At 37.7% G+C, this 51,694-nt stretch carries 51 protein-coding genes (1 of these 51 only partly in view); 30 read left to right on the top strand and 21 right to left on the bottom strand.

The window, feature by feature from the left end; all coding sequences use genetic code 11:
- Positions 1-1,610 precede the first annotated feature (1,610 nt).
- Positions 1,611-3,254 (bottom strand): amidase family protein, encoded by a 1,644-nt coding sequence (locus ESZ48_RS13680; RefSeq protein ID WP_129018067.1) that lies wholly within the window; start codon positions 3,252-3,254, stop codon positions 1,611-1,613.
- Positions 3,255-3,462: 208 nt separating this feature from the next.
- On the opposite strand from ESZ48_RS13680, the gene ESZ48_RS13675 reads away from it, so the two are divergent.
- The 7 genes from ESZ48_RS13675 to ESZ48_RS13645 all read left to right on the top strand — a co-directional run bounded on the left by ESZ48_RS13675 (position 3,463) and on the right by ESZ48_RS13645 (position 10,746).
- On the top strand, positions 3,463-3,666 hold the full coding sequence (locus tag ESZ48_RS13675; protein WP_129018066.1) for a membrane or secreted protein: 204 nt from the start codon (positions 3,463-3,465) through the stop codon (positions 3,664-3,666).
- Between the two features lie 6 nt (positions 3,667-3,672).
- Positions 3,673-4,785: a glycosyltransferase gene (locus ESZ48_RS13670; protein WP_129018065.1), complete on the top strand. Its 1,113-nt coding sequence runs from the start codon at positions 3,673-3,675 to the stop codon at positions 4,783-4,785.
- The gene (locus ESZ48_RS13665) at positions 4,776-5,321 is read left to right on the top strand and encodes an RNA polymerase sigma factor (protein ID WP_129018064.1); all 546 of its coding nucleotides are present in this window, start codon (positions 4,776-4,778) and stop codon (positions 5,319-5,321) included. Before ESZ48_RS13670 ends, ESZ48_RS13665 begins: the two co-directional genes overlap by 10 nt.
- A gap of 2 nt (positions 5,322-5,323) precedes the next feature.
- Positions 5,324-6,538, top strand: coding sequence for an Nramp family divalent metal transporter (locus ESZ48_RS13660; protein ID WP_129018063.1), 1,215 nt, complete (start codon positions 5,324-5,326; stop codon positions 6,536-6,538).
- Between the two features lie 52 nt (positions 6,539-6,590).
- On the top strand, positions 6,591-7,469 hold the full coding sequence (gene lipA, locus ESZ48_RS13655) for a lipoyl synthase (protein ID WP_129018062.1): 879 nt from the start codon (positions 6,591-6,593) through the stop codon (positions 7,467-7,469).
- Complete coding sequence (gap, locus tag ESZ48_RS13650; RefSeq protein WP_129018061.1) at positions 7,469-8,464, top strand: type I glyceraldehyde-3-phosphate dehydrogenase; 996 nt, start codon at positions 7,469-7,471, stop codon at positions 8,462-8,464. Before lipA ends, gap begins: the two co-directional genes overlap by 1 nt.
- Before the next feature lie 98 nt (positions 8,465-8,562).
- Positions 8,563-10,746, top strand: coding sequence for an ATP-binding protein (locus ESZ48_RS13645; RefSeq protein WP_223266456.1), 2,184 nt, complete (start codon positions 8,563-8,565; stop codon positions 10,744-10,746).
- Here the strand turns inward: ESZ48_RS13645 and lpxK are convergent.
- Positions 10,739-11,746, bottom strand: a complete 1,008-nt coding sequence (lpxK, locus tag ESZ48_RS13640) for a tetraacyldisaccharide 4'-kinase (protein ID WP_317127992.1) — start codon at positions 11,744-11,746, stop codon at positions 10,739-10,741. The genes ESZ48_RS13645 and lpxK overlap by 8 nt on opposite strands.
- 66 nt (positions 11,747-11,812) lie before the next feature.
- Complete coding sequence (locus ESZ48_RS13635; protein ID WP_129018059.1) at positions 11,813-12,334, bottom strand: outer membrane protein assembly factor BamD; 522 nt, start codon at positions 12,332-12,334, stop codon at positions 11,813-11,815.
- A gap of 74 nt (positions 12,335-12,408) precedes the next feature.
- On the opposite strand from ESZ48_RS13635, the gene ESZ48_RS13630 reads away from it, so the two are divergent.
- From ESZ48_RS13630 to msrA, 3 genes are all read left to right on the top strand, one after another.
- The gene (locus tag ESZ48_RS13630) at positions 12,409-13,503 is read left to right on the top strand and encodes a Nif3-like dinuclear metal center hexameric protein (RefSeq protein ID WP_129018058.1); all 1,095 of its coding nucleotides are present in this window, start codon (positions 12,409-12,411) and stop codon (positions 13,501-13,503) included.
- 3 nt (positions 13,504-13,506) lie between these two features.
- The gene (locus tag ESZ48_RS13625; protein WP_129018057.1) at positions 13,507-14,289 is read left to right on the top strand and encodes a zinc ribbon domain-containing protein; all 783 of its coding nucleotides are present in this window, start codon (positions 13,507-13,509) and stop codon (positions 14,287-14,289) included.
- A 126-nt stretch (positions 14,290-14,415) separates the two neighbouring features.
- Positions 14,416-15,066, top strand: a complete 651-nt coding sequence (gene msrA, locus ESZ48_RS13620; RefSeq protein WP_129018056.1) for a peptide-methionine (S)-S-oxide reductase MsrA — start codon at positions 14,416-14,418, stop codon at positions 15,064-15,066.
- Between the two features lie 28 nt (positions 15,067-15,094).
- Here msrA and ESZ48_RS13615 read toward each other — a convergent pair whose 3' ends face one another.
- Positions 15,095-15,898, bottom strand: a complete 804-nt coding sequence (locus ESZ48_RS13615) for a class I SAM-dependent methyltransferase (protein WP_129018055.1) — start codon at positions 15,896-15,898, stop codon at positions 15,095-15,097.
- A 70-nt stretch (positions 15,899-15,968) separates the two neighbouring features.
- Here ESZ48_RS13615 and ESZ48_RS13610 point away from each other — a divergent pair, with 70 nt between their 5' ends.
- The 10 genes from ESZ48_RS13610 to ESZ48_RS13565 all read left to right on the top strand — a co-directional run bounded on the left by ESZ48_RS13610 (position 15,969) and on the right by ESZ48_RS13565 (position 26,889).
- Complete coding sequence (locus tag ESZ48_RS13610; RefSeq protein ID WP_129018054.1) at positions 15,969-16,634, top strand: hypothetical protein; 666 nt, start codon at positions 15,969-15,971, stop codon at positions 16,632-16,634.
- A gap of 282 nt (positions 16,635-16,916) precedes the next feature.
- A complete protein-coding gene (kynU, locus tag ESZ48_RS13605) occupies positions 16,917-18,185 on the top strand; it encodes a kynureninase (protein WP_129018053.1) in 1,269 nt (422 codons plus the stop codon).
- A gap of 63 nt (positions 18,186-18,248) precedes the next feature.
- On the top strand, positions 18,249-19,652 hold the full coding sequence (locus ESZ48_RS13600) for an FAD-dependent oxidoreductase (protein WP_129018052.1): 1,404 nt from the start codon (positions 18,249-18,251) through the stop codon (positions 19,650-19,652).
- Between the two features lie 92 nt (positions 19,653-19,744).
- The gene (locus ESZ48_RS13595; RefSeq protein WP_129018051.1) at positions 19,745-20,194 is read left to right on the top strand and encodes a RidA family protein; all 450 of its coding nucleotides are present in this window, start codon (positions 19,745-19,747) and stop codon (positions 20,192-20,194) included.
- Between the two features lie 99 nt (positions 20,195-20,293).
- A complete protein-coding gene (locus tag ESZ48_RS13590; protein ID WP_223266455.1) occupies positions 20,294-21,772 on the top strand; it encodes an aldehyde dehydrogenase in 1,479 nt (492 codons plus the stop codon).
- Positions 21,773-21,950: 178 nt separating this feature from the next.
- Positions 21,951-22,733 (top strand): SDR family oxidoreductase, encoded by a 783-nt coding sequence (locus tag ESZ48_RS13585; RefSeq protein ID WP_129018050.1) that lies wholly within the window; start codon positions 21,951-21,953, stop codon positions 22,731-22,733.
- A 330-nt stretch (positions 22,734-23,063) separates the two neighbouring features.
- A complete protein-coding gene (locus ESZ48_RS13580; RefSeq protein ID WP_129018049.1) occupies positions 23,064-23,594 on the top strand; it encodes a 3-hydroxyanthranilate 3,4-dioxygenase in 531 nt (176 codons plus the stop codon).
- A 130-nt stretch (positions 23,595-23,724) separates the two neighbouring features.
- Entirely contained in the window at positions 23,725-24,810 is a 1,086-nt protein-coding gene (locus tag ESZ48_RS13575; RefSeq protein ID WP_129018048.1) for an amidohydrolase family protein, read from the top strand.
- 226 nt (positions 24,811-25,036) lie between these two features.
- Positions 25,037-25,678: an O-methyltransferase gene (locus tag ESZ48_RS13570; RefSeq protein ID WP_129018047.1), complete on the top strand. Its 642-nt coding sequence runs from the start codon at positions 25,037-25,039 to the stop codon at positions 25,676-25,678.
- A gap of 104 nt (positions 25,679-25,782) precedes the next feature.
- A complete protein-coding gene (locus tag ESZ48_RS13565) occupies positions 25,783-26,889 on the top strand; it encodes a transporter substrate-binding domain-containing protein (protein WP_129018046.1) in 1,107 nt (368 codons plus the stop codon).
- A gap of 52 nt (positions 26,890-26,941) precedes the next feature.
- Here the strand turns inward: ESZ48_RS13565 and ESZ48_RS13560 are convergent, their stop codons facing one another.
- The 6 genes from ESZ48_RS13560 to ESZ48_RS13535 all read right to left on the bottom strand — a co-directional run bounded on the left by ESZ48_RS13560 (position 26,942) and on the right by ESZ48_RS13535 (position 32,614).
- Positions 26,942-27,232 (bottom strand): Sec-independent protein translocase subunit TatA/TatB, encoded by a 291-nt coding sequence (locus ESZ48_RS13560; protein ID WP_129018045.1) that lies wholly within the window; start codon positions 27,230-27,232, stop codon positions 26,942-26,944.
- Between the two features lie 81 nt (positions 27,233-27,313).
- Entirely contained in the window at positions 27,314-29,620 is a 2,307-nt protein-coding gene (locus tag ESZ48_RS13555) for a M1 family metallopeptidase (protein WP_129018044.1), read from the bottom strand.
- A 61-nt stretch (positions 29,621-29,681) separates the two neighbouring features.
- Positions 29,682-30,182, bottom strand: a complete 501-nt coding sequence (locus ESZ48_RS13550; protein WP_129018043.1) for a DUF6702 family protein — start codon at positions 30,180-30,182, stop codon at positions 29,682-29,684.
- Positions 30,183-30,244: 62 nt separating this feature from the next.
- Positions 30,245-31,015, bottom strand: coding sequence for a hypothetical protein (locus ESZ48_RS13545; RefSeq protein ID WP_129018042.1), 771 nt, complete (start codon positions 31,013-31,015; stop codon positions 30,245-30,247).
- The gene (locus ESZ48_RS13540; RefSeq protein ID WP_129018041.1) at positions 31,012-31,815 is read right to left on the bottom strand and encodes a hypothetical protein; all 804 of its coding nucleotides are present in this window, start codon (positions 31,813-31,815) and stop codon (positions 31,012-31,014) included. Before ESZ48_RS13540 ends, ESZ48_RS13545 begins: the two co-directional genes overlap by 4 nt.
- Positions 31,802-32,614: a carboxypeptidase-like regulatory domain-containing protein gene (locus ESZ48_RS13535; RefSeq protein ID WP_129018040.1), complete on the bottom strand. Its 813-nt coding sequence runs from the start codon at positions 32,612-32,614 to the stop codon at positions 31,802-31,804. The genes ESZ48_RS13540 and ESZ48_RS13535 overlap by 14 nt, the downstream gene beginning before the upstream one ends.
- Before the next feature lie 203 nt (positions 32,615-32,817).
- Between ESZ48_RS13535 and pepE the strand changes: the two genes are divergently transcribed.
- Positions 32,818-33,525, top strand: a complete 708-nt coding sequence (gene pepE / locus ESZ48_RS13530; RefSeq protein ID WP_129018039.1) for a dipeptidase PepE — start codon at positions 32,818-32,820, stop codon at positions 33,523-33,525.
- Between the two features lie 447 nt (positions 33,526-33,972).
- Here the strand turns inward: pepE and ESZ48_RS13525 are convergent, their stop codons facing one another.
- Positions 33,973-34,398, bottom strand: coding sequence for a GNAT family N-acetyltransferase (locus ESZ48_RS13525; RefSeq protein WP_129018038.1), 426 nt, complete (start codon positions 34,396-34,398; stop codon positions 33,973-33,975).
- A gap of 359 nt (positions 34,399-34,757) precedes the next feature.
- Here ESZ48_RS13525 and ESZ48_RS13520 point away from each other — a divergent pair, with 359 nt between their 5' ends.
- The gene (locus tag ESZ48_RS13520; protein ID WP_129018037.1) at positions 34,758-35,486 is read left to right on the top strand and encodes a M15 family metallopeptidase; all 729 of its coding nucleotides are present in this window, start codon (positions 34,758-34,760) and stop codon (positions 35,484-35,486) included.
- Positions 35,487-35,646: 160 nt separating this feature from the next.
- On the opposite strand, the gene ESZ48_RS13515 is transcribed toward ESZ48_RS13520, so the two are convergent.
- Positions 35,647-36,030, bottom strand: a complete 384-nt coding sequence (locus ESZ48_RS13515; protein WP_129018036.1) for an ankyrin repeat domain-containing protein — start codon at positions 36,028-36,030, stop codon at positions 35,647-35,649.
- 291 nt (positions 36,031-36,321) lie between these two features.
- On the opposite strand from ESZ48_RS13515, the gene gpmI reads away from it, so the two are divergent.
- Positions 36,322-37,839 carry a 2,3-bisphosphoglycerate-independent phosphoglycerate mutase gene (gene gpmI, locus ESZ48_RS13510; protein ID WP_129018035.1) on the top strand — a complete coding sequence of 506 codons (1,518 nt, stop codon included), beginning with the start codon at positions 36,322-36,324 and terminating at the stop codon, positions 37,837-37,839.
- A 56-nt stretch (positions 37,840-37,895) separates the two neighbouring features.
- Entirely contained in the window at positions 37,896-38,300 is a 405-nt protein-coding gene (locus ESZ48_RS13505; protein ID WP_129018034.1) for a BT0820 family HAD-type phosphatase, read from the top strand.
- 3 nt (positions 38,301-38,303) lie between these two features.
- Here the strand turns inward: ESZ48_RS13505 and ESZ48_RS13500 are convergent, their stop codons facing one another.
- Complete coding sequence (locus ESZ48_RS13500; protein WP_129018033.1) at positions 38,304-39,575, bottom strand: acetyl-CoA hydrolase/transferase family protein; 1,272 nt, start codon at positions 39,573-39,575, stop codon at positions 38,304-38,306.
- A gap of 121 nt (positions 39,576-39,696) precedes the next feature.
- Here ESZ48_RS13500 and map point away from each other — a divergent pair, with 121 nt between their 5' ends.
- From map to ESZ48_RS13485, 3 genes are read left to right on the top strand one after another with little or no spacing between them, the layout of a single operon-like run.
- On the top strand, positions 39,697-40,515 hold the full coding sequence (gene map, locus ESZ48_RS13495; protein WP_129018032.1) for a type I methionyl aminopeptidase: 819 nt from the start codon (positions 39,697-39,699) through the stop codon (positions 40,513-40,515).
- Positions 40,516-40,563: 48 nt separating this feature from the next.
- Positions 40,564-40,941 (top strand): GxxExxY protein, encoded by a 378-nt coding sequence (locus tag ESZ48_RS13490; RefSeq protein ID WP_129018031.1) that lies wholly within the window; start codon positions 40,564-40,566, stop codon positions 40,939-40,941.
- 47 nt (positions 40,942-40,988) lie between these two features.
- Positions 40,989-41,750, top strand: a complete 762-nt coding sequence (locus tag ESZ48_RS13485) for a class I SAM-dependent methyltransferase (RefSeq protein WP_129018030.1) — start codon at positions 40,989-40,991, stop codon at positions 41,748-41,750.
- A 221-nt stretch (positions 41,751-41,971) separates the two neighbouring features.
- Here ESZ48_RS13485 and ESZ48_RS13480 read toward each other — a convergent pair whose 3' ends face one another.
- Both ESZ48_RS13480 and ESZ48_RS13475 read right to left on the bottom strand, forming a co-directional pair.
- Complete coding sequence (locus ESZ48_RS13480; protein ID WP_223266454.1) at positions 41,972-42,955, bottom strand: FAD:protein FMN transferase; 984 nt, start codon at positions 42,953-42,955, stop codon at positions 41,972-41,974.
- Between the two features lie 87 nt (positions 42,956-43,042).
- Positions 43,043-43,420: a Na(+)-translocating NADH-quinone reductase subunit F gene (locus ESZ48_RS13475; RefSeq protein ID WP_129018028.1), complete on the bottom strand. Its 378-nt coding sequence runs from the start codon at positions 43,418-43,420 to the stop codon at positions 43,043-43,045.
- A gap of 214 nt (positions 43,421-43,634) precedes the next feature.
- On the opposite strand from ESZ48_RS13475, the gene ESZ48_RS13470 reads away from it, so the two are divergent.
- From ESZ48_RS13470 to ESZ48_RS13460, 3 genes are all read left to right on the top strand, one after another.
- Positions 43,635-44,096, top strand: a complete 462-nt coding sequence (locus ESZ48_RS13470) for a Na(+)-translocating NADH-quinone reductase subunit F (protein ID WP_129018027.1) — start codon at positions 43,635-43,637, stop codon at positions 44,094-44,096.
- 540 nt (positions 44,097-44,636) lie between these two features.
- Entirely contained in the window at positions 44,637-45,683 is a 1,047-nt protein-coding gene (locus ESZ48_RS13465; RefSeq protein WP_129018026.1) for an AAA family ATPase, read from the top strand.
- Position 45,684: 1 nt separating this feature from the next.
- Complete coding sequence (locus tag ESZ48_RS13460; protein ID WP_129018025.1) at positions 45,685-46,407, top strand: YggS family pyridoxal phosphate-dependent enzyme; 723 nt, start codon at positions 45,685-45,687, stop codon at positions 46,405-46,407.
- Between the two features lie 220 nt (positions 46,408-46,627).
- Here the strand turns inward: ESZ48_RS13460 and nqrF are convergent, their stop codons facing one another.
- From nqrF to ESZ48_RS13430, 6 genes are all read right to left on the bottom strand, one after another.
- Complete coding sequence (nqrF, locus tag ESZ48_RS13455; protein ID WP_129018024.1) at positions 46,628-47,935, bottom strand: NADH:ubiquinone reductase (Na(+)-transporting) subunit F; 1,308 nt, start codon at positions 47,933-47,935, stop codon at positions 46,628-46,630.
- An 8-nt stretch (positions 47,936-47,943) separates the two neighbouring features.
- Entirely contained in the window at positions 47,944-48,678 is a 735-nt protein-coding gene (gene nqrE / locus ESZ48_RS13450; RefSeq protein WP_223266453.1) for an NADH:ubiquinone reductase (Na(+)-transporting) subunit E, read from the bottom strand.
- Positions 48,679-48,762: 84 nt separating this feature from the next.
- Positions 48,763-49,407, bottom strand: coding sequence for an NADH:ubiquinone reductase (Na(+)-transporting) subunit D (locus ESZ48_RS13445; protein ID WP_129018023.1), 645 nt, complete (start codon positions 49,405-49,407; stop codon positions 48,763-48,765).
- 6 nt (positions 49,408-49,413) lie between these two features.
- On the bottom strand, positions 49,414-50,163 hold the full coding sequence (locus ESZ48_RS13440) for a Na(+)-translocating NADH-quinone reductase subunit C (protein WP_129018022.1): 750 nt from the start codon (positions 50,161-50,163) through the stop codon (positions 49,414-49,416).
- A gap of 3 nt (positions 50,164-50,166) precedes the next feature.
- Complete coding sequence (locus ESZ48_RS13435) at positions 50,167-51,393, bottom strand: NADH:ubiquinone reductase (Na(+)-transporting) subunit B (protein ID WP_129018021.1); 1,227 nt, start codon at positions 51,391-51,393, stop codon at positions 50,167-50,169.
- 10 nt (positions 51,394-51,403) lie between these two features.
- Positions 51,404-51,694, bottom strand: partial view of a Na(+)-translocating NADH-quinone reductase subunit A gene (locus ESZ48_RS13430; RefSeq protein ID WP_129018020.1) — the final stretch only. It continues 1,065 nt past the right edge of the window; 291 of the gene's 1,356 nt are visible here — the last part of the coding sequence; its start codon lies beyond the right edge, outside the window; the stop codon is at positions 51,404-51,406.

Raw genomic sequence — 51,694 nt, 5'->3', positions numbered from 1 at the left:
TTCTTGAACTTTTCGCCAAATGTCCGATTGTAATTTGTCTCAAAACCTTTTTTCAATCCATTTAAATTTGCCATTTTTGATTAGAATTATCTAACCCTAAACGGTCAACGTATTTCAGGCATCGACAAATTACGGAGATGAGAAATTGAAATCGAAGATGAAATTGAAATTGAAGTTGAAGTTGAAATTGAAGTCGAAGTTGAAGTTGAAACTCTGAAAATGGAACTTTAAGTTTTTTCTCCCGCGGATCGCGCAGATTTTCGCAGAAGCAAGATGATGATGTGGCGGCTCGAAACTCTGTACAAACTTAACTTGCATCTCCTGGCTTAATTTGGTTGTTTGTCTACATTTTAAAACCTAGCAATCAACAAACTTCTCCTCCTTTTAAAGGAGGAGTGGCTTCTGCTTCAGTAAAGAAGCAGAAGGCGAGGTGGTTTTTGACTTGGGTGAATGCAATGGTTTTAACTATTCTCTTTTTTTCCTCAATTGTTGCTTTTGCAAAATAAACCCTTCCGTCTTCAATTCCTTTTCTGGAGTTGAATCCACCTTTCCTTAAAAAGTGAAGGATTTTTTTGAGTTGTATACGATTAAAAATATCAAACTGAATTTAACTTCATATTATTTGCAACTTCACTTCCTTCTTCTGGGTTAACTTGGTTGTTTGTCTACATTTTTAAACCTAGCAATCAACAAACTTCTCCTCCTTTTTAAGGAGGAGTGGCTTCTGCTTCAGTAGAGAAGCAGAAGGCGAGGTGGTTTTTGACTTGGATGAATGCAATGGTTTTAACTATTCTCTTTTTTTCCTCAATTGTTGCTTTTGCAAAATAAACCCTTCCGTCTTCAATTCCTTTCCTGGAATTGAATCCACCTTCCCTTAAAAAGTGAAGGAATTATTTGAGCTGTATACGATTGAAAATATCAAACTGAATTTAACTTCATATTATTTGCAACTTCACTTCCTTCTTCTGGGTTAATTTGGTTGTTTGTCTACATTTTAAAACCTAGCAATCAACAAACTTCTCCTCCTTTTTAAAGCGGAGTGGCTTCTGCTTCAGTAGAGAAGCAGAAGGCGAGGTGGTTTTTGACTTGGGTGAATGCAATGGTTTTAACTATTCTCTTTTTTTCCTCAATTGTCGCTTTTGTAGAATCAACCCTTCCGTCTTCAATTCCTTTTCTGGAATTGAATCCACCTTCCCTTAAAAAATGAAGGAATTATTTTAGCAGTATACGATTGAAAATATCAAATTGAATTTAAATTCATATTATTTGCAACTTCACTTCCTTCTTCTGGGTTAATTTGGTTGTTTGTCTACATTTTAAAACCTAGAAATCAACAAACTTCTCCTCCTTTTTAAGGAGGAGTGGCTTCTGCTTCAGTAGAGAAGCAGAAGGCGAGGTGGTTTTTGACTGGGGTGAATGCAATAGTTTTAACTATTCTCTTTTTTTCCTCAATTGTCGCTTTTGTAGAATAAACCCTTCCGTCTTCAATTCCTTTTCTGGAATCGAATCCACCTTCGCTTAAAAAGGGAAGGAATTATTTGAGCTGTATACGATTGAAAATAACAAACTGAATTTAACTTGATTCTCTGAACTTTGAACTTTAAAGCCAATCAATTATACTTTTCAGGCGCCATACGTCGCTTCGAAGCTTGTTCATAAGTATATGCCCATGACAAAAGAAAAGCTTCCGTCCATGGTCTTCCTATAAATGTCAAACCTTTCGGCGCTCCACTATCCGTATAACCCATAGGAACCGTAATAGCTGGGTATTCTGCAACCGCTGCAAAACCTGCATGATAGTTATTTATAGACAAGATACCGTTCAAATTCTCTCTATTAAATGGCGTGTCAAAAAATAATTTACCGTTGGTTTTGAGAGTGTTCTTAATAGACTCAAACTCCTCATCTGTCGCCGAATCCGCAACAATTCCCGCAAACAAACTTTGACCATAAGGCATCGTCGCCGCGGAATCTTTTTTATTGAACGCCATGACATCTTCCACAGATCTAACTGCCAGTTTAGAATCACCCGAAGTATTAATATAGCTTGGAAAGTCTTTCTTCATGTCCAAATTGAGAAGTCTCAAAAAATCTGGCAACTCTATTTTTTCTGGTTCAATTTCAATGATTATGGCGCCTTCGTATTTTAAATCTTCAATAGCACGCACATAAAGAGAATCTTCCAACAATGTTGTGAATACGCCAAAACGCTTGCCTTTGAGCTCGTTTACTTTAAAATTATTTTCATAATAAGATGTGTTTTCTAAATGCCTCTTGACCGATTTTGGATCCCTATCATCAAAACCAAGCATGGCGTCCAAAAGTATGGCAGTGTCCGTGACATTCTTAGCCATTGGACCAGGTGTATCCAATGTTGATGAAATAGGCACAATGCCACTCCTGCTCAACAATCCAATAGTTGGTTTTAATCCAACTCCTGAATTTTGGCTGGCGGGCGATAAAATCGATCCAGAGGTTTCAGTCCCAACAGCCGCAACACAAAAATTAGCGGCAACAGCCACACCACTTCCTGAACTTGATCCTCCAGTATCCATGATTTTGCGACCATACGGATTTAAGGTCTGGCCACCAATAGCACTATAGCCACTTGGGCAATCGCCACAAAAGAAATAGGCCCATTCGCTTAAGTTCGCCTTTCCTAAAATAAGTGCCCCTTGTTCTTTTAAACGTTCGACAATAAAAGCATCGTTGGTGTTATTATTTTGAAACGCCACTGCTCCGGAAGTCGTTGGCATATCTACCGCATTGATATTGTCCTTTAATAGAATGGGCATTCCAAAAATGGGATGCTTTCGCATCTTATTTTTAAAATCGACGTCTTTTTGTTTTGCTTCAGAAATAACATTTGGATTTAAAGAAATCACAGCGTTTAAAGAGAGGTCATTTTCGCGATCGAAGGCTCTGATCCGATAAAGATAGAACTTGGTCAAATTTTCATAAGTTAATTTCCCATCCTGTATATGCTGCTGTAAGGTTGGAATATCCTGTTCTAAAACAAATGGCTTTAGAGCGTTGTATCTCTCTTCCGTAAAATCCGACAGCTCTTTTTCGAAACTTTCCCAGAGTTTTGAATTATCAATAAATTTAGAATCCAGCACCTTAAATTCCGTGAATTCTTTAGCAGAAATGGCGCTGATATCTGTGGAAGACTTTTTGGTTTCCTCTACTTTTTTTTCAGAATTTTTACAAGAGCATACCATCATAAACGTGATACAGAACAGGAAAGGTTTCATGGTTTGGATTTTTATTAAAAATACTAAAAAGGAATCGATTATTAAAAACAAGGTTAAGGAAGTCCTCTATAATTATATTTTATACGAAAAATTTTGTCATAATCGCCTTAATTTCAAAATAAATCTCTTAGAAAGTTATAAGAGATGAAGTTGTCAGATATCTGAAAATATTCCAAAAAACCCGTATCTTTGTATAAATTTTTAACTCATGAAACTTTTACTTATTACATTCGTCCTTTTAGCTCTTGGAGTAGCTGGTATTGCTATAAAAATATGGGCAAAAAAAGATGGCAAATTTGCTGGTACCTGCGCTAGTCAAAATCCGATGCTTAACAAAGATGGCGACTCTTGTGGATTTTGCGGAAAATCACCTGATCAATTTGAAAACTGTAACGAACCTCAACACTCTTAACAGTTAATGATTATTTTACATGTTCTTTTCTACATCTTTATTGTAGTCATTCTTGTTCAATTGTTTTTTTACGCTTATGTTTTCTCTAAGGTCAAACAGAAAAAACATAGTACTTCTTCCGCCAACAAACCCAACGTTTCTGTTATTGTCTGTGCCAAAAATGAAGCCAATAATTTAGAGAAATTTCTACCTTCCATTTTAAATCAAGACTATCCAAACTTTGAATTGGTATTGATAAACGACAGTTCTACCGATACCACCTTGAAAGTCATGGAGCGTTTCAAGGCGAATCATGACCATGTAAAAATTGTAAATGTAAAAAACATTGAGGCCTTCTGGGGAAATAAAAAATACGCGCTTACCTTAGGTATTAAAGCCGCAACGCACAACCATCTTTTGTTTACTGACGCCGATTGCAAGCCTGTTTCCAATCAGTGGATTACAGAGATGATCGGATGTTTCTCAAATGAGCATCAGATTGTTTTAGGTTATGGTGCCTATGCAAAAGTGAAGAAATCATTTCTAAACAAATTGATCCGTTTTGAAACGTTAATGACGGCCGTCCAATATTTTTCCTATTCCAAATTAGGACAACCTTATATGGGCGTGGGCAGAAACTTAGCATATACCAAAGATTTATTTTTTGAAGCTAGAGGCTTTATGGATCATATGCACATCAAATCAGGAGATGATGATCTTTTTGTAAACCAGATTGCCACCGCAAAGAACACCGTCATTTGCTTGTCCAAAAACAGCTTTACAGAATCCATTTCAAAAAAATCATACAGTGATTGGGTCATTCAAAAACGCCGACATATCTCAACTGCCAATCATTACAAAACAAAGCATAAGGCCATGTTGTCTTTGTTTCATGTCTCACAATTTTTATTTTTCGCCTTAAGCATTGCTCTCATCAGCACTCTTTTTAATTGGGAAATTGTAGCTGGATTGATCGGTTTAAGATATTTAGCATTATTTATCACCTTGACTTTAGCTGCTAAAAAATTAGAGGAGAAAGATTTAATTCCTTTCTTTCCCATTCTCGAAATATTTTTAATTGTGACTCAATTCTCTATCTTTATAAAAAATCTCATCTCAAAACCAAATCGTTGGAAATAAAAGAAATCATTGAAAAAGCAAAAAAAAATGATCAATCAGCATTTAATGCCTTGTTGGATTTTTTTTGGAATGATGTCTACGGTTTTCAATTGAAGCGCACCGAAAATGAAAACGACGCCGAGGATATCGCCATTCAGACATTTTCAAAAGCATTCGACAAAATTGGAACCTATAACGAGACCTATGAATTTAAAACATGGCTGATTACCATCTCTAAAAACATTCATATTGATTTGGTAAGGAAACGAAAATCCTCTATTCAAAACAGACCAAATCAAAGTAATGATGATCATTTTCATGACATCATTGACGAATCTCCTTCTCCTGAAGACAAACTTATCACTGAGCAGAATTTAGCCAAATTACTTCGGGACATAAAGAAATTAAAGCCACATTATCAAGAAGTCATCAACTTGAGATATTTTCAGGAATTGACCTATAAGGAAATATCTGAAGAACTTAACGAACCCATAAACAACGTTAAGGTCAAGCTTTTAAGAGCAAAAAAATTATTGGCAGAAATAATTATTAAATAGCAGTGAAAATCAGTTTTAAAAAATTAGGCCCCGGTTTATTGTTTGCCGGAGCTGCTATTGGTGTTTCTCATTTAGTTCAATCTACGCGCGCCGGTGCCGATTTTGGCTATGGTCTTATTTGGGCGTTGATTTTGGTGCATATTTTTAAATATCCGTTTTTTCAATTCGCACCAAGGTATGCTTTGGCAACAGGAGAAAGTCTTTTGGATGGCTATAAGAAAATGGGCAAAGGCGTCTTAATTGCTTATTTCATCCTTACTTTCACTACCATGTTTACCATCCAAACCACGGTAACCATTGTGACCGCAGGTATTGCTTCCTCTCTTTTTGGAAATCTCATTTCATCAGAAATATGGGCGGTCATTATTCTTTCAATTTGTGCGCTCATATTGATAAAAGGTAAATACAGCTTTCTCGATCAAATAATGAAAATCATTGTCATTACACTCACCGTAAGCACCATAATTGCGGTAGTTCTCGCATTGAAAACCAACACACTACCTCTATCATTCGCCCAAAAATTACCAGAGAACACCTTGGAAATTGGGTTTTTAATTGCTTTCATGGGCTGGATGCCTGCACCTTTGGACATTTCAGTATGGCAATCACTATGGGCATTGGAGAAACAAAAAGTGAACAAAGATTATGACGTAAAATCATCGCTCTTCGATTTTAATGTGGGCTATTTGGCGACTATAATTATAGGTATCGGATTTATGGCACTTGGCGCCTTGGTGATGTTTCAAAGCGGCTCCACATTTAGTGACAAAGCTGGTGAATTTTCCAATCAGCTCATCTCCATGTACACGAAAAGCTTAGGAAATTGGTCTTATCTCATCATCGGTATCGCCGCTTTTACGACTATGTTCAGTACAACATTAACCACTTTGGATGCTTCTCCAAGAACTATGGCCAGAACATCAGAATTGCTTTTTGGCAGTTTTTCAAAACATAATTACTTGTGGTGGATTGGCATCTTGATTGTCGGAACCGTTTCTATTTTCTTCTTCTTAGGTTCAGAAATGGGCTTGCTCATAAAAGTGGCCACCATCATTTCATTTTTGACCGCACCATTTTATGCCATTATAAATTATAAGCTGATAAGCAGTAAACACACACCTATTGAATGGCGACCATCTCTAAGAATGCACGTATTAAGTTGTTTAGGGATTCTCTTTTTAATTGGCTTTAGCATTTGGTATCTGACCACGCTATAATATATATTTTCAAATATACTTTGTACCTTTGTCTTTGTAAATTTCCTAATAGATGAGTGCAGAAACTATTTCAAAAGTAATTCCAGAACGTATCCCAAAACCGAAATGGCTAAGAGTAAAACTGCCCACCGGTAAAAAATACACAGAACTTAGAGGTCTGGTGGATAAATATAATTTAAACACGATCTGTACCTCAGGAAGCTGTCCAAACATGGGCGAATGTTGGGGAGAAGGTACAGCCACCTTTATGATCTTAGGAAATATATGCACGCGTTCTTGTGGCTTTTGTGGTGTAAAAACCGGACGTCCAGAAACTTTAGATTGGGATGAACCCGAAAAAGTAGCACGTTCCATAAAAATCATGAATATTAAGCACGCGGTTTTAACCAGTGTTGATAGAGATGATTTGAAAGACATGGGAAGCATCATGTGGGCAGAAACCGTGAAGGCGGTGCGACGTATGAATCCTGATATCACATTAGAAACACTTATTCCTGATTTTCAAGGTATAGAACACCATATTGATCGGATCGTTGATGTGGCGCCTGAAGTGGTTTCACATAATATAGAAACCGTCAAAAGATTGACCCGTGAAGTAAGAATTCAGGCGAAATATGAGCGTAGTTTAGGCGTTCTTAAATATTTAAAAACTCAGGGACAACGCAGGACAAAATCGGGTATCATGCTTGGTCTTGGCGAAACTCGTGAGGAAGTTATTGAAACCTTACATGATTTAAGAGCTAATGACGTTGATGTGGTGACCATTGGGCAATACTTACAACCTAGTAAAAAGCATTTGCCTGTAAAACAGTTTATTCTTCCTGAACAGTTTAAAGAATATGAAACCATTGGATTGGATCTTGGCTTCAGACACGTCGAAAGTAGCGCCTTGGTAAGATCTTCTTACAAAGCTCAAAAACACATTCACTAATGATCAGGGTCGCAATCAACGGCTTTGGACGAATTGGTCGGCGGGTATTCAGACTTATTCAAGAACGTGAGGGCATTCAGGTAGTTGCCATTAATGATTTGGCAGATGCCAGAACCTTAAGCCACCTGATTAAATACGACAGTATTCATGGCGTATTAAAAAATAAGATCAGCTTTGATGACAACCACATCATTTTTGACGCGCAACAAATTCCTTTGCTTAATCACAAACAGATTGAAGATATTGATTGGACACCTTATGACGTCGATTTCGTTATTGAAGCCACAGGGAAATTTAAATCCTTAGAAGCGTTAGAAAACCATCTTAAAAACGGTGCAAAAAAGGTCATTCTATCCGTCCCTCCTATAGATGATTCTATAAAAACGATCGTCTTGGGAGTTAACGATGACATCCTGAACGGAACGGAAACCATCATCTCTAATGCTTCCTGTACCACAAATAATGCAGCACCAATGCTTGCTGTCATTGACGATCTTTGTGGCATTAAACAGGCGTACATTACTACAGTTCATTCGTACACCACAGATCAAAGTTTACATGACCAACCACACAAAGATTTAAGACGCGCTCGGGCGGCAGGTCAATCTATCGTTCCAACGACAACGGGAGCGGCAAAAGCTCTGACCAAGATTTTCCCTAAACTAAGTGATGTTATTGGTGGTTGTGGCATTCGCGTTCCTGTTCCGAATGGTTCTTTAACTGACATTACTTTAAACGTTGAAAACACAGTATCCATTGAAGAAATAAACGAAGCCTTCAAAAAAGCTTCAGAAACGCATCTCAAAGGCATTTTGGAATATACGGAAGACCCTATTGTCTCCATTGATATTGTTGGTAATCCGAACTCCTGTATTTTTGATTCTCAAATGACTTCCGTCATTGGCAACATGATCAAAATTGTGGGTTGGTATGATAACGAAACTGGATATTCAAGTCGAATTCTAGATTTAATAAGCAATTTGTCGAAGAAATAGTCGCTTTTGTCGAATAAATAATTATATTTGTTTCCATAAAGTGACCAAAAATGTCCCAACCTAAATACCATATAGTTGCTTTTTTTGTTTTAATATCCATGACATTATTTGCACAAAATAATGCTACTGAAGATATTGACATTCTTAAGATGCGCGTTCAAAACTACATTACCCAATCTGGTTTTGAAACGGAGCGTGGCGATTACTATAACGCCAAAGAAAATCTCGAAAAAGCTTTAGCGATTGCCAAACAAATTGGCGATAAAAAAAGTGAAGGCAGCATCCATACCAAAATTGCAAAAGTTCAATTTATTGTTGAAGAGCCAGAAAATGCGTTGGTGTCCTTAACTAAGGCCGCTGAGCTGCAGAGAGAGACCAACGACTATACCAACTTGGCCATCACCTATAATGTACGTGGCATACTTCATACAAGTAAAAAGGAATATCCTATTGCACTGGATTACTTTAATTCTGCCAAAACCAGATTCGAAGAAGAAGGTCTAGAACGGCTCATTACTGATGTCAATTTAAATGAAGCCAAGGTTTATATTGAATTGGAAGATTATAAAACTGCCAAAGGAAAGCTTGAGAAAACCATCATATTGGCAAAAAAATATAACCAGGTCAATATTTTAAGCAGTGCCTACATTAACAGCGGAAAAGTACTTCATAAACTTGGAAATGAAGATTTAGCGCTTTCCATGGCCAATCAAGGATTGGAACTGGCAATAAAAAACAACATTCCCGAATACATTAATGATGGCTATTTGACGTTGAGCGATATCTATCAGGCAAATGAAGATTATAAACTTTCCAATCAATACTTAAGGAAACACATTCAGTTATCAGATTCATTATTAGATATCAAACGTGAAAATCTATCCCCTGAAAAAAAATCGCAGTTTATTACGGAATATAAAGATTCTGAGCGCAAGCAAATGGAAGTAAAGCTTGAAGAAGCCGATGCCTCAAATAATCTGACCAGAATTACAACCATCTTAAGTATCGCATTAATTACCATTCTATCGTTACTTACGTTATCGCTTTATAAAAACAACAACATTAGGCTTAAGACCAACAACATGCTCCATAAAAAGAATGATGAGCTTATTGTTGCAAAGGAAAAAGCGGAATTAGCCTCCAAAACAAAAGCCAACTTCTTATCAACGGTAACACACGAGCTCAGAACGCCGCTCTACGCCGTGACAGGCTTGACCAATATGCTTCTGGATGAGAAACCTAAACCAGATCAGTTGCCGCATTTAAAATCGCTAAAATTTTCTGGCGATTATTTATTGACGTTTATCAACGATATTCTACAGATCAATAAAATTGAAGCCAATAAAGTTGATTTGGATCCTGAGGTATTCAATTTACAGAAAAAGGTAGAAAATGTGGTTTCAGCGTTGAGCAATTCAGCCTTGGACAACAATGTCCAACTCCATTATGAATATGATGATAGTTTGCCTGTAACGTTTATAGCAGACCAATTGAAAATCTCACAAATTCTAATTAACCTCATCGGGAATGCGATTAAGTTTACTAAAGACGGTGATATTTGGGTGCGATTGAAAAAACACTCAAAGACAGACGATAACTATATCATAAGATTTGAAATTGAAGATAATGGCATCGGAATTACTAAAGAGAAACAAGAAAACATGTTTGAAAGTTTCTCTCAAGGTTCCATTCAAATCAACAGAAAATATGGAGGAACCGGACTTGGTCTCTCCATTGTAAAAGGACTTATTGAAATTTTAAAAGGAAAAATTTATTTAAAAAGTGAACTCGGAAAAGGATCAACCTTCATTTTTGAAATCCCTCTACTCTATGCACCTGAACCAGTAATTACTGCTAAACCTAAAACCCTTAACGAATTTAATACATTGGACTTGACAAATATCAAAATTTTGGTTGTTGAAGACAACAAGATCAACCAAATGATAACCCGTAAGATTTTAAACAAGATGAACCTTTATTGTGATGTTGTCGATAATGGTGAAGATGCGGTGGATCGCGTTCAACAAGAACAATATGATGTTGTTTTGATGGACATCCACATGCCTGGGATAAGCGGAATTGAAGCTACAAAAATCATTAGAACCTTTGATAAGGAACTCACTATTTTTGCGCTTACAGCCGTTACTATAGAAGATAAAATGCACGAATTTGATGAGGCTGGATTTGACGATATCATCTCAAAACCATTTAAGCAGGAAGATTTCGAGAAGAAACTTTACAACGTGCTAAAATCAAACCAAAAATCAACAACGTCTATTTAATAAAATTACTTATCAAAGTATCAAATTGTGCTTGCCTATCCATTCTTATTTCAATAGGCAGATAATATAGGCTACCGCTTTCATTAAAATGAGGTTGCAAACGCACCATGTCCTTTTCGGTGGTGACGAGTAATGGTTTTTGTTTTAAAATCGCAATATCAGTCTCATTAAAATCATGGTGGTCTTTGAACTTTAAATGTTCAAATTGTAATCCTAACGATTTTAAATGATCCACCAAAGGCTTCGGATTGGCAATCCCGGTGACTAAAGTAAATGGCCGATTTTCAAGGGTTTCCAAGTCCAACTGGTTTCCATTATTTCTTACGGATTTAGCATAGGCAATCCGCCCAAAAAACACCTCTTGATGTGCTAAAGGATTTATGTCATTCGTAATTTGCTGCTTTCTTTCTTCAGATAAATTTTCAGGACATTTGGTCACTACAATAATGTCGGCACGTTTTGCTCCTTGTCTCGGTTCCCTTAAATTCCCTGTGGGCAACAGGATATCCTCTGTATAAAGATCATCAAAAGCGGTCAGTAAAATATTAAACCCAGCCTTGACCTTTCGGTGTTGGAACGCATCATCAAGCAAAATAATTTCAGGAGGATTTGGTACATCGGTCAGCTGAGAAATACCATGAACTCTATCCGAATCAACGCTTACAATGATATTGTCAAATTTCTGATAAAACTGAAACGGCTCATCCCCAATAGAACTTGCAGATGCGTTTTCATCGGCTATCACAAAACCTTCGGTTTGTCTTTTATAACCTCTACTGAGTGTCGCAAGGTGGTATTCAGATTTCAACAATCGGATTAAATATTCAATCATCGGTGACTTTCCTGTGCCTCCAACACTCAAATTTCCAACGCAGATCACAGGAAAAGTATAAGATGTGGATTTCTTGATTCCAAAATCATATAATATATTTCTCAGCCAGGTTACCAAGTAGTAAACGGGAACAACGGGCAAAAGCAAATACCTTAGAAATTTCATCATAATTATATCGCTGATAGGAGAAAGCACGGGCAATTGTTGCCTTCAAAGAAAAGTCCGTCCGCCATTTTACCGTTCAATTCGCTTATTTTCGGGCATATTCACAATTCCGCAGCCGTCCACCATTATATGACCGTCCACATCAACCACTTGCATAGCTACTTTAAAGTCTTCCCAATCTATCCCTTTAACAATGACATAGCCGGTTTGGGGATTAAATTCATGAAGCTCAAAGCCATTAGGAGGATAATCTTGTGCATCAAACAGAGGATCTGCCAACAACCCAATTCTAGGATTTTCTTCCCAAGCCAAAATAACTATGTTCTCTAATTCTGATTTCAATTTATCGGTAGCAAGCGATGAATTTCTCGCAAATTCAAGAATTTCAAGTTGATCGATACTTTCAATATAAGAGTTGATAAAATCGAGTGCTGCTTGATAATTTTCATCTTCAGATGATGCTTCACTCTCTAAAGGTTCATATAAATCGGTATTTGGAAGTTCCAACTCCGACGCTTCAGAAGGGTTTTTCTTTGTAGATTGACAGCCCACTAAACTTATAGTGAAAATGAGCATAAGTATATATTTCATATTATTCAAAGGACTTGTTTACAACGAAAATATAATATTTTATCTTTGCAAGTAACCTAAAAGCTAAAAAACATATGATAATCCAAGATGTCATCACTCATCTCGAAGAATTGGCACCTTTAGCTTACGCCGAAGATTTTGATAATGTTGGTCTATTGGTTGGTGATAAAAACGCGCCCCTTACAGGAGTTTTGATAACCTTAGATACTTTAGAAAGTGTTGTAGATGAAGCCATCACCAATAACTGCAACTTGATTGTCAGTTTCCATCCTATCATTTTTAAAGGATTGAAAAAACTCAATGGTGCCAATTATGTAGAGCGTGTGGTTTTAAAAGCCATCAAACATGATATTGCCATTTTCGCCATTCATACGGCCTTGGATAATTCCTTACAAGGTGTCAATGACATTATATGCAACACTTTGGGCATCGAAAATAAAAAAATTCTGCTGCCGCAACAAGGCACCATTAAAAAACTGACCACTTACGTGCCACAAAAGGATGCCGATGCCTTACGACTAGCTTTATTTCAATCTGGTGCCGGCACCATCGGTAACTATGAAAATTGCAGTTTCAATACCCAAGGCACCGGTACTTTTAAAGGCAATGAAGCTTCCGATCCAACCGTTGGGCAACGCGGTGAATATCGCCAAGAAGAAGAAACCCAAATTTCAGTCACCTTTCAGAAGCATTTGGAACGCCCAATTCTCAACGCGCTTTTTAAAAACCATCCTTATGAAGAGGTGGCGTTTGAAATTACCACCTTAGACAATTACAATCAGCATATTGGCATGGGAATGGTTGGTGAACTTCCAAATGAGATGAAAACAGACGATTTTTTACAGTTTGTAAAGCAAAAAATGAATGTTTCTTGTATCAGACATTCAAAATTAACTAAAGAAAAAGTGAAGCGCATTGCAGTCCTTGGTGGCTCTGGTAGTTTTGCCATTGGCGCAGCGAAGGCTGCAAAAGCTGACGTTTTTATCACTGCAGATTTGAAATATCATGATTTTTTCTCAGCAGAAGATCTAATTATTTTAGCAGATATTGGTCATTATGAAAGCGAACAGTTCACAAAAACCTTTTTAGCTAACTATCTCTCAAAAAAAATTACTAATTTTGCAGTCGTTTTATCGAAGATAAACACCAATCCTGTAAAGTATTTATAAATTATGGCAAAAAAAGCTGAACTTTCTGTTGAAGACCGATTAAGAGCGTTGTATGACTTGCAACTCATTGATTCAAGAGTCGACGAAATCAGAAATATTAGAGGTGAACTTCCTTTAGAAGTAAGAGATTTAGAAGATGAAGTTGAAGGACTTAATACTAGACTTGAAAAATTAAACGGTGGTCTTACCCTGATTGATGACGACATCAAATCAAAAAAAAATCTGATTGAAGAGGCAAAGGCCCTGATCAAAAAATACGCTGAACAGCAAAAGAATGTTAGAAATAACAGAGAGTTCAATTCAATAACCAAAGAAATCGAATATCAAGATTTAGAAATTGAATTGGCTGAAAAGCACATTAAAGAATTTAGAGCTCAAATTGACCAGAAAAAAGAAGTTGTCACTGAAACCAAAGAACGTTTGAAAGAGCGTCAGGCACATTTAAAACACAAAAAAGGTGAGTTAAATGCAATTTTGGCTGAAACTGAAAAAGAAGAAGCGGCACTGATTAAAAAATCACAAGAATATCAAGAAACCATTGATAAACGCTTGGTGAGTGCTTACCAAAGAATTAGAGCAAACGTGAAAAACGGATTAGCGGTTGTTGCTATTGAAAGAGGTGCTTCTGGCGGATCTTTCTTCACCATTCCACCACAAGTGCAAGTAGAGATTGCTTCGCGTAAGAAAGTCATTACAGACGAGCACAGTGGTCGTATTTTGGTTGATGCACAGTTAGCCGAAGAGCAAAAAGCAAAAATGGAGAAAATGTTTGCTAAATTAAGCTAAACATAACGTCATTGATATAATTATAAAGCCTTTACATGTTGTGAAGGCTTTTTATTTTAACACAAGTTTCTTATTTTACATTTTAAGTTTTTATTGGATCCAACGACTACTTACAAAATCAAACTTATGAAATCTCTTATTTTATCCTTATCGCTTATCGTTTTATTTAGTTGTCAAAATAAAGCGCAAAGCAATCCCAAACAGCAAGCCGTTAAAATGGCAAAACCGATTGAAGTCCCACTGAAAGATGGAAAAGCAAAAGCTTATTTTGCCAGTGGCTGTTTCTGGTGTGTAGAAAATATTTATGAGCATGTTAAAGGCGTTGACCAAGTGATTAGCGGTTATGCTGGCGGGCACACCAAAAATCCAACTTACGAATCCAGCAATACAGGCAAAACAGGTCATGCAGAAGCCGTGGAAGTTATTTATGATCCAAATGTTGTAAGTTTTGCAACTCTGGTAGATGTGTATTTCGGTTCCCAAAACCCAACACAAGTCAATGGGCAAGGTGGCGATAGAGGCTCACAATACCGTTCCATCATTTTCTATCAGAATGATGCGCAGAAAAAGATTATTGAAGAAAAGAAATCGGCGTTGGCAAAAAAACTCGATGCAACCATTGCTGCGGAAGTCTATCCGTTTCAAAAATTTTGGATTGCCGAAGATTACCATCAGGATTATGAGAAAAAAAATCCACAAAACCCTTATATCCAAAATGTATCCATCCCAAGATACGAGCGTTTTAAAGCGAAGTTTCCTGAGTTGATAAAAGATTAAAAATTACAACCAAACCTGATAGGTTTTTTCAATTAATCTTAGTCGCTTTCAATGTATAAATCAATGGATAAAGTCGATCCTGAGTGGCAAACATTCCTGATGTGGTTTTTATTAAATCTGGCAAAACGTTGTACGGACTTTCATCATGTTCTTTCAAGTAGTTAATATGCAGTCCAGCTTCGCATAGAGCCGAAACCACTTCACCCAAGCCATGATTCCATCCATATTCTTTACTGATCATTTTTGAATTGGTATCGGCATACGTGCCTTCATATTCCTCATAAATGACTTCGTCCTGCATATAGCCATATGTCATTTTGGGCTTGCCTTCCAAATAATCAAACATCCAAACAATAGGATGAAATTCTGCCATAAAAAAAGTACCACCTTTCCTTAAACGCTCTGCTATCATCTGTCCCCAAGGTTTTAAATCGGGCAGCCAACCTATGACGCCATAACTGGTGAAAACAATATCAAAAGTTTCAGAAATCACATCCGAAGTCTCAAGGACATTACAACAAACAAATTTGGCATCCAACTTCAATTCATCGTTTAATTGCTGAGCCAATGCAATCCCTTCATCACTAATATCAACACCTACGCATTGCGCTCCCATCCTACTCCAACTCAAAGTGTCCTGACCAAAATGACATTGCAAATGCAACAGACTTTTTCCATTTACATTGCCGAGAGCTGCTAATTCATAAGGCATCAGCGACGATTTTCCGTTTTTGAAAGCGTTCAAATCATACATCTCACTTACAGCATGAGCCTTGACCTTGTTGTTCCACGTCGCTTTGTTTATTTCAAAATAGCGGTCATTTCGATCCATAATTTCTGATTTAGAATCTAAAATAAAAACTTCTGAAGCATTCTTGCGTATCTTTATAAAAAGAATTAAAATGAAAAAAACACTAATAATTGCCGCTGTATTCGCATTTATGTTTTCCTGTAAGCAAAAAGAAGAAAAAAAAGCAATCGAAAAAAACTTGTCTACAGCCGAAAAAATAGCGAATGCCAATGGTTTTGAAAACTGGAAAAATGTCTCCGAATTGCAATTTACGTTCAATGTAGATAAAGACACCACGCATTTTGAACGCTCTTGGACCTGGCATCCCAAAACAGAGGATGTCATGATGGTTTCAGGAAAAGACACTGTGACCTACAATCGCAAAGCTGTGGATAGTCTTTCGATGAGTGCGGATAAGGCGTTTATTAACGATAAATATTGGCTCTTAGCACCTTTTCAATTGATATGGGATACTTCTGCCACGATTTCTGAAACGTCAGTAGTTGAGTCTCCTATCAACAAAGCACAACTAAATAAAATTACAATTACCTATCCGAATGAGGGCGGATATACCCCAGGAGATGCTTATGATCTTTATTATGGTGATGATTTCCTGATCAAGGAATGGATCTATAGAAAGGGAAACTCAAAAGAACCTTCCATGATGACAAGCTGGGAAGGTTATGAGGATTTCAACGGCATTAAAATTGCAAAAACCCATAAACGACCAAACGAGAATTGGAGGCTCCATTTTACCAATATCAAAGTGGTCAAATGAACATTTGTTAAATGATTATTAAAACCAACCCTACCATCATCCAAACTCTTGCTATAGGACGTATATAAGATATATCGAAAGAATATTCCGCAGTATGCGTCTCTATATATTCAAAGAGCTTCCACTACAAAAGTTGAAGCTCTTTTTTTTTATTGAAACTATTTTAGCCTAATGGGAAAAATTTTGGCGAAATGTTCAATCGCTCAACAAACTCTCTCTTTTCTGCCCTTCATCCTAAACTTATAATTCTTATTTTTGTGTGAAACCGAAAATCAATTCACCTTGTCAAACTATCAATTAGGATCCGAATACGCAAAACAACAAGACCAAAATGATGCTTTGGCATCTTACAGAAATCGTTTCCATATTCCAAAAGACAAACACGGTAAGGAGGTAATTTACATGACCGGAAACTCTCTGGGACTTCAGCCAAGAGCTACAAAAGACTATATCTCTCAGGAATTGGAGGACTGGGCCAATTTAGGCGTTACCGGCCATACGCATGCTAAACATCCTTGGTTACATTACCACGAATTCTTGACAGAAAACATGGCCAAAGTAGTAGGTGCGAAACCCATTGAAGTGGTGGTCATGAATACCTTGACCGCCAATCTCCATTTGATGATGGTCTCCTTTTATAAACCAACTCCAAAACGCTATAAGATCCTAATTGAGGCCGACGCATTTCCTTCCGACAAATACGCCGTAGAATCGCAATTACGCCATCATGGTTTTGATCCAAAGGATGGATTGGTTCTATGGAAAGCCAGAAAGGGTGAAGAATTGGCAAATTATGACGATCTAGAAACAATTCTGGAGGCACAAGGGAATGAGATTGCTTTGGTGATGATTGGCGGCGTCAATTATTACACAGGTCAGTTTTTCGACTTCAAACGCATCACCCAACTTGGGCATAAGTACGGATGCATGGTTGGTTTTGACTGTGCCCATGGTGCCGGAAATGTTAAACTAGACCTTCACGATTCTGGAGCCGATTTTGCAGTTTGGTGCACCTATAAATACTTGAATTCAGGACCCGGAAGTTTAGGAGGTTGTTTTGTACATGAACGCCATGCCCACAATATAGATCTCAATCGGTTTGCAGGCTGGTGGAGCCATAATAAAGAAACGCGTTTTAAAATGCGTGATGAATTTGACCAGCTTCCTGGTGCTGAAGGCTGGCAATTGAGTAATCCGCCAATTTTATCCATGGCTGCAATTAGAGCGTCCTTGGATATGTTTGCTGAAGTGGGTATGGAAAAACTGACCAAAAAATCAAAACATCTTACAGGATATTTTGAGTTTTTGATCAACGAACTCAATAATAAGAGCATCAAAATCATCACCCCGTCAAATCTGGAAGAACGGGGATGCCAACTCTCCATTCAAGTGAAAAATGCTGATAAAAAATTACACCATCAGTTAACAGAAGCCGGCTTGATCAGTGATTGGCGGGAACCTGATGTCATACGCTGTGCACCCGTGCCGTTGTATAATTCGTATCAGGATGTTTATGAATTGGTGGAGAAGTTAGAAGAGATATTAACCTAACCTGCAAGGTTTCTAAAACCTTGTAGGTTTAATAATAAGATTCCCGCCTTCGCGGGAAATGTTATGAAAGAACAACAAAACATACTCATCATTGGCGCAGGTCTTTGTGGCAGCTTACTCGCTTTACGCATGGCACAGCGCGGTTATAATGTCTCGCTCTACGAAATGCGCGCAGATTTAAGAACAGCAAATATCAGCGTAGGACGCTCCATCAATTTAGCGCTTTCTGACCGAGGCATTAAAGCCATGGAACTCGTTGGGATTGAAGATAAGGTCAAAGAGTTATGCATTCCAATGAATGGCCGTATGTTACATGATATTGAAGGTAATATGGTCATGGCACCTTACAGCGGACGAGAACATGAATATATCAACTCCATCTCTCGTGGTCTTCTAAATGGTTTGTTGTTGGATGAAGCTGAAAAGCACAACAACGTCAAAATTTATTTCAACAAAAAATGTAAATCTGTTGATTTCGAAAAAACGACGGCTTTATTTAAAGATTATGAAACCAATAACGAATTTGTAGAGGATGCTGATGTCATTATTGCCACCGATGGAGCGGGATCGGCCTTGAGAAAAAGTTATTTTTTAGGTAAAAAGTTTCTATTTAGCTTCTCGCAGGATTGGCTGTCACATGGCTATAAGGAATTAAGTTTTCTCCCTACAGAAAATGGCGGGTTCAAAACCTATAAAAATGCTTTACATATTTGGGGACGTGATAGTTTTATGCTGATTGCCCTACCAAATTTGGACGGCAGTTTTACAGTCACCTTATTTTTAAGTTATGAGGATGGCGAATACAATTTCGGCAATTTGACTACAGAAGAAAAAGTGATTGAATTTTTCCAAAAGTATTTCAAAGACGCTTTAGAATTGATGCCTAACCTCATAGAAGATTTCTTTACTAATCCTACATCACCATTAGGAACTGTAAAGTGTTCGCCTTGGCATTATAAGGGCAACACCCTTTTAATGGGAGACGCTGCACACGCCATCGTACCATTTTATGGACAAGGGATGAACGCCTCTTTTGAAGATGTAACCGTATTTGACAAAGTTTTGGATGAAGGCCATCAAGATTGGGAGACCATATTCAAAACCTATGAAAAGAACCGTAAAAGAGACACAGATGCCATTGCAGATTTAGCAATCGACAATTTCCATGAAATGAAAGGGCATGTCAACAATGCCATTTTCCGCGAAAAGCGGAATTTGGAAATGGCCTTGGAAAAGAACTTTCCAAATGACTATTCTTCAAAATATTCATTAGTTACCTTTAACGAGGATATTAGTTATCATGAAGCGATGTTGAGAGGCCGCGCTCAGGACAAAGCTATTTTGAATATGTTGGCGGATAAGAAAATCGACCTCAACGACGATTTAAAAACGAATTTAGAAAAAGTAAAAGCCGCCACAGAAGACATATTGGATAACGACAGGGTGGCGAAGGATTTTAAGCATTAGACAATAACCTGCAAGGTTTTAAAAACCTTGTAGGTTTGGATTGTAACCTGACAGGTTTTTAAAACCTGTCAGGTTTAATAAAAGATAAATTTATGAGTAAAGAAAACAATGAGGTTCCTGCCTTCGCAGGAACAGGGGTAAAACCAAGAGGCACCTATCCCCTTACCAGACGTGCAGGCGATTTTATATATGTTTCAGGAACCAGCTCAAGACGTGCTGACAATTCAATTGCCGGCGTAGACATCCTTGACACTATGGGCACTAAACATTTAAATGCCGAAGTCCAAACCCGTGAAGTGATTAAAAATATTGAAAAAAATCTCGCAAAGGAAGGTGCTACCCTTAAAGACGTGGTGGATGTGACCTCATTTTTGGTAAATATGAATGATTTTGCGGGCTACAATAAAGCGTACGCAGAATTCTTTGACCAAGAAACTGGACCAACAAGAACCACTGTCGCCGTGCATCAATTGCCAAATCCTGATTTGGTTGTAGAGATTAAGGTCGTAGCATTCCTGCGGAAGCAGGAATCTCATGATTAAAAGTTCATCTTTTGAAGTAAAAGACTAATCAAAACTCTCAGCTATTAATAAGCTGAGAGGTTAAGGGAGCGGAAACACTCCTAAAATATTCGTGAATTCGTGGCAAACAGAGAGAAACAAGAGGAGATTCCTGCCTTCGCAGGAATCAGGAACTATATCAACGGAGAATATATCAATCCAATTCAAAACAATTGGATAGATAATTATTGTCCAGCCAATGGAGAAGTATACGGACAAATTCCAAACTCTTCCAAAGACGATGTAGAAAAGGCCTATCTCGCTGCAAAAACGGCGTTCACAAGTTGGTCGCAAACCACTTTGGAAGAACGCAGTCGAATTCTCATTAGAATTTCAGAATTATTGGAAGCCAATTTACAAGGTTTTGCTGAAGCTGAAAGTAAAGACAATGGCAAACCAATTGCTTTGGCAAAACAAGTTGACATTCCAAGAGCAGCCAGTAATTTTCGTTTTTTCGGAAATGCCATTACCCAATTTGCCAGTGAAAGCCACGAAAGTGTTGGACAAGATGCCATTAACTTTACGTTACGCCAACCTATTGGCGTGGTGGGTTGTATTTCGCCATGGAACCTTCCACTCTACCTATTTACTTGGAAAATTGCTCCAGCCATTGCGGCTGGAAACTGTGTAGTTGCCAAACCAAGTGAAATCACACCAATGACCGCTTATTTGCTAGGTGAAATTTGTACCGAAGCAGGATTGCCAAAAGGCGTTCTGAATATCGTTCATGGATTGGGCACAACGGCAGGACAAGCCATAATTGAACATCCAGATATCAAAGCGATTAGTTTTACCGGAGGCACAGCAACAGGTGCTCATATTGCAAAAATAGCAGCACCCATGTTTAAAAAACTGTCTCTGGAATTAGGCGGTAAAAATCCAAACATCATTTTTGCCGATTGCGATTATGACGAGATGTTGGAAACGACGGTCCGCTCTTCGTTTGCAAATCAAGGTCAAATTTGTTTGTGTGGGAGCAGGATTTTTGTGGAAAATTCGATTTATGAAAAGTTCAAAAAAGATTTCGTCGCTAAAGTAAAAGACCTTAAAGTTGGACATCCATCAGAAACATCAACCAATATTGGCGCTTTGGTTTCAAAATCACATCTGGAAAAAGTGATGGATTATATCGAAATTGCCAAAACAGAAAAAGGAACCGTTATTTGTGGCGGTAATAAAGTGCATTTGAAAGATTATGAAAACGGCTATTATTTGGAGCCAACCGTCATTGAAGTGACATCGAACGACTGCCGAGCAAATCAAGAGGAAATCTTCGGACCGGTGGTGACCATCATGCCTTTTGAAAGTGAAGATGACGTTTTGGAAATGGCCAACAAAGTAAAATACGGCTTATCAGCAACACTTTGGACCAACGATTTAAAACGCACCATGCGCATGAGCAGCCAACTGCAGGCAGGCATTGTTTGGGTAAATACCTGGATGATGCGCGATTTACGGACACCTTTTGGCGGCGTAAAAGCTTCTGGCGTTGGACGTGAGGGCGGATTTGAAGCGCTACGTTTTTTTACGGAAGCTAAGAATGTTTGTATAAAATATTGATCCCCAATTCCTGCGTAGGCAGGAATCTCGTGATGAAAAAGAAAGTTTATAACTCAGATAACTATCTTACTTTTCTTCATTGCAAAACAGATTGCGTTTATAAAGGATTTTGATATTAGTAAAATAGAAACCAAAATATATTAACCTTAAAAAGATCCCTGCCTTCGCAGGGAATAATATGGATTTAAAACTAAACAACAAATACGCAATAGTTTGCGGAAGTACAGCAGGAATAGGAAAAGCAACAGCCATATCATTGGCTTCAGAAGGTGCTACCGTCACTTTGGTAGCGCGAAATGAAGAGAAACTGAAACAGGTCATTGCTGAATTACCTAATTCAAATACCCACAGTTATATTGTAGCCGATTTTTCGAATCCTGAAGAATTGCAACACAAAGTTTTTGAGTTTATCAAAAAAAATCATGGCTTCCATATTTTGGTAAACAATACAGGCGGACCGGCAGCTGGCCCAGTTTTTTCCGCGAAACTTGACGAGTTTGATAAGGCTTTCACGCAGCATTTAAAGTGCAACCATGTTTTGGCGCAAACTGTCGTTCCATTTATGAAGGATGAAGGTTATGGACGCATCATCAATATTATTTCCACATCTGTAAAGCAACCTTTGGATGGACTTGGCGTGAGCAATACCATTCGTGGTGCGGTAGGCAATTGGAGTAAAACATTGGCAAATGAATTGGGTCAATTTGGAATTACGGTCAACAACGTGCTTCCGGGAGCAACAGCAACAGACCGATTGGCGGAAATTATTAAAGATAAATCGGTTAAAACGGGGCATAGCGAAGAAGAATCTGCAAATGCGATGAAAAGTTCTGTTCCTGCAAAACGTTTTGCAAAACCTGAAGAACTTGCTTACGCCGTAACTTTTCTGGCAAGTGAATGTGCCAGTTACATCAATGGGATCAATCTGCCTGTCGATGGTGGACGAACAAAATCTTTGTAATCCCACCCTAACCCTCCCGAAGGGAGGGAACTGTTGCGCAGAGCTATATTTTAAGGTTTTTGGAAATTAGACCTCACAGGTTTTGAAAACCTGTGAGGTCTTCGTAAATGAAATAACTTTTTTGTCTTGTGAATGCGTCAAATCTATATAAATGAAAGAATTTGCCCCAAGAACAAAGACTAAAGACTAAACGCTTTTTGTTCTGTGGTTTTATACTTAATTTTAAAAGCACAATCTCGCGTTAAGGATGGAGGCATTGTTGGAGCTCCTCGAAGAGAGCGACTGCCGAGAGCCTGACCTGAAAGGGAACGCCCAAAAAACTAAAAAAAGATGAACTTAGTATCTCCCATAAATTTCAAGGAATGGATTGAAGAAAATCGTCATTTATTAAAACCTCCTGTAGGAAATAAAGTGGTTTGGAAAGACGGCGATTTCATCGTGATGGTGGTTGGCGGTCCCAACACTCGGAAAGATTACCACTACAACGAAACTCCTGAATTTTTCTATCAGGTTGAAGGTGATATCGTCTTAAAAATCATCGATAATGGCACCCCAAAAGACGTGCATATCAAAGAAGGTGATATTTATTTACTGCCTCCAAAAGTGCCGCATTCCCCACAAAGGGGTGCAAATACCGTAGGTTTGGTAATCGAATACAAACGTCCAGAAGGGATGCGTGATGCCCTGCTTTGGTTTTGCGAAAATTGTACTACCAAACTTTATGAGGAGGATTTTACGGTTGAAAATATTGAAACAGATATGCCAAAGATTTTTGATAAATATTACAACGACCAAGACAAACGAAAATGCCCTAATTGTGGAGAATTGATGGAGCCGCCTAAAAAGGTAAAAATCGATTAAATACAATTTCCCTCCCAATATTATCGGGGTTTGAGGGAAGGTGCTATCATCTCAAATAAGTGGGATGAAAACAGAAGATTTTAAATTATAAATAAGTAAAAAACTCCTCCCATTTTGTTGGGAGATAAACATGACAAAACGCAAACTTCGTATCAACGGTCACTCGCATCTTCTTCCTTACCCAGAGGAAATTCCGCAATTCATGAAGGACAAAGAAATCTTTTGGGTTGATAAGGATCGGAAATTCATGCTTCAAAAAGATTGGAGCCGTCCAGTAACGGATTCGAGTTTCTTTTTGGACGATAAATTACTGTGGATGGAACGTTTTAAAATTGACCATGCGGTTGTTTTAAATCTTTCTCAATTGTACGGCAATGGCTTGCGTGTAGAAGAAATGAAGCAGGCCTTACGTTTTCAAAATGATTTTAACGCAAAAATCCAAAGGGAAAATCCGAGTAAATTTACTTGCGGATTTGTAGTCCACCCAGGATTTGTTAGAGGAGCTTGCTGGGAAATTGAGCGTTGTGTAGAAGAATTGGGCATGCAATTATTGTGCTTGCCAACCCATTATATGGACACCATTGGGACGTGGCGGTGTATTTTTGATGAAGAAAATGAGCCCATTTTTGAAATGGCAAACAAATACAATTTGGCAGTTGAAATCCATCCCTATGATGGTGAAAAATTCATCAAATTAGAAAATACGTCATGGCGTTTCCACTTGATATGGATGTTGGCGCAATGTGCTGATGCCTATCATTTTTTGACTTTAAATGGCTATCAAGAGAAATATCCAAATATGCGCACCTGTTTTGCCCATGGTGGACAACTGGCACAAATCAACTTAGGACGACGTATTCAGGGTTTTGATGGCAGACCAGATCTATTCGAAGGAAAAACTCATCCTAGAAGAGCGGTTGGTCATAAAAACATTTTCTTTGACACTTTGGTGCACGATACCGGAGGTTTGCAATTATTAATCAAAAACCAAGGTTCAAAACAAGTTCTTATGGGCTTGGATGATCCTTATCCTTTGGGAGAAATGGAAAGTGCACAACAATCATCCTACCCTGGAAAAATTTTAGATTTGGCAGTAAAACGTGAAATTATTACCGAAGAAGAACGCGATGCCATTTGGGAAGATAATGTGATTAGGTGGCTGTGTGGTGATGATGAGGCTGCCAAACAAAAACTTATCAATAGAATATTGAGCTAATTGCAATCGGCTATTGGTTGTTGCTTTGGGTCGTTTTGAAACTAAAGCATTTCGATGGATTTGTAAATACTCGTCCATCCCGGCCAAATGAACGGGCAGTTTCGTTTCAAAAAAGACTAACCTACTCCTATTTTATCCTAATATTTAGGTGAGCCAAAAAGCTTAATTTGAAAACATCCACTTGACAATTAAAAAGTCGACCATAAAATCGATTAAAGAGAAAATTATGCATTTTATATCAGATCAATTAGAGAATTATATTGAAAGCCATTCTGAAAACGAACCAGAATTATTACAACAACTTTCTAGAGAAACGCATCAAAAAATATTACAACCGCGAATGCTCAGCGGTCACTACCAAGGCCGCGTCTTAAGTATGATCTCGAAATTAATGAATCCCAAAAAAATATTGGAAATTGGCACCTACACGGGCTATTCTGCTTTATGTTTGGCAGAAGGCCTTCAAAAAAATGGCGAACTTCATACCATTGACATTAATGAAGAATTGGTGGATTTTCAGCGCAGATATTTTGATGCATCCAATTTCGGAAATCAAATCCATCAGCATCTAGGGAATGCTTTAGACATCGTTCCGCAACTAAAAACGAATTTTGATATCGTCTTTATAGATGCGGATAAAGAAAACTACAGCAATTACTTTCATCTCATTATTGACAAGCTTAACCCTGGAGGCATCATTCTTTCCGATAATGTCCTCTGGAGTGGAAAAGTGCTCGAGCCTTTAAAAAAAGATGATATTTCAACGGAAGCTATTGTTGCCTATAACAACCTACTTAAAGCTGATGATCGTGTTGAAACCCTGCTACTTCCCATTCGTGATGGTCTGACGATAAGCAGAAAAAAATAAAAACATTTACCACAAATCTTTACTAAATCAGGTGAATAAAACTTGTGAGAAAATAAAATTTGTAGTATTATATCGCTAGAGATAAAGCTTCCAAAATACATTTTATGAGATTAAAAGCCATTGCGACATCATGCTTCCTTTTTTGTTTTACTTACTTATTTTCTATCGCCGCACTTCATGCCCAAGAAGCAAAAGAGGAGCCTTCCAACGCCGAAAAACTAGTTGTAGGAGTTGCTGGCAATGAACCGTTCGTGTTTTCAAAAAATTCATCAACCAAAGGCATTGCCATAGAAATATGGGAAGACATGGCTAAAAAGAAGTCTTGGGATTATACCTATAAAACTTCTGATAACGTGGAAGATGCCTTATACGCATTAAACAAAGGTGAATTGGATGTTGTGGTTGGTCCTATCAGCATCACTTCGCAACGTCTTGAATATATGCGTTTTTCGCAACCTTTCTATAATTCAAGTTTGGCAATTGTCTCTCGCGTAGACGAACTCACGCTTTGGCAAAAAGTCAAGCCTCTTTTTAGCATTAAATTATTATTTGCCGTTGGGATCTTCCTGATTATTTTAGCAATTGTTGGCGCCTTATTGTGGTTGGCAGAGCGAAAAAAATCACCAGAACAGTTTCCCTCAAAAATTGCAGATGGTATTGGAACAGGTATGTGGCTCGCCATTGTAACGATGAGTACGACCGGATATGGAGATAAAGCGCCCATTACGTTATGGGGACGGATTATTGCGGGAAGTTGGATGATCATTTCCATTATTTTCGCAACGTCAATGGTGGCTGGTATTGCTAGCACACTTACTTTATCATCGCTCGGAACCTCTACATACGCCAATATTGAACAGTTGTCTGGACGAAAGGTTGCAACTATTGCTGCATCGCCTTCTGAGACGTTCCTGAAAGAATATAAAGCGAAAATCACCGGCGTTGATAACCTCATGGAAGCCATGTCAAAATTGAAAAACAAAGAGGTGGATGCTGTGGTCTATGACCGTCCGCAACTATTATATTATATGAAAAACCATAAGGATGAGGACCTTTTTATTGCCAAAGCTGAATATTTTAAGCAAGGTTATGGATTTGCTTTTCCAGAAGATTCAAAACTCATTTATGAGGTCAACAGAACCCTATTGGAACATGCTGAAAGTCTGGAAACTTTAGACATTGTCCTTCATTATTTAGATAAGGACGAATAAGATATCGATAAAAAAGATCTTTATCGGAAACAAAGACAAGCGGTTGATTGTTTTATAATTTGCGTTTCACCGAACCAATGGTCTCTTCCAACTCATCTTTCACCTTTTGAACTTCATCAGTAAAAGCCTTGGTGTGCTCCGTAGTATTGATACCATTCTTTTCTGCAGTTTTGGTAATCTCAGATTTGAGATCATTGGTGGCGTCTCTAAGGGTGCGCATGCCTTTGCCCATCCCGCGTGCAATGTCAGGTATTTTATCTGCACCAAAAACCATCACAACTATAAATAGTATAAACATGACCTCTGTGGTGCCAATGAATAAGAATGTAGAATGTAGTATCACATTGCAAATATAGTGAGATGTTTTGAATCCAATAAAAAAGCCGACTGTTAAATTAATCGGCTCTTGTTAAAGTTCTTTATGTTAGTCTTGAACTTTATTCTTAAAAGCATCAAATTGGCTTTGTTCCATCTTTTTAGGCCAAGAATTGTTTGAAGTATCAATGTCTGCTGTTTCTTTATTTGGGTCCACAACGATAGAGCTGATCTCCTTTTGAGAAGGAATTGCCTTGTTGACTTGACGGTCATTTAATCTCCAGATTTCTGCAGGATAGGTTACTGTTTCAGAGGTTCCATCCACATAATTATATTGCACAATAATAGGCATGACCAATCCTCCCGGCTTTTCAAAAGTAACATTATAAAAATATTTTGGCGTGATCATATTTTCACGTTCAGTTTCCGTGAAATTATCCATCAGATATTCTTTCAATGTTGGAATATCCTCCGCTTGAATGCCATTTCTAATCGTTTCTGTAAGTTCATCAGTACCGTCTTCAACCATAAATACCATTGGTGAAAGATTATTAATATCCAAACCTCTTCGTGCAGCAACATCCTTCATATATTGGTTAGGCTCTGCAGATACATAAAACTTTGTAACCTCTTTAATTCCGATATCCACCCAATCCGTCGTATAAAACCACCCTCTCCAAAACCAATCCAAATCAAAAGCTGAAGCATCTTCCATAGTTCTGAAAAAATCTTCAGGTGTAGGGTGCTTAAACATCCAACGACGTGCGTATTCCTTAAAGGCATAATCAAACAGTTCACGACTCATAACGGTTTCTCTTAAAATATTAAGCGCTGTTGCAGGTTTTCCGTAGGCGTTATTCCCAAATTGGTAGGTATTCAATCCTTTACTCATGATGGGCGCAATATAATCTTGATTGCCTTCCATATAAGGAATGATGTTTTCGGCTGGTCCACGACGCGACGGAAATTTTTTATCATTTGGCGATAAAGCTTCTGGATAGGCTTCACCAAAATCCTGTTCGGCGACATATTGTAAAAAAGTATTCAAACCTTCGTCCATCCAGGTCCATTGGCGTTCATCACTATTGACAATCATCGGAAAAAAATTATGGCCAACCTCATGAACAATCACACCCATCATACCGTATTTTACCCGATCACTATACGTTCCATCTTTTTCTGGACGTCCATAATTCCAGCAAATCATTGGATATTCCATTCCTTGCCGATCGGCATGTACAGAAATAGCCTTGTGGTATGGATAATCAAAGGTCATCTTTGAATACGATTTTAAGGTGCTTGCCACAACTTTGGTCGACCATTCTTCCCAAAGCGGATTGCCTTCTTTTGGATATAAAGACACCGCCATAACCTCTTTGTTGCCAACTTTAACAGCCATCATATCCCAAATAAATTTACGAGAGGTTGCAAAACCAAAATCACGTACATTTTCAGCGTATAATTTCCATGTTTTCTTCGCTTTCGAAAAACTTTTCTCTGCCTTTTCCGCTTCTGCTTGCGTCACAATAAGAACAGGTTTGTCAAAGGATTTCTTAGCCTTTTCATAGCGTTGCATCATCTCTTTTGAAAACACCTCCTTTCTGTTCATCAATTTTCCGGTGGCATCTAAAATGTGATCCGCAGGAACGGTAATGTTCACTTCAAAATTCCCAAACGGCAAAGCAAATTCATCACGTCCCCAAAACTGGGAATGTTGCCAACCTTCAACATCATTATAAACCGCCATACGCGGATGAAACTGTGCAATGACATAGGCTCTATTGCCATCTTCTGGAAAGTATTCATATCCAGAACGCGCACCGTCTTTAATGTGATCATTGATATTGTACCACCACTTGATACCAAAAGAGAATTTTTCTCCTGATTTTAAAGGTTGCGGGAGTTCCACGCGCATCATGGTTTGATTGATCGTATATGGTAATGGTTTTCCGCTGCTATCTTTTACTTCCAAAATATTGAATCCGCCATCAAAACTTTCAGTGAGATAATCTGATGCAAACTGCGACGTTGCTGTGGCTTTGGCTACGCCCCTACTTTCAATTAAAGGCGATTTTGAATCTTTTGCACGTACATTTTGGTCGAGTTGCAACCAAAGATAAGTCAACACATCTGGGGAATTGTTGGTATAAGTAACGACCTCATCTCCAGAAATTTTCGCGTTCTCATCATCCAACTCAATATTTATCTTATAATCTGCTTGCTGCTGATAATAGGCAACGCCAGGTGCACCAGAAGCCGATCGATACATATTAGGCGTAGAAAACTCATTGTATAACTGCCTGAATTTATTGGTATTGACATGACCGGGTTTACGATCTTGTTTGGTGTCATTTTGAGCGAGAGCACCAACAGAGATGGTCATGAGCGCAAAACCTAATAGTTTGAGTATTTTCATGGAAAACAGTTATTTGTCTAGAGATTCTATTTATTAATAAGGCATTATCAGCAGGAAAAAATTAAAGCTTCAATAGTGCTTTATCCGACTGATTGATCAAAATAAAACTTTTATTTTGATCTTTTATTTTGAGTTTTACAATATTCTGTTGGTCGTCAAAACTCTCAAACAATACTTTATTTGAGATTTCAAAACTCTTGATGTCCTTGACGTCAGCTATTTCTAAATAACAGAATACAATATCATTGTCATATTCTTTTCCGATGAATTTATAGTCAACGAACTTTCCATTGATTTGGATGGAAATTTTATCTTTTAAATAACGCTGCAAATAGTCTTCTACTTCCTTCGCTTCATTTTCCGGAGCTAAAGTCAAGTGTTTGTTATAGCGCTGACGGAGTGCATTCTCCAAATCGTCAATAAAGATTCTAGTAATTATCTGCACGGACGTTTTCTCTTTCACATACACAACTTCAGTAACGCTCACATAAAATTTATGCACATTTACCGAAAGCAATAGTGGAAAAACAAGCCCTAAAACAAAAATTTTAATGGTTTTCATAGTGAATTTGAAATACAAAAATACAGTTTTGTGGTTTGCAAAAAACAATCGAAAAGATATTTCTATTCTTTTTGTGTTTGTAGAATAGCGTCAAAAGCTTCCAATTTAGCTTCCAAGAATTCGAAAACTGCCAAATCATTTTTTATTTTACATAGATTTTCAAACTCGGGATCATCTTGGCAATAGAAGAAGAATTCTGCTTTTTGGCCGTCTTCCAAGTCATAATTACTAAATAAATCTTCAGAAAAATCAGATCTCATTTTTTCGAGACAATTATTTAATTTCTCGAATTTCACATGTTGTTTTAAGAGCTTTGTCCGTCCTGTAATGGCATTAATGATTGGAAAAATGGGGATGAGACCTCCTCCTGAGGTTGCTTCATACAAGCGTCTTTCAGTTTGAGTCCTCAATTTCCCGGTATATCCTGGAATGCCCAAGTCATAAAAATCAAGATCACGTTTTAAATCGGCATTCGCGATATCGGACATCAAATCGCCCGTAAGCACTTTCCCGACGACAACCTCATCCAAGGCATTGACCAACTCTTCTAAATATACGGTGAATTCTTTAGCGGCGATGATGAATTTGGTAACGACAATCTCTTTGGGTTGATAGGAAATGCCAGAAAAAAGTATGGTATCGTTCAATTTCGCCTCTACAACAAATTCGCCATTACTATTGGAAATCGTGAATCTACTAGCAGTTTTATTGATAATATGGATGCCATCCACCTCATGGGGTGCACTAATTTTCCCTTTGATTTCCACAGATTGCGAATGCGCATTTTTCACAAAAAACAATCCTAGAATGCTAAAAAATAGTTGACTTCTCACTCTTGGATGGTTGATTGCAGAATGGATTTGAAGCTCACCAGTTTTTCTTTCAGAAACTCGAGCGTTTTAAAATCGTCGTTAATGATGCATAGATTATCAAATTGATCATCATCGGCACAGAAGTAGAAAAATTCATTTCTATAAGATTCTTCCAGCGAATGTGCCGTAAATAAAATTTGAGAAAGATTTGATTTGGTCCTATCGATGCATTTATCCTTATTTTCAAGATGGATCCTATGTTTTAATAACTTGGTTCTTCCAGAAATGGCATTCAAGATAGGGTCTACATCAAGAGAACCACCTAATAAACTTAGCAAATGAATAGGTTTGAAGTCTCCTGCAGTATACAATCGTCTCTCACTTTGTGTTTTAGGCTTCCCGGCATATCCTGGAATTCCCAAATCGAAAAAATTGATAGTGCGCTCAATTCCTGAATTAGCTAAGTCTGAACTCAAATCGCCCGTCAATATCTTTCCCACCACCACTTCATCCAAAGCATTTACTTTTTCAGTGAGGTAAATAATCAAAGATTTTGACTTGATCATATCTTGACCCACCACTACTTTTTTCAATAGGTACGATACGCCGGAAAATGCTAAGGTATCATTCAGTTTAACTGTGATGGAAAATTCGCCTTGTCTGTTAGAAATTGTAAAGGTGCTGGACGTGTTATTGAGAATATGAATACCTTCCACATCGTCATTAGCAATAATTCTGCCTTTGATGTCAACGGTTTGCCCCATCATAAAGTGAATTCCAAAGACCATAAAAAAAGGAAGGACACAATTACTTTTTCCCACCTTCTTTGGCTAAAAATTCTTTACTTTTAATACTGATAAATTCTAAAAACTCGAATTCCTTTCCTGAATTTAAGAGTGAATAATCCACCCCTTGGTCTTCTACGTAATCCACAAAATCATTCACTTTATTTTCCGGAATATTAAAATTCTCCACTAAAAACTTAGTACTATAGAGGTCAGTAAAGGCTTTATTAGAATCTTCCGGCCCCATGACTTCGATATCTTTATTCTTTTTAGAATTGAAAATTGGTCTTAAGAACAAATCCACAATCCCGATGACATTTAAACCATAAGGAATATTATTTCCTGTTCCCGGCATGGCAACGTTGACAACTTTTGATCTGTAATCTTCGGGAAATTCATATTCATTCATATTTGCCACACCAAAATAAATAGCGTCTAAATCCGGATTAAAGGTTTTGACACTTTCAATATCCACAAGTAAATTTCCTGAAAGGTCATAAGGCAGAATGACTACCTCATCCAATTTATTGATTTGTTCGACCAAAAACACGGTCATTTTTTTCGTCTTAATGATGTTTTCATCAATGGTCACTGTAAAGTCCTGAAACTGTAGCGCCCTAAACTCAATTATATCATTCAATGCCACACTTACCGTAAACAGACCATTTTCGTCTGTCAGAACGCCTTTTTTAGCGGAGGTATTATAAACCGTGATCCCCTCCAAATCATCACTGTTCACCACAATTTTTCCTGAAATTTCCACGCGCTTGATATTTTGCGCAGTCAAAAAGAAGAAAGGTGAAAGGAGAAATAGATAAAGTAAAGCTGTTTTCATAAGATTGGATTTTTAGTTAGACCGATAAAGAAAGCATGAACTCTCTTAATTAAACTCTAAAGCCTGTTTAAACTTTTGTTAAATTGCCAGATTACTTAAATTTACAACAAAATATTCGAGAATACAGCTATTGTGGGCAAATTTCAGGATATTTCCTACAACAACCTTCTGTAAAATATGCCACGAGAAAAAAATAACATTCTATGAAACAAATGATCATTGCCAGCACCTCAACCTTACATGGGAGTGGATATCTAAACTATCTTTTAGAAGAATTGACTTTTCTTTTTAAAGATACCAATACGATTTTATTTATTCCTTACGCACGTCCAGGCGGCATAAGTCATGATGAATACACCACAAAAGCCCAAGAAGCATTTTCAGAAATCGGAAAAGTAGTCAAAGGCATTCACGAGTTTGACAATCCTAAAGAGGCTTTAAAGAATGCCAAAGGTATTTTCGTTGGCGGTGGCAATACGTTTGTATTGGTCAATCAGCTTTATAGAAATGATTTGATCAGCACCATGCAAAACGTGATTCATGGTGGAACGCCTTATTTGGGCACAAGTGCAGGCAGTAATATCTGCGGACTTACTATCAACACCACCAATGATATGCCTATTGTCTATCCGCCTAGCTTTAAAACTTTGGCAATAGTGCCATTTAATATTAATCCGCATTATTTAGATCCAGATAAAAAATGCAAACACATGGGTGAAACCCGAGAAACACGGATCCAAGAATTTCATGCTTTTAATTCGCAACCAGTGATTGGTCTCAGAGAAGGCAGCTGGTTGGAAGTTAATGGGGATCGGATTACTTTGGAAGGGGAATTGGATGCTCGGATTTTTGAATATAACAAAGCGCCTTATGAGGTGGAAACGGGCACGGATTTGAGTGGATTGAAGTAGTTCAGTTGGCAGTCAGCAGTCAACAGTCAACAGTCAACAGTAGCAGTCGCAGAAGTTTAAAACACAAACTATCCGTATAAAACGTGTTTAAAAAAGGAATTTGTGTTGAATGTACCTATTGCTTCTGCAAATAGACATTTGACGGATGACAAAATTTGTAGGCGTCGTAAATCAGTGATTCCAAAAGCTATTGGGGAGATGTCGAAAGGAGCTATTACACAGAGTTACACAAAGGAGACACAAGTTTCTCAAAGAACTATCCCCTATGATTGGTAACTATTAGAATTGGATATGTCAAATTGGATTCGTGCCAATTCATAATAAACTTCAGTTCAAAGGTAACTTCATGTCAATAGGAGTCGTACAAATAATTAGTAAAATTATTGATTAGTAATATTTAGTGAAAATCAGTGAAATTCGTGTCTAAAAAATACTCGTAACTCCTTGCTAAAGTTTCTTCAAAAAATGATAACCTAAAATTTCAAACCCTTCGTTCATATAAAACTTATGTGATAGATGATTTTGTACATAAGTATTCAGTTCTACCGATTGGAAACCCTTTTGTAACGCATAATCATAAATACATTTCATAAACTGCTTGCCCAAACCTTTCTTTCTGTAACCGTCCTCAATAATCACATGGTCTAGTTCTACACTTCTACCCGAATAATGACGGGTACAAAACCACATCCCGGCTATTCCAATGAGTTTATCACGATCATAGAGCGCCGCACATTCATAGTTTTGGGTCACCATTTCAGCAAAGCGCTGCTTGAGCACCGCTTCAGAAATTTTATGGTTGTTCAATTTCAACATTAATGGAATGATAGAATTGATCTGAGAAGGTTCTAATATTTTAAATGAAATGGGCATACTTTAAATTTTAAGTAAAAATAAATAAATTACTTCAAAGGTAAATTGGTTAATTTTGATTGATTTAATAAAAAAGAATCAAGACCGCTTGCTTCGACTCCGCTCAGCACAGGTCGCTATTAGAATCAAGAATCAAGACTAAAACAGTAAAATGATGAGAATTTTGATTGGGAGATTTATAATTAACCAATAACATTATATTTTGGTGTTATCTATAAAAAAAAATGAACGTCATCATCAAAATCAAGAACCTCGATGCACTAAGACTCACTTGTGGAAATAAAATCTCGAAAAACCATAGTAACCCTAAATTCTCATAAGGTCGACTGACGTGCAATTGTTGAAAACAAATTAAAAACATGGATAGAAAAGATTTTATAAAAACCATAGCTCTTAGCGCAATGGCAATGGGCATAGTACCACAATTGGCCTTTCAAAATGCCGAATTGAGTTATGAGGAATTAATAGGAAAAGGGAATCCAACACTTTATGGCAACGGATTTCAAATTCGCAAGGAAGCCTTTGATGCATTTACAAAAATGAAAACTGCCGCCTTAAAGGATAATATTTCGATTCAAGTGGTCTCCAGTTATCGGAATTTTGCGCATCAAAATCGGATTTGGGAACGCAAATACAAGAATTTCACCCAACAAGGTTTATCTCCAGAAAATGCAATTCAAAAAATCATAGAATATTCGACTATTCCAGGAACGTCACGCCATCATTGGGGCACAGATATGGATATCATTGACGCCAACGTTGCCCAACCCAAAAACGTATTGAGTCCGAGTCATTTTGAAGGCAATGGAAGTTATGTGAATCTTAAAAAATGGATGGACGCAAATTCCAGAGACTTCGGTTTTTATTTGGTTTACACCGACAAACCTGAACGTAAAGGTTTTAAATATGAACCTTGGCATTATAGCTATAAAGCGCTTTCTTGTGACTATCTCAATTCCTACAGAAAATTAAATTTGAAGGACATACTAAAAAACGAATCCCTGATGGGGCACCAACACCTCACCGATTCTTTTTTGGACAGCTATTACGCCGAAAATATTTTGGATATTAATCCGGAACTTTTGTGAATTCAGCGAAAAACAGAGAACCTCGGGGCGAGTACATGAGGTAGGAATAAGAAATTGTCTTTTCGATCGACCCAAGCCTCGGGGTATTAAAATCCTCTGGTGGGAATAAAAAAGCCTCTTAAAAAAGAAGCTTTCCTAAACACTAACTCAACTTTCGATATTATGAAAGATTTTTCAAATAGGCTAAGGCATCTTTCGCATTTGATCGCTTTGCATAATCCATGGCGTTTAAACCCTTTTCTGTTCTCTTTTTAAGCTCAGCGCCATGTTTTACGAGTAGCTCCAAAATATCTACCCGATTATATTTGGCAGCGTACATTGCAGGTGTCATTCCATTTGACGCCTCATTGACATCAGCACCAAATTGGATCAACTTTTTAACTGTTTCAAGATCGCCTTTTACAATGGAAACACAGAATGGGTTGACAGAAACTTTTGTTTTTACAAAACTTGAAGGCTTTGAAGTTTGAATTGATGTGGTTGCATTAGAGGTGTGAAATGCAAAACCTAATGCGATTGCGGAAATAATGATTGTTTTTTTCATGATGAATGATTTTTGACCCGCCCGAACGTATCTTTTTTGTACTGGCGGGTATGTGATTACTTTTTGATTATATAAGAAAGACGATTCAAAATTGGAGCTGTTACAGTATTTCTAATTAAATAGCATTTTTTTACTTTTTTTATGCAGATTATCGTTATAAATATGAATCCCATAAAGACAAACTTTACACTGTTTGTCTAAAAAAATACGCTGATTATATGCGGAATTTTAAGTCGATATGCTACCATTTGATTCTATAAACTTTATCTTTGAAACTCAAAACAAATCACCATGAACAAAAAAGTAATCCTAATGATTCTTGACGGATGGGGAAAATCTCCAGATCCAAAAGTTTCAGCCATAGATAATGCATATACGCCATTTATTGATTCGCTATATCTCAAATACCCCAATGCTTCCCTAAGAACTGACGGTCTCCACGTAGGATTACCAGAAGGTCAAATGGGCAATAGTGAAGTGGGCCATATGAATTTAGGTGCGGGCAGAATTGTGTATCAGGACTTGGCAAAAATAAATTTGGCGGTTCAAAATAATACGCTTGCGCAAGAGCACGTATTGGTGGATGCTTTTAATTTCGCCAAAGAAAATCATAAACCAGTTCACTTTTTAGGTTTGTTGAGTGATGGTGGTGTGCATTCGCATATCAATCATTTATTTGGCTTGTTGGATGCTGCAAAAGCGTATCATCTTGATGACGTTTTCATTCATGCTTTTACAGATGGACGTGATGTTGACCCGAAGTCTGGATTAGGTTTTATAGCCCAACTTCAAAATCATATTAAAGATAGTTCGGCAGAATTGGCGACTGTAACAGGACGCTATTATGCCATGGACCGCGATAAACGTTGGGAGCGTGTCAAACTGGCTTATGATGCTATAGTGAATGGCATTGGAGAACCTTCCACAGATGCGATCCAGTCCATACAAAACAGTTATAACCATGATGTGACGGATGAATTCATAAAACCAATTGTGATGACCGATCAAGATGGTCATCCTAAGGCAAAAATCAAGGATGGCGATGTGGTTATTTTCTTCAACTTCAGAACCGATCGCGGAAGGCAATTAACGCAAGCCTTGTCACAATATGATTTTCATGAACAAAACATGCACAAACTCGATTTGTACTATGTAACCTTAACAAATTATGATGATGTTTTCACGGGAATTAAAGTCGTTTTCGAAAAAGACAATTTGACCGAAACTTTAGGCGAAGTTTTAGAAAAGTATCATAAAAAACAGATCCGTATTGCGGAAACAGAAAAATATCCGCATGTGACGTTTTTCTTTTCAGGAGGACGAGAAGTTCCTTTTGATGGGGAGAAACGTATTCTGAGAAATTCACCCAAAGTCGCCACTTACGATCTAAAACCAGAAATGAGTGCCTTTGAATTGCGCGATGCTTTAATTCCAGAATTGGAAAGTGAAGAAGTCGATTTTGTGTGCCTCAATTTTGCCAATGGCGACATGGTGGGTCATACTGGCGTTATGCAAGCAGCCATTCAAGCTTGTGAAGCAGTTGACATTGTAGTAAAAGATGTGGTGACTACAGCTCTTGAGCACGGCTATACCACTTTATTGATTGCCGATCATGGCAATTGTGAAACCATGATCAATCCGGATGGCTCTCCAAACACGGCACATACCACCAATCCAGTACCTATTATTTTAATCGATAAAGATTTAAAACACATTAGCGATGGCATTTTGGGCGATTTGGCACCCACAATTCTCAAGCTAATGGGCGTTCCACAACCCAAAATTATGACCCAACATCCGTTGATATAATGATTTTGGACAAGCAGCTTATTTATTTGTATTTTTGCCCCCCAAAGCATTAAAACATGAATTTTCAGAACAGACTCATTATCGCTGTAGATTTTGACGGCACCATTGTAGAAGATCGCTATCCAGGAATTGGGAAAGCACGTATTTTTGCCTTTGAAACCTTGAAACGTCTTCAGGAAGATGGACACCGCTTGATTTTATGGACATACAGATATGGCAAAACCCTCGACGAGGCTGTTGCCTTTTGTGAGGAGAACGGCATCACGTTTTATGCCGTCAATAAAAGTTTTCCGGGAGAGGAATTTGACAATACTAAAAGCCGTAAAATAAATGCGGATCTTTTTATTGATGACCGAAACATCGGCGGTGTTCTTGGCTGGGGTGAAGTGTACCAAATAATTACCAGGGAAGAACCCAATATTCCTGAGAAAAAGAAAGGGCTCTTTTCATTTTTCAGATAAACCTTAGTTGCTCATCAAATCATAATATTGTCTATCAATAGCTTCTCTATGATTGGGATGCGCAATATTTACTAAGGCCTTGACACGGTTTTTAATGGTTTTACCATACAATTCGGCAATCCCATATTCGGTTACCACATAATTTACGTGCGCTCTTGTAGTGACTACGCCGGCTCCTGGCTTTAAACTTGGAACAATACGGCTGATGCCCGATTTGGTTTCAGAAGGCAAAGCGATAATGGCCTTCCCGCCCTCACTTAATGAAGCTCCCCTGATAAAATCCATTTGTCCGCCTACGCCAGAATATATTTTTGGGCCAATAGAATCCGCACAAACTTGTCCCGTTAAGTCAACTTCTATTGCAGAATTGATTGCTACCATGCGTGGATTTTGTTTGATGATGGACACATCATTGGTATAATTTGAAGCCCGCATTTCAATAAACGGATTGTCATCAACATAATCATACAAACGCTTTGAACCCATTAAAAAGGTGGCCAATGCCCTACCTCTATTGATGCTTTTGTAATTGCCGTTGATGACATTGCTCAAAATAAGGTCAATCACACCATCACTGAACATTTCAGTGTGTAAACCCAGGTCCTTATGGTTGGACAATCGGGTCAATACGGCATTTGGAATACTTCCAATCCCCATTTGCAAAGTGCTTCGGTCCTCAATTAAACCTGCTACAAAATCGCCAATCCTACCTTCTATAGCCGTTGGTTCTGCCATTTCGTGAATCGGCAATGGTTCGTCACAATCTACAAAGGCATCGATTTCAGAAATATGGATAATTCCCGCGCCATGTGTTCTGGGCATTTGTTTATTAACCTGTGCAATCACATAGTTGGCATTGTCAATGGCGGCCAAAGTCGCTTCTACAGAAACACCGAGGGAACAATACCCATGTTTATCAGGAACTGAGACATGAATTAATGCGACGTCCAATGGGATGATGCGACGCTTAAACAACAATGGCAATTCACTTAAAAAAACAGGAGTATAAGAACCATTTCCTGCTTTTATGGTATGTCTTACGTTTTCACCAACAAAAAAACAATTGACATGGAAACTCTCTTTTAATTCAGGATTCGCATAAGGCGCCACCCCTTCAGTATGTAATTGGCAAATTTCAACGTTTCTCAGTTCTTCATGTCGGTTGGCCAAAGCCTTTATCAACACTTGTGGCGCGGCGGCGGCTGCTTGTATATAAACACGGTCATTTGACTTCACTGCCTTTACGGCGTCTTCTGCGGAAATTGCTTTGTACATAGTTATTATATTTAATCACAAAACTATTCAACAAAATCCATTTAAAAACTGTTATATGTCATGTTCGAGAAGAAGGTCAACCCCATTTATTTTAATTATCTTTGCGCAATATTTTTTTACAATGATTATACAAAAAACAAGAGAAGAGATTGAGTTAATGCGCGAAAGTGCCTTAATAGTTTCCAAAACTTTGGGCATGTTGGCCAAAGAAATAAAACCTGGTGTTACGACCATGCAATTGGATAAAATGGCGGAAGAATTTATTCGTGCACAAGGCGCCATCCCAGGGTTTTTAGGACTTTACGATTGTCCGTCCACCTTACTGTGCAGTACCAACGAAGCCGTTGTTCATGGTTTACCAACAAATATTCCCTTAAAAGAAGGTGACGTGGTAGCCGTAGATTGTGGCGCCATAAAGAATGAGTTTTATGGAGACCATGCCTACACCTTCGAAATTGGTGAAGTGGCTCCAGAAGTGAAGAAACTTCTTCAAATCACCAAAGAATCTTTATACGTTGGGATAAGAGAGTTTAAAATCGGCAACCGTGTGGGTGATGTAGGTCATGCCATACAGAACTATTGCGAAGCGGAAGGTTATGGTGTAGTTCGTGAATTGGTCGGACATGGTCTAGGCAAAAAAATGCACGAAGATCCTGAAATGCCAAACTATGGTAAACGTGGACGGGGCAAGAAATTCATTGAAGGCATGGTCGTGGCCATCGAGCCTATGATCAATTTAGGAACCCACAGAATCAAACAATTGAATGATGGTTGGACCATTGTAACTTTGGATGGAAAACCAAGTGCACATTTTGAGCACGACGTGGCACTCGTGGATGGCAAACCTGAAATATTGTCAACCTTTGGGTATATTTATGAGGCTCTGGGGATTGTTTCTGATGAGGAGGATGAGTTTAGGAGGGAAACTTTAGTGCTTTAACTATTGCACAGAGACACGCGGAGATATCACAGAGATACACAGAGAACTATGGATGATAAATTGACTGAACGTATTATTGGAGCAGCGATTGAGGTTCATAAAGCTTTGGGACCTGGCCTGTTGGAATCTGCTTATCAAAAGTGTTTGTTTTATGAACTAAAATCCCAAGGTTTAGCTGTAAAACAAGAAATTCCATTACCAATAATCTATAAAGATATAATATTAGAACATGGGTATCGTATTGATTTGTTGGTCGAAAATGAAGTCGTCATTGAAATAAAAACTGTCGAGAAATTTACAGATGTCCATTCGGCTCAAATATTGACTTATTTAAGATTAGGTCATTTTCCGAAAGGATTACTTATTAATTTTCATACAAAACTTTTAACATCAGGCATCAAGCGCTTTATCAACACACCCCATTAAATCTCTGTGTAACTCTGCGTTTTCTCTGTGAATCTCTGTGATACAACTTGAAAATCTTCAAATACATCCTCAACACCATCCCAAGACCAATCCTAATCAGGTTGAGTTACATAGCACGCCCTGTTTTAGCATTCTTTTTAAAAGGCAATCAATTCACAGATCCAATTGATGGTAAAAGTTTCAAATCGTTTTTACCTTACGGATATGGGAATCAGCGCAACAACGTTTTGTCGCCTTCCACATTGAGTTTGGAACGCCACAGATTGTTATGGTTGTACCTTAAAAATGAAACAGATTTTTTTACCGCTCCAAAAAAGGTGTTGCATTTTGCACCGGAACAGGCATTTTATAAACGTTTCCGGAAGATGAAGAATTTGGACTATGTCACTACCGATTTAAATTCGCCATTAGCCGATGTGAAAGCTGATGTTTGCGATTTACCGTTTAAGGATAACGAATTTGACATCATTTTATGTAATCATGTTTTAGAACATATTCCTGACGACACCAAAGCGATGCAAGAATTATACCGAATTATGAAACCTGGAGGTTATGGGATTTTTCAGATTCCGCAAGATTTATCAAGGACAAAAACTTTTGAAGATGATAGCATAACCGACAGAAAAGAACGCGCTAAAATCTTTGGGCAATATGATCACGTCCGAATTTATGGGCGGGATTATTTTGATAAACTTCGTTCTATTGGCTTTAAGGTGGAGGAAGTGGATTATACGACTAAATTATCTGATGTGGATGCCACTCGTTTTTGTTTGGCGGAGGGAGAGATTATTCCTTTGGTGCGGAAGTGAGCCTATTTCGCAGAGATGTTATTTCACTGAGATACACAGAGGAATCAAGGAGATGCACGGAGTTTTTTGGAACTTCAAAAAAATATATGCAGCTAAATTCTCTTTGTGGAACTGTGTATTACAAGTTTTGAAGAATGATTTTAAAGTCGGATTTGGCTTTTTGAAACTCTATTTAAAACTCCGCGTAACTCTGTGTAAAAAAATAACCTGTCCTTAAAAACTCACTCTTCAGGAAAACCATTCAAAGAAAGTGTTTCCAATTCTCTATCATCATTTTCAAAAATCAAAAACACTTTTAATTCGGGATGGTTTATTAAAAAAGCCTTCACTTTCTCTAGTCCCATAGCTTTAAATGCCGTTGCATAAGCATCAGCAGTCATACAATCTTTAGCAATGACTGAAATGCTCAATAAATTGGTTTTACTTGGGTAGCCGGTTATTGGATCCAAGATGTGCGAATACCGATTTCCCAAACTATCGGTTTTGAATTTTCGATACGTTCCTGATGTTGCCATGGCTTCATCATATAATGAAATGGTTTTTAAAACAGATTGTTCGATATCAAAATGGGGCAGCTCCACACCTACTTTCCAGGGCTTTTGTTTTTCAAAATTCTGCCCTTTACATCTTATTTCCCCACCTATTTCAACAATATAATCTTTGATATTCTGACTTTCCAAGAAATCAGCAATGACATCCACCCCATAACCTTTGGCAATAGCGTTGAAATCGATGAACGTATTTGGGTTTTCCTTTGTAATGGTGTTGTTATTCAGTGTTACTTTATCCAATCCTACAGACAACATCAAGCTATCTATTTTAAGACTGTCCAAGGCCACAACCTTTCCCTCTGGCCCAAAATCCCATGCGTTGACCAAAACCCCTATAGTGGGATCAAAAACACCATCAGTAGCTTCATAAATCTCTTTTGAAGCGCTAAATACATTTTTAAAATGTTCATCTATGGTAAAAGCTTCATTTCGGTTGATTTTAGAAATATCGGAGTCCTTCTGATACGTAGACATGGAGGTATTGATGATATCAAATAAACTATCAAACTGTCGTTGGAAGCTTCTGTTCTTTTCTGAATAATATTGGACACCGTATGAGGTTCCGAAAACCTCGCCAGACATTTTGGTGTTTATAGGCTCTTGTTTGCATGAAAATGTGCAAAAAACCAAGAGGATCCCTATTCCTGTTGTCAAGAAGACACGAGTTTTTTTAGAAAAATTATAAGTAAATCTCTGTGAACCTCTGTAGTTCTCTGGGCAACTCCGTGTCATAGGTTTTCTCTAATTCAAATTGGTTTCTATCACCTGAATGCCATTGTATTCAATCAAGTATTCTTCATTTAAATAGACCGGCAAATCTTCACCGTCTGGATTTCCTATGCCAACACCAGCATATAATACTTTCGCATTTTTTTCTCGGGCATGTTTTTTAAAGCTTTCCATCCAGATGATATCATAGTTATTCGGATTTTCAGGAAGGAGTACCGACCTCACGATGACGAAGAAATACTGTTTCGTTTTATCTATGCACACAAACTGCGGATGCTTTTTAAGTTTGCTGTTGATCGCTATAAATTCAAATCCGCGAGCTTCCAGATCCTTTCCAACATGATTCATGGCAAGGTTGTGCATTTCTTGTTCTGTAAGTGCTTTTCTCATGCTGCAAAAATACAATAATACCAATGATCAAGCTCTTAAGAAAAATGAAAATTATTTGTATGACTTAAAATCTTAACCGAAAACGTTGTATTGAAAACTTTAACCTAACGGGACTTAATCTCTTAAGATTCACTATTTATATTTTGTTAAAACCAATAAATTTCTTCATTTGAATTATCAATTTCAGTACCTTAATAGTCATAAATCTCAAGCTATGAAGACTTCACACCGATTAGATCAGGCCATTCAGAAATTATATGCAGCATTTCATAATAATGAACTTCATCCAGAATGTTGTCAGCAATGTGCTGTCGGAAATATTTTAGATCATAACGATGCCTGGAAACATCTTTCAGATAGTCATGGCTCTTTACAATTGAATTATGTGGGACTGGTCCATCAGAATTTAGGTAGAAAGTTTAGCGGGTATTCACCTCTCGAATTATTACGAATAGAAGCCAGTTTTCTTAAAGGATGTGGGTATGCCCTACCTTTAAATCGAAAAGGAAAAAAACCCAAAAACCCAAAAGACAAGAACGTTCTTTTTAATGGGTTGTGTGAAACTGTGGCATTTTTATGCGCCTTGGACGGTGTGGATAACGTCATGGATTATTCAAAACTTTTTGAATTTGACAACGACCAACCGCGACACCAGCTGGAGGAGATCTTAACTTAATCGAGTGTCGGGCAGGATATACTATAAACCTTTCAGGTTTTGAAAACCTCAAAGGTTTAATCATTAGTTAATTAATTAAGCAAAAATTATCAAAGCCTAAAAACAGTGTTCAATTATTGGAAAAATACCTAGAATACCCAATAATTTAAAAAACTCTTCATCTTAAAAGTGTTTTAATTTATGATACTTAGCCATATAAAGAAGCTTTCAAAGCTGTTAACTTCCTATTTCAAAAAACTTAGAGTGTGAATCTCCTTGTGGTATAGCACACATTATATCTAGACTTCCTATTGCAAAATTTAACAAGAAGACCTTCTAGTGAGAAACTTTTTAAACAGCTCATTATATCGACATCTCATGAGACTTGACTCCATTTGACGTGAAATGCTAGCGTTTTGAATATGGAAAGTTGTTCGAATTAGGTAAATTTGAACTCTATTATAAATGACACAAATGGCGCTATTATTTGGCGCTCTTATGCAATTGTTTCACATATAACCAAAATGAAACAGAAATTATAATCCTCAGAAGATCTATCACATGGCACATCACAGCACCTATTTAAACCCAAAACACAAGGTCATTCCACTTGATCAACTTCATCTCAATGAAGACATCAGAGTCCGTATCAATCAGTTATTGGAAGAATTCACCTATATCAATGCGCTCAACAACCTGAACATTCCTGTGGACAATAAGATTTTGTTATATGGCCATACAGGATGTGGAAAAACAGCCACGGCCTACGCCATAGGACACGCCTTAAACAAAAAGGTCATTGCCATTAATTTAAGCGGATTCGTATCGTCTAAATTAGGGGAAACAGCAAAAAATCTATCTGAACTCTTCAAAAAAGCATCTAATGATGACGCCATTTTATTTATAGATGAATTTGATTTTATAGGTAAATTAAGAGATTATGACGAGAAAGATTCAGGTGAAATGAAGCGGTTGGTGAACACCTTGCTTCAATTGATCGATAATTTACCAGATAATGCCCTATTAATTTGTGCTACAAACCATTTAGATATTATTGACACGGCTTTATTGCGACGGTTTCAAATTAGACTTAGATACACCTTACCTACCGAAGAAGATCTCGACACCTATTACGACAGGATACTATCAGGTTTTCCAAAAAACCTCAACACTATTAAAAGAAGTTATGGCATTTCTTATGCTGAGGCAAAAGATAGCATTCATCAACAAATAAAAGCCAATGTCATCCAGTTTGAAAAACAGAAAAAACATCTTTTGTTTTCTTATGACACTATCGTATCCGAGGACCTGCAGCTTCAACATTACGGTAGAAAATTTCAAGGAACTGAAGACACTTTATCTGGATACACATTAAAGGATTCAAAATTCAATGGTGTTTCTATGTCTGAAAACAACAGAACAAAAACACCTAAAATCGCCATAAAATCAAAAGAACCGAGCGATAAATTAAAAGGGATGGTGTTCGAGATTACAGGGGAAGAACTTGTACTGACTGATCAACTTGCAGTTACTAATTCAAAAAGGGCTTTGGCAACCACCAACTCAGGAGTAGAAGTCTGGGTTTATATTGAAAAAAATGAGTTTTAATATGGAACATTCGATTCAGAAGAATATCGCAAAAATCCTTGAAAGAATTGAAAACGCCTGTAAAAATGCCAATCGAAATACCGATGACGTAAAGTTGTTATTGGCTACGAAAACCGTATCTGCGGAAAATATAAAAATTGCTTTTGCCAATCATCAAACCTTAATTGGTGAAAATAAGATTCAAGAGATTAAAGAAAAGTATGAGAGCTTAAAGCCCTTCGCCCATCAAAAGCACTTTATAGGCCACTTACAGACCAATAAGGTAAAAGAATTGATACGTTATGATGTGGATTGCCTTCAGTCTTTAGACAGGCTCAAATTGGCAGAAAAACTACAAAATCGGTTGGAATATGAAGATAGAACCATGGATGCCTATTTGCAATTTAATACCTCGTTTGAAGAAAGTAAATTTGGAATGCATCCTGACAACGCCGTAAAATTCGCTATGGAAGTCCAACAGTTTGACCGCATCAACATCAAAGGTTTAATGACCATCGGCTTATTTTCAGCCGAACATGAAAAAGTTCGGAGATGTTTCAAATTGCTAAAAAACGTACAATTGCAACTTCTTGACAAAGGCATTCCGGCAAATGAACTGTCGATGGGCATGAGTGGAGACTTGGAAATTGCCATCGAAGAAGGAGCAACTATGGTTAGGGTTGGCACCGCTGTGTTTGGGAAACGTGAACACCCCGATAGTTATTACTGGAATGAAGGCAAATAGGTTTTTTAATTTAGAACCAAGACCGCTTCGCTTTTAGAGTGAACTTGCCGGCGGGCAGGGAATCTAGAATTGAAATCTATTCGATTTTATTCGCTTCATAAAAATAAAAAAAGCCAGGACTTAATGAAAGTACTGGCTTTTTTTTATTTATTAGTTGACTGAATTTCGCTAAAGAAATTCGCTAAGCTAAACCTAAAGGATTCCTGCCTGCGCAGCAATTTTATCCTCCGAAGTCGTCAAATCTGATGTTTTCATCAGGGATTCCGAAATCCTCTCCCATTTTTTGAACTGCTTGGTTCATTAATGGTGGACCACAGAAATACAATTCGATATCTTCTGGTGAATCATGGTGATTCAAATAGTTATCGATCACACAATTGTGGATGAATCCTACGAAACCATCACCTGGAGCGTCAATGTTTTCCTTTATTTTCCAATTATCCTCTTCCATTGGTTCAGATAATGCCATATAAAACTTAAAGTTAGGGAACTCACGCTCTAGCTCATGGAAATGCTCTAAATAGAACAACTCACGCTTAGAACGACCACCGTACCAATACGTTACTTTACGACCTGTTTTTAAGGTTTTGAAAAGTTGATACAAGTGAGAACGCATTGGCGCCATTCCTGCTCCACCACCTACGTACAACATTTCACTGTCTGACTCATTGATAAAGAACTCTCCGAAAGGTCCAGAAATAACGACCTTATCACCTGGTTTCTGAGCAAATATATAAGATGATGCAATACCTGGATTAACATCCATCCAACCGTTTTTAGCACGATCGAATGGCGGTGTTGCAATACGTACGTTTAACATGATTTCACGTCCTTCTGCTGGATAAGAAGCCATTGAGTAAGCACGTTCTACAGTTTCGTCGTTTTTCATGACCAAAGGCCAAAGCTTAAATTTGTCCCATTCTGCCTGAAATTTATCTGGCGTATCATGTTCTTCTGGATGCGCTGTGATGTCCATATCCGAAAATTTAATTTCGCATTTTGGAATCTCAATTTGGACATAACCACCTGCTTTGTAGCCCATATCCTCCTCAATCTCAACAACAAACTCCTTAATAAATGAGGCCACGTTGTAGTTTCTAACCACGGTTGCTTCCCATTTCTTAACTCCAAATATTTCTTCAGGAATGGTAATTTCCATATCCTGTTTTACCCTTACCTGACAAGATAAACGGATGCCTTCTTGAATCTCTCTTCTACTGAAGTGAGGTGTCTCTGTAGGTAAAGCTTCCCCGCCTCCTGATAGTACGTGGCACTCACACTGAATACAAGTTCCACCACCACCACAAGCGGATGGTAAAAATATTTTCTGGGCTGATAAGGTATTTAATAAGGTGCTTCCTGAACTGACTTCCAATTTACGTTCACCGTTAATGGTAAGTGTTACCGGACCTGAAGGAGACAATTTTTGTTTCACTACAAGTAAAAGCGTTACCAATAATAAAGTAACCACTAAAAACGCGACAACTGTAACAATGACTGTTCCTAATGTGCTTGCTGCTAATATCATAATCTTTATTATTTATTATCTGTATCGTTTGTTTCTTCAATCACAAAATCAGAAGTTTTGTGATCTTTCTGGGCAGTTACCATACCATCGACGGTTTCCAAATTGTCTTCTGTAGCTTCATCATCTCCACCAGTTAACATACCACCAAAACTCATAAACCCAATGGCCATTAAACCCGTGATTATAAATGTAATCCCTAATCCTCTTAAAGGTGCAGGAACATTACTATATCTGATTTTCTCTCTAATGGCAGCGATGGCAACAATAGCTAAAAACCAACCTATTCCTGAACCTATACCATAATTAAGTGCCAAACCTAAAGTTTCTATTTCACGAGACTGCATAAATAAAGAACCTCCTAAAATAGCACAGTTTACTGCAATCAAAGGTAGAAATATACCCAAGGAGTTATATAATCCCGGTGAAAATTTCTCAACAACAATTTCAACAAGTTGAACCATGGTTGCAATGGTGGCAATAAACATAATAAAGGATAAGAAGCTCAGGTCAAAATCCGCATATTCTGGTCCCAACCAAACCAAGGCGCCTTCTTGTAGTAAATATTGATCCAACAACCAGTTTAAAGGTACTGTAATCGCCAAAACAAAGATGACGGCAGCACCAAGACCAACGGCAGTAGCTACTTTTTTAGACACAGCCAAATATGAACACATACCCAAGAAGTATGCGAAAATCATGTTGTCTACAAATATCGATTTGAAAAATAATTCTATATGTTCCATTTTTTATAGTCTTCAGTCTTCAGTCCACAGTCTTCAGTAGCGCTTTATTGCTTACTGATGTCTGCTTACTGCAGGCTATTTAAATTAGTCTTCTATTAATTCTTTGTTTTTGCTTCTTTGTACCCAAATGATAATACCTATGACTATCAATGCCATTGGAGGTAGAACCATGAAGCCGTTATTTTCATAACCGATAGCGTATAGACCGGTTTTCTCAACAGGGTCTCCCAAAACTTTAAAGCCCATCAAGGTACCTGACCCTAAAAGCTCTCTAAAGAAGCCCACAATAACTAAAATAACTCCATAACCTAAAGCATTACCAACACCATCCAAAAATGATTGCCAAGGTCCGTTTGCCAAAGCAAAAGCTTCAAAACGTCCCATAATAATACAGTTGGTAATAATAAGTCCGATGAAAACAGAAAGCTCTTTACTCAAACTATAAGCATAAGCTTTCAACACCTGGTCAACAATAATTACTAAGGTTGCCACTACGACGAGTTGTACAATAATTCTGATTTTTGAAGGAATGATATTTCGCATTAACGAAATAACTACGTTACCGGCTCCTAACACAAATATTACAGAAATAGCCATTACTATAGATGGCTTTAACTGTGCAGTAATAGCCAAGGCAGAACAGATTCCTAAAACCTGAATGGTAATAGGGTTATTATCCGCCAAAGGATCCATGATTAGTTTACTATCTTTTTTTGATAAAAGTCTCATACAATTTTATTTTAATGTCTTGAAATAAGGCACATACATTCTTAAATCCTTTTTAATCATCGCAGTAACACCGTCTCCAGTAATAGTAGCCCCTGCAATTGCATCTACCGCATTGTCAGTTTTTCTATCATTCCTAGGATCTGCGTTCCCTTTCGCTACGGTTATTCCTTTAAAAGCACCAGATTCATTTAAAAGGTGTTCACCTTCAAAATCGTCCATAAAATAACGCTGTTTAATCTCACTACCTAAACCAGGAGTTTCTCCGGCATGATCAAAAAATACACCCTGTACCACCATATCTTTGTCTACAGCTACAAAACCCCAAATGGCATCCCATAATCCTTTTCCTCTAATAGGCATGACATAAATAGGATTTCCATCTTTTTCACCTTCAAACAAAGGCAACTTACGTGTGTAGTTAGGATCTTTCGCTTTTGCCTCTTCTTTTTTGACATCTAGCAAGTAAGCTTGAGCATCCTCAGTCACTTTATCACCTTCAACTATATATTGTTTTGTAATGGTACTATTGAATACGTCCTCTACTTTGTCGGCAGATATGAATTCAACATCACTTGGTCCTTCATTGGCATTGATGCCCATGGCGTACAATATATTCTGTTGTATTTCAAATCGCTCATTCGCTTTTACCAAAGGTTTTAAGCCTTGGGCCAGTCCTGCAAGAATAGAACCAACCACAATAACCATAACAATGGCAAAAATAACGGTATAACTATTTTTATCTGTATCGATCGCCATAATTTAAGCTGTTTTTAATTTTCCTCGTTTTAATCTCTTCTTCACATTGCCCTGAACTACATAATGATCTATAGTTGGTGCAAATACATTCATTAACAATATAGCTAACATCACGCCTTCTGGATAAGCTGGGTTAAATACGCGGATCATAATGGATATAAATCCAATTAAGAAACCGTAAATCCATTTTCCTCTATTAGTTTGGGAACCCGTTACCGGATCTGTTGCCATATATACAATACCAAATGCCATTCCACCAATTATCAAATGATGCCAAAACTCAGTACTCATTAATCCATAAAACTTACTCGTTTCTGTAATCCATCCGGCGTCAACCACCATATTAAAAATATAGCCCATTACCAAAGCACCAAGAGTGGCACTTAACATAATTCTCCAGCTTCCTATCTTTGTGAAGATAAGGAATAACCCTGCTAAGAGAATTAACAGCGTAGAAGTTTCACCAACGGAGCCCGGGATAAAGCCATAAAACATATCCAATACAGAATAATCAACAGGATGTGATTGTGCCAAGCTACCTAATATGGTTTCACCAGAAATGGCATCGGCTGTAGAGCCATTTGCAATTTCTTTAGTTCTTTCTACTGCACCTTCAACCCAAACTTTATCTCCACTCATCCACGTTGGATAAGCAAAGAACAAAAATGCTCTAATGGTCAAAGCGGGGTTCAGAATATTCATTCCCGTTCCACCAAACACTTCTTTACCGATAACCACACCAAATGCAACGGCCACGATTAACATCCACCAAGGAATATCAATGGGTACAATTAAAGGCACAAGCATCCCGGTTACCAAATAACCTTCTTCAACTTCATGACCTTTAATAACGGCAAATAAAAATTCAATTCCCAATCCAACACCATAAGAGATGATGACTAAAGGTAGAATTTTCCAAAAGCCTAAAATAAAGTTTTGCAAGTTCCAAAATTCACTGCTGAAAAATCCGTTTGTTACCGCCTGGATGTCTCCTACAGCCAAATAATGCTGATACCCGGCATTAAACATTCCGAAAATCAAACACGGAATCAATGCCATAATTACCGTATTCATGGTACGCTTTAAATCGTCAGCCGATTTAATGTGCGTGCCTCCTTGTGCGGTATCATTAGGCGTATATAGAAAAGTATGCAAGGCATTAAAGGCAGGTGCCATTTTAGTCCCTCTATACTTCTCTTTTAATTTATGTAAGTTCTGTTTTAAACCCATTGTCTCTATATTAACCGATTTCTTCTATCATTAAATCCAAGCCTGCTCTAATAATTTTTTGATGTGGTTGTTTAGACACACAAATAAATTCTGTTAAAGCAAAATCTTCTGGAGCTACTTCATACATTCCCAAAGCCTCCATTTCGTCCAAATCTTTATACAAACATGATTTTAAGATTTGCAATGGATATATATCTAATGGAAAGACCTCCTCGTAATTACCAGTAAGTACAAAGTTTCTGTGCTCACCATTCATATTGGTATCTAAATCATAAGTCTTATTTGGAGTCAACCACGAGAA

Source organism: Gelidibacter gilvus (assembly GCF_004115975.1).
Taxonomy (GTDB): domain Bacteria; phylum Bacteroidota; class Bacteroidia; order Flavobacteriales; family Flavobacteriaceae; genus Gelidibacter; species Gelidibacter gilvus.
Note: the sequence above shows the minus strand (reverse complement) of the source record. Positions and strands in the feature narration are given on the sequence as shown.

Excerpts from the sequence above, each read along its gene's own strand:
- ESZ48_RS13680 (WP_129018067.1), bottom strand. The coding sequence starts at position 3,254 with ATGAAACCTTTCCTGTTCTGTATCACGTTTATGATGGTATGCTCTTGT.
- ESZ48_RS13675 (WP_129018066.1), top strand. The coding sequence starts at position 3,463 with ATGAAACTTTTACTTATTACATTCGTCCTTTTAGCTCTTGGAGTAGCT.
- ESZ48_RS13670 (WP_129018065.1), top strand. The coding sequence starts at position 3,673 with ATGATTATTTTACATGTTCTTTTCTACATCTTTATTGTAGTCATTCTT.
- lipA (WP_129018062.1), top strand. The coding sequence starts at position 6,591 with ATGAGTGCAGAAACTATTTCAAAAGTAATTCCAGAACGTATCCCAAAA.
- gap (WP_129018061.1), top strand. The coding sequence starts at position 7,469 with ATGATCAGGGTCGCAATCAACGGCTTTGGACGAATTGGTCGGCGGGTA.
- ESZ48_RS13645 (WP_223266456.1), top strand. The coding sequence starts at position 8,563 with ATGACATTATTTGCACAAAATAATGCTACTGAAGATATTGACATTCTT.
- lpxK (WP_317127992.1), bottom strand. The coding sequence starts at position 11,746 with ATGATGAAATTTCTAAGGTATTTGCTTTTGCCCGTTGTTCCCGTTTAC.
- ESZ48_RS13635 (WP_129018059.1), bottom strand. The coding sequence starts at position 12,334 with ATGAAATATATACTTATGCTCATTTTCACTATAAGTTTAGTGGGCTGT.
- ESZ48_RS13630 (WP_129018058.1), top strand. The coding sequence starts at position 12,409 with ATGATAATCCAAGATGTCATCACTCATCTCGAAGAATTGGCACCTTTA.
- ESZ48_RS13625 (WP_129018057.1), top strand. The coding sequence starts at position 13,507 with ATGGCAAAAAAAGCTGAACTTTCTGTTGAAGACCGATTAAGAGCGTTG.
- msrA (WP_129018056.1), top strand. The coding sequence starts at position 14,416 with ATGAAATCTCTTATTTTATCCTTATCGCTTATCGTTTTATTTAGTTGT.
- ESZ48_RS13615 (WP_129018055.1), bottom strand. The coding sequence starts at position 15,898 with ATGGATCGAAATGACCGCTATTTTGAAATAAACAAAGCGACGTGGAAC.
- ESZ48_RS13610 (WP_129018054.1), top strand. The coding sequence starts at position 15,969 with ATGAAAAAAACACTAATAATTGCCGCTGTATTCGCATTTATGTTTTCC.
- ESZ48_RS13600 (WP_129018052.1), top strand. The coding sequence starts at position 18,249 with ATGAAAGAACAACAAAACATACTCATCATTGGCGCAGGTCTTTGTGGC.
- ESZ48_RS13595 (WP_129018051.1), top strand. The coding sequence starts at position 19,745 with ATGAGTAAAGAAAACAATGAGGTTCCTGCCTTCGCAGGAACAGGGGTA.
- ESZ48_RS13585 (WP_129018050.1), top strand. The coding sequence starts at position 21,951 with ATGGATTTAAAACTAAACAACAAATACGCAATAGTTTGCGGAAGTACA.
- ESZ48_RS13580 (WP_129018049.1), top strand. The coding sequence starts at position 23,064 with ATGAACTTAGTATCTCCCATAAATTTCAAGGAATGGATTGAAGAAAAT.
- ESZ48_RS13575 (WP_129018048.1), top strand. The coding sequence starts at position 23,725 with ATGACAAAACGCAAACTTCGTATCAACGGTCACTCGCATCTTCTTCCT.
- ESZ48_RS13570 (WP_129018047.1), top strand. The coding sequence starts at position 25,037 with ATGCATTTTATATCAGATCAATTAGAGAATTATATTGAAAGCCATTCT.
- ESZ48_RS13565 (WP_129018046.1), top strand. The coding sequence starts at position 25,783 with ATGAGATTAAAAGCCATTGCGACATCATGCTTCCTTTTTTGTTTTACT.
- ESZ48_RS13555 (WP_129018044.1), bottom strand. The coding sequence starts at position 29,620 with ATGAAAATACTCAAACTATTAGGTTTTGCGCTCATGACCATCTCTGTT.
- ESZ48_RS13550 (WP_129018043.1), bottom strand. The coding sequence starts at position 30,182 with ATGAAAACCATTAAAATTTTTGTTTTAGGGCTTGTTTTTCCACTATTG.
- ESZ48_RS13535 (WP_129018040.1), bottom strand. The coding sequence starts at position 32,614 with ATGAAAACAGCTTTACTTTATCTATTTCTCCTTTCACCTTTCTTCTTT.
- pepE (WP_129018039.1), top strand. The coding sequence starts at position 32,818 with ATGAAACAAATGATCATTGCCAGCACCTCAACCTTACATGGGAGTGGA.
- ESZ48_RS13525 (WP_129018038.1), bottom strand. The coding sequence starts at position 34,398 with ATGCCCATTTCATTTAAAATATTAGAACCTTCTCAGATCAATTCTATC.
- ESZ48_RS13520 (WP_129018037.1), top strand. The coding sequence starts at position 34,758 with ATGGATAGAAAAGATTTTATAAAAACCATAGCTCTTAGCGCAATGGCA.
- ESZ48_RS13515 (WP_129018036.1), bottom strand. The coding sequence starts at position 36,030 with ATGAAAAAAACAATCATTATTTCCGCAATCGCATTAGGTTTTGCATTT.
- gpmI (WP_129018035.1), top strand. The coding sequence starts at position 36,322 with ATGAACAAAAAAGTAATCCTAATGATTCTTGACGGATGGGGAAAATCT.
- ESZ48_RS13505 (WP_129018034.1), top strand. The coding sequence starts at position 37,896 with ATGAATTTTCAGAACAGACTCATTATCGCTGTAGATTTTGACGGCACC.
- ESZ48_RS13500 (WP_129018033.1), bottom strand. The coding sequence starts at position 39,575 with ATGTACAAAGCAATTTCCGCAGAAGACGCCGTAAAGGCAGTGAAGTCA.
- map (WP_129018032.1), top strand. The coding sequence starts at position 39,697 with ATGATTATACAAAAAACAAGAGAAGAGATTGAGTTAATGCGCGAAAGT.
- ESZ48_RS13490 (WP_129018031.1), top strand. The coding sequence starts at position 40,564 with ATGGATGATAAATTGACTGAACGTATTATTGGAGCAGCGATTGAGGTT.
- ESZ48_RS13475 (WP_129018028.1), bottom strand. The coding sequence starts at position 43,420 with ATGAGAAAAGCACTTACAGAACAAGAAATGCACAACCTTGCCATGAAT.
- ESZ48_RS13470 (WP_129018027.1), top strand. The coding sequence starts at position 43,635 with ATGAAGACTTCACACCGATTAGATCAGGCCATTCAGAAATTATATGCA.
- ESZ48_RS13465 (WP_129018026.1), top strand. The coding sequence starts at position 44,637 with ATGGCACATCACAGCACCTATTTAAACCCAAAACACAAGGTCATTCCA.
- ESZ48_RS13460 (WP_129018025.1), top strand. The coding sequence starts at position 45,685 with ATGGAACATTCGATTCAGAAGAATATCGCAAAAATCCTTGAAAGAATT.
- nqrF (WP_129018024.1), bottom strand. The coding sequence starts at position 47,935 with ATGATATTAGCAGCAAGCACATTAGGAACAGTCATTGTTACAGTTGTC.
- nqrE (WP_223266453.1), bottom strand. The coding sequence starts at position 48,678 with ATGGAACATATAGAATTATTTTTCAAATCGATATTTGTAGACAACATG.
- ESZ48_RS13445 (WP_129018023.1), bottom strand. The coding sequence starts at position 49,407 with ATGAGACTTTTATCAAAAAAAGATAGTAAACTAATCATGGATCCTTTG.
- ESZ48_RS13440 (WP_129018022.1), bottom strand. The coding sequence starts at position 50,163 with ATGGCGATCGATACAGATAAAAATAGTTATACCGTTATTTTTGCCATT.
- ESZ48_RS13435 (WP_129018021.1), bottom strand. The coding sequence starts at position 51,393 with ATGGGTTTAAAACAGAACTTACATAAATTAAAAGAGAAGTATAGAGGG.